Genomic DNA, 54,333 nt, shown 5'->3' with positions numbered 1-54,333 from the left:
ACGCGCTGCGAACCGGTCGTATATGCGACGTTTACTTATGTCCCCTCGCGGGGACGCTCGGACCGACGAGAGATGACACGGAGTCGATCACGGTCCGAAGAAGGGTCGAACGAAGGCGTAACCGCGCAGTACTACCACGTCGTCTGCCACGACTGTCGGGTAGAGTCGCTCGAAGTGGACGCGGAGGACGCCCGCAACATGGCGGACCGGCACGACGAGAAGACCGGCCACAGCGTCACCGTCGGCCGCCTGTGAGGGCCGGTCCTCCGAGGCGGCGGTGACGAATCGACGGGAGAAGGCGCTCAGTTCGAGAGCTGGTCGATTATCTCGACGAGGTCGTCTTTGTCCTGCACGCCGATGACCTGCTTGGCCTGGTCGCCGTTGTGGTAGAACTGGAGCGTCGGCACCGAGCGGATTCCCTGCTCTTGGGCGAGTTCCTGCAGTTCGTCGATGTCCACCTTCAGGACGGCGGCGTCCGTCTCCTCGGCTATCTCCTCGACCGTCGGTTCGAGCATCTTGCACGGACCGCACCAGTCCGCGTAGTAGTCGACGAGAACGACGTCGTTGTCCGAGACGAGTTCGTCGAGGTGTTCCGCGCTCTCGACGTGGACGGGCGAGCCAGTAGATTCCGGTGTGCTCATACCACGTCTTACAGCCGGGACCGCCTTAACTATTGAGCGTCTCTGTTCGGCGTCCGCACGACCGCTCGGTCGAGGCCCCCGTCGGGGGACCGACGCGTCCCCGCCGCGCCTCACCGTTCGGTCGCCCCTACTCCACGTCGTACGAGAGCAGAACGCCGTCGTCCAGGCGTTCCACCTCGCGCAGCGAGAGGGTCGGAAACCCCTCGACGAACCCCTCACCGTCGGCCAGCGTCGGCGCGTCGCGCCCGCCGACGACCATCGACCCGACGTAGACGCGCAGTTCGTCCGCCGCGCCCTCCTCGAACAGCGAGAAGATGACCTCGCCGCCGCCTTCCACCATCACCGACTCGACGCCGCAGGATTCGAGCGACCGGAACGCCTCCGAGAGGGAGACGCGTTCCTCGCCCGTGACGATGACCGTCGCCCCCGCCGATTCGAGCGCCTCGATTCGGTTCTCGGGGGCGGCCTCCGAGACGAGGACGTACGTCTCCGCCGCCTCGTCGAGGATGCGAGCGTCCGTCGGCGTCCGTCCGCGGGAGTCCGCGACGACGCGGACCGGATTCGCCGGGCGGCCCTCGGCCTGTCGGGCCGCCCGAAGCGACTGCCCGTCCACGGTGAGGTGGGGGTCGTCCGCGAGGACGGTCCCGATACCGACGAGGACGGCGTCGTTCTCCGCGCGGACGCGGTCCACGCGGGCGAAGTCCTCCTCGCCGCTTATCTCCACCTGTTCGCGCCGCCTGTTCGAGAGTTTCCCGTCCACGCTCGCGGCGGCGTTGACGACGACGTGCATGCGCGAACGTGGGTGCGGTCGGCGTATTCGACTTTCGGTCGCGGAGACGCCGAACGGTCACGAATTATATAAGCCACCGTGTCATTGTGGCGCACGTATGTCGCCGAAGATTCTGATGCTCGGATGGGGGTTCCCTCCGAACGTGAGTGGCGGACTCGACACGCACGTCGGAGAGTTGTTCGACGGCCTGCAAGCGAGGGGAACCGACATCGAGTTGGTGCTCCCCGCCGAGTACGCGCCGGAGGACCGCGACGGAATCATCGGCGTTCCGACCGGCGACGGCGACATCATCACCCGCATCGGTCAGCTCAGTTCGACCTTCGCGGAACGCGCCGAGGACGCCGACATCGTCCACACGCACGACTGGTTCGGCTACGGTCCGGGTTCGCGCGCGAAGTCCAACGACGACGCGGACGTGGAGTGGGTGACGACGTTCCACTCGCTCTCCTCGGATCGGAACATCGACCCGCCGAAGCGGGAAGTCGAGACGGAACGCCGCGTCGTCGAACGCTGCGACCACTTGCTGGCGGTGAGCGAACTGCTGGCGAACAAGGTGAACGAGGAGTACGGGCGGAAACCGGAGGTCATCTACAACGGCTTCTCCACCGTCGAGACGACCGGCCGCGACCTGAAGGAGGAACTCGGCATCGACGGCCACATGGTGTTCTTCGTCGGGCGACACACCGACCAGAAGGGTATCGCACATCTCGTCTACGCACTCGACAAACTCCGCCGCGACGACGTGACCCTCGTGATGGGCGGGTCCGGCCACCTGACGGACCAACTGAAGCGGTTCGCGGAACTGCTGGGCGTCGAGGACCGAATCGAGTGGGTCGGCTACGTCCCCGAGGAGGAACTCGGCGACTACTACGCCTCGGCGGACCTGTTCGTCTCGCCCTCGCTTTCGGAACCGTTCGGCATCACCATCGTCGAAGCCCTCTCGGTGGGCACGCGCGTCGTCGCCACCGAGAGCGGTGCCGCGGAGGTGTTACCGGAGGACTGCGTCATCGAGGTGGACCCCAACTCCCAGTCCATCGCCGAGGGCATCGAGTACGGCCTCTCCTTGGAGGGGCCGCCGGAGTACGAACCGCTGACGTGGGACGAGGTGGTGGACCAGACCATCGAGTTCTACGAGCGAATCGCCTGAGCGAACGGCCGCAGAGTCTCTTCTCTCGTACCCGTCGCCGCCGAACTACCGCAGGACGCGAACGTCCGTCGCGGGTTCGGGGTGGCGGATGCGGTAGCCGTCCGCCGTCGGGACGAGGCCCTCGCTGGGGAGACTCTGCCGCGCGGGTTGGTACGGGCTGTCGGAGTCCGCCGACTGGTACGGGCTGTCGGAACTCACCGACTGGTAGGGACTGTCCGACTCCGCAGACTGGTACGGGCTGTCCGAACGCACCGACTGGTACGGGCTGTCGTCGGACTCCCGCGGGTTCCGACGGAAGTCCTCGGGGGGTAGGTAGATGCGCTCTCCCGACTCCGAACGGACGACCACCGCGGTGTCCCTGTCGCCGCGCATCGTTATCTCCGTCGTTCCGTCCTCGATGGTGACGCTGAACGTGACGGACTCCTCGTCGTCCTCGTCGCCCTCGTCTGGTGACGCTGCCATACGTTGTCGGGTGTCGGCCCCGCCACTTAGCAGTTCGTGCCGCGGGACCCCCGCGCCGGAAACCCTTTTTACGGTACGAGAGCGAATCTCGATACGATGGACGTAGACGACCATGCCGAGGAACTCGCCTCCACCCTCGGCGTAGACAAAGCGGAGGTCAAATCCGACCTACAGAACCTGTTAGAGTACAGCGTCCCGATAGACGAGGCGAAACAGAGCGTCCGGCGCAAGCACGGCGGCGGCGACGGCGGCGGGAGTTCGCCCGCCTCGAAGGACGTGGCGGACATCACCACCGAGGACGGCAACGTCACCGTCACCGTGCGCGTGTTGACCGTCGGCCGACGCTCGATTCGCTATCAGGGCGAAGAACAGACCATCCGAGAGGGCGAACTCGCCGACGAGACGGGGAAGATATCCTACACCGCGTGGGAGGACTTCGGCTTCGAACCCGGCGACTCCGTCACCGTCGGCAACGCCGGCGTCCGCGAGTGGGACGGCGAACCGGAACTCAACCTCGGTTCCAGTTCCACCGTCGCCGTCGAGACGACGCCCGTCGAGACGCCGTACGAGGTGGGCGGCGAAACCGACCTCGTGGACGTCCGCGCGGGTGACCGCGGTCGGACGGTCGAAGTCCGCGTCCTCGAATCCGAGGAACGGACCATCGACGGCCGCGACGGCGAGACGCTCATCCGGTCGGGCGTCGTCGCCGACGAGACGGGCCGCCTCCCCTTCACCGACTGGGGCGCGCGGCCCGACCTGCGGGATGGCGCGACCCTGCGGTTCGAGGACGTGTACGTCCGCGAGTTCCGCGGCGTCCCCCAGATCAACCTCTCGGAGTTCACCACCGTCACGCCGTTGGGCCGCGACGTCGAGGTCAACGAGTCGGCCCCGCGGATGCGAATCGGCGAGGCCGTCGGGTCCGGCGGGATGTTCGACGTGGAGGTGACCGGCAACCTGCTGGAAGTCCGCGACGGGTCCGGCCTCATCGAACGCTGCCCCGACTGCGGGCGCGTCCTCCAGAACGGCCAGTGTCGCTCCCACGGCGACGTGGACGGCGAGGACGACATGCGCGTGAAGGCCATCCTCGACGACGGCACCGGCACCGTCACCGTCGTCTTAGACCGCGACCTGACGGAGACGCTGTACGGCGGCACGATGGAGGAGGCGATGGAACAGGCCCGCGAGGCGATGGACAAGGAAGTCGTCGCCGACGACATCCGCGACACCGTCGTCGGGCGGGAGTTCCGCGTCCGCGGCAACCTCTCGGTGGACGACTACGGCGCGAACCTCGAAGCCACGGAGTTCGAGGAGACGGAGGACGACCCGGCCGACCGCGCCGCCGCCCTCCGCGAGGAGGTGGGCGCATGAGCGTCGTCGAGAACCGCCGCGAGGTGGCTCACCGGATGTTCGCAGCCGAGTTCGACGACGCGTCGTTCTCCTACTCGGAGGGCGACGAGGAACGCGCGCCGAACTACGTCGTGACGCCGACCGGCGCGCGGGTGAACCGCCTGTTCGCCGTCGGCGTCCTCACGGAGATAGAGAACGTCAACGAGGAGGTCCTCCGCGGCCGCGTCGTGGATCCCTCCGGCGCGTTCGTCACCTACGCCGGGCAGTACCAACCCGAGGCGATGGCGTTCCTCGATCAAGCCTCTCCGCCCGCGTTCGTCTCCCTGACGGGGAAGGCGCGGACGTACGAACCGGAGGATTCGGACCGCGTGTTCACCTCGGTTCGCCCCGAGAGCATCAATGACGTGGACGCCGACACGCGCGACCGGTGGGTCGTCTCTGCGGCGGAGGCCACCCTCGAACGCGTGGCGACGTTCGCCGAGGCGTTGGAGATGGACGAACGCGGCGACGACCTGCGCCGCGCCCTCGAAGCCCGCGGCGTCGAATCGACGCTGGCGACGGGCATCCCGATGGCCATCGAACACTACGGGACGACCGAACACTACCTCGAAGCGGTCCGACGCCTCGCGGTCGAGGCGTTGGAACTCGTCTCGGGCGACGTGGACTCCGTCGGGCCCCTCGACGTCGCGCCCGGCGACGACGGGCCGAACACGCTGGGTCCGCTTCCGGACATCGACATCGGCGAGTACTCGCCCGTCGAAACCGCGGCGGAGGCGACGACGCCCGACGAGGAGGCGACGTCCGCCGAGGGTGCGGCCTCCGACGAGGAACCGGAACCAGACGCCGACGACGTGACCGCCACGGATCCGACGACCGACGACGTGACCCCCGACGAGGGAACGGTCGAGTCCACCGTCGAGGACACCGAGGGACTGGCGGGCGAGGACGCCGTCTCCGCCGACGACGTGGCGACGGCCGACGAGTCGGCCGCGGACGTGCGGACGGCCGACGAAGGGACGGAGACGGACGAGACGGCCGCCGACTCGACGGACGCCGATTCGCTACCCTCCGACGTCGACGAGACGCAGAGCGTCTCGTCCGCAAACCGGAATGCGGAGCGTTCCGGTGACGTCGACGCGGACGAGGTGTCCCCCACGGACCCGACGGCGGGCGACGGCCCCGAGTCCACCCCCGAACCGGTCCCCGACGCGGGCGATGCCGGCGACGAGACTGAGGACACCACCGAACGGACGCCGGAACCCGCCGGCGACGCGGCGTCGGTCCTCGAATCCGACGACGCGCCGGCCGACCCCGAACCGGTCCCCTCCGAGTCGGACTCGACGGACGACCTGGGCGACTTCGGGGCGGACGAACCGGCCGCGGAGACCGAACCCGAGACCGAGGCGACGGACGACTTGGGCGACTTCGGCGACGACGCCTCGCCCACCGGCGAGTCCGACGAACTGGCGTCGAACGGGACCGACGCCGACTCGGCGACGACCGACGAGATGTACGAGATGGACGAGGAGGAACGCCGGCAGGTCGAAGAGGAGTTCGGCACGGAGTTCTCCACCGGCGCGGAGGTCGATTCGCCCGGCGAGGCCGACATCGACGTGCCGGACGTCGACGAGGTGTCGGAGTCCGGCCCGGCGTCCGGCGGCGTGGACGCCGAAGAGGCGACGAACGAGTCCGAGTCCGTCGAGACGGCGGAACCCGACGCCGACGAGGCGGAGGCGGCGGAGACCGATTCGGACGCCGACGAGGCCGAGGAAGAGGCCGACCTCGAAGACGTGGACCTCGAAGACGCCGCCGTCGAGGTGATGTCGGACCTCGACGACGGCGACGGCGCGGACCGAGAGGAAGTCGTCGCCGCCGTCGTGGACCGGTACGGCGCGGACCCCGGCGACGTGGAGGACGCCATCGAGGACGCGTTGATGGGCGGGAAGTGCTACGAACCCGCCGAGGGTACGCTGAAGTCCATCTGAGGCGTCGATGGCACCCCCGCGCCGCACCGGCCCGTTGGTCGAACCCGTCTCCGGCGAACCGGCGGCCGTCGCCGACGTCGGCGGCGAACGCGCACTCGTCGTCGCCGACTACCACGCCGGCATCGAGGCGGGTCTCCGGTACGAACGCGGCGTCGAACTCGACAGCGACGCGGACGTCCGGCGCGCCCGAATCGAGTCGCTCCTCGACCGGACAGACCCCGACAGACTCGTCATCCTCGGCGACTTGGGGCACCGAATCGGCGGCCCGAAGGGCGACGAGGAGGGCGAACTTGCGGCGTTCGCGGCGGCGGTGACCGACCGCGTCCCCGTCACCCTCGTCCGCGGGAACCACGACGGCGGCGTCGAGGAACGACTCGCCCCCGAGTACGGCGACCGGTTCGCCGTCACCGACGGGGCGGGCGTCCGCCTCGGCGACGTGGGGTTCGTCCACGGCCACCGGTGGCCCAAGCGGGAGGTAATCGAGGCCGACGTGGTCTGCTCGGCGCACGAACACCCCGCCGTCAGACTCGAGGATTCGGTCGGCGGCGGGCGCAAGGAACGCGCGTGGTTGCGCGGCCCCCTCCGGCCCGAACCGTTCGCAGCGCACCTCGAACTCGACGTTTCGGAACTCGACTGGAGGAGTCCGGAACTCGTCGTCTTCCCGGCGTTCAACAACCGGTCGGGCGGAACGTGGGTCAACGTCGAGGGGCAGGGCTTCCTCTCGCCGTTCCTCCCCGACGCGCTCCTCTCGGCGGACGCGTACCTCCTCGACGGGACGCGCCTCGGCGCGTACGACTCGCTGTAAGTCGGCTGAGGCGACTGTCACCCCGCGCGGCAACACCGCATTTCCGTCCGCCGGGAGTGCGAGTGGGTATGCGACTCTCCACGGTAGTCATGGCTCTCGGCGTACTGCTGTTCGTCCTCCCCGTGCCCGTCACGTTCATCGCCGGTGGCATCGTCTTCCTCGCGGGCGTCGCGTTGCGACTCCTCGGGAAGTAAAAGACCGCCGTTCGGCGGGGCGAGACGCCGAGAGCGGTGCGCTTAATCCGCTCGCGCCGCTAGCGGAAACGATGCAAAACGGGCCGTCCGCGCAGGGTATGGACGCGTTCACGTTCCTGGGCGAAACCGTCTGCGACGCGCTATCGAAGCGAGGGTTCACCACCCCCACGGAGCCGCAGCGTCGGGCGATTCCGCCCCTCGCGGCGGGGAAGAACGCCCTCGTCATCGCCCCCACCGGGACGGGGAAGACGGAGACGGCGATGCTCCCCGTGCTGAACTCGATCGTCGAATCTCCCGACGAGGACCGAGAGGGCCTCTCGGCGCTGTACATCACGCCGCTTCGCGCCCTGAACCGCGACATGCGGGAGCGACTGGAGTGGTGGGGCGAGGAGTTGGACGTGGAGATAGACGTCCGCCACGGCGACACCACCCAGTACCAACGGCAGAAGCAGGCGAACGACCCGCCGGACGTGTTGGTGACGACGCCGGAGACGCTACAGGCGATGCTGACCGGGAAGAAACTCCGGCAGGCGCTCTCGGACGTTCGGCACGTCGTCGTCGACGAGGTGCACGAACTCGCCTCGGCCAAGCGCGGCGCGCAGTTGACCATCGGCCTCGAACGCCTGCGGGAACTCGCCGGGCCGTTCCAGCGAATCGGCCTCTCGGCCACCGTCGGGTCGCCCGAGGAGGTGGGGAAGTTCCTCACCGGCGACCGGTCCTTCGAGATAGTCGAGGTGGACGTCGCCAGCAAGGTGGACTTCACCGTCGTCCACCCCGAAGTGACGCGCGAGGACGAGACGCTGTCGGGCGAACTCGCCACGGACGCCGAGATAGCGAGTCACGTCCGCCTCGTCCGCGACTTGGTGCGCGAGCACGAATCGACGCTCGTGTTCGTCAACACCCGTCAGACCGCCGAAGCGCTCGGGTCGCGGGTGAAGAAACTCGGCGCGCCCATCGAAGTCCACCACGGGTCGCTCTCGAAGGACGTGCGAATCGACGTGGAGGACCGGTTCAAGGCGGGCGAACTCGACGCGCTCGTCTGCACGTCGTCGATGGAACTCGGCATCGACGTCGGGCGGGTGGACCACGTCGTCCAGTACGGCAGTCCGCGCGAGGTGTCGCGCCTCCTCCAACGCGTCGGCCGGGCGGGGCACCGCCGCGACGAGGTGTCCCGCGGCACCATCATCACCGCCGACCCGGACGACACCCTCGAAGCCCTCGCCATCGCCCGCCGCGCCGAGGCGGGCGACGTGGAACCCGCCCACATCCACCACGGCAGTCTCGACACCGTCGCCAACCAGATCGTCGGCATCGTCATGGACACCGGCGAGGCGTCGGCACGGAAGGCGTACGAATTCGTCACGTCGGCCTACCCGTTCCGCGACCTCTCGGAGGAGAAGTTCCGCGAGGTGGTCCGCGAACTGAGCAGCAACCGCCTGCTGTGGTTGGACGAGGAGAAGGACCTCCTGGAGAAGTCCGGCGGGACGTGGCAGTACTTCTACGCCAACCTGTCGATGATCCCCGACGAGGAGACGTACGACGTCCACGACATGTCCTCGCGGCGGCAGATAGGCACCCTCGACGAGCGGTTCGTCGTCAACTTCGCGGAACCCGGCGCGTCGTTCATCCAACGCGGCGAGATGTGGCGCATCAACGACATCGACGACGACGAGGCGCGGGTGAACGTCACGCCCATCGAGGACCCCGCCGGCGAGGTGCCGTCGTGGACCGGGTCGGAGATCCCCGTCCCCGAACCCGTCGCGGGCGAAGTCGGCGAGATACGCGACATCGCCGCCCGGCAGTTCGAGGCGGGGGCCGACCGGTCGGCCGTCGCCCGCGACGTACTGACGCGCTATCCGACCGACGAATACACGCTCTCGGAGGCGTTGAAACCCGTCGAGAGGCAGGTGGAGGCGGGTCACCCGATTCCGACGGCGGACCGCCTCGTCCTCGAGGGCCAAGCGCGGCGGGTCGTCCTCAACTCCTGTCACGGCCACCGCGTGAACGAGACGCTCGGCCGACTGCTTGCGGCCCTCGTCGGCCAGCGAACCGGGTCGTCCGTCGGCATCGAGGTGGACCCCTACCGCGTCTCCTTCGAGGTGCCGCCGAAGGTGTCCGTCCACGCGTTCGTCGAGGTTCTGGAGGCGACGGACCCCGACCACGTCGAGGGACTCCTCGAACTCGCGTTGAAGCACTCCGACTCGCTGAAGTTCACCCTCGCGCAGGTGGCCGCGAAGTTCGGCGCACTGAAGCGCTATCAGGGGAACAAGCGCTTCGGCGCGGACCGACTCGTCGCCGCCCTCGAAGACACCCCCGTCTACGACGAGGCGGTGCGCGAGGTGTTCCACGTTGATCTGGCCGTCCCGGAGGCGACGGCCCTCCTCCGCCGAATCCACGAGGGAGCGGTGGAACTGGCCACCGCCCGCGAACGCACGCCCATCGGCATCGACGGGAGTTCGGGCGGGCGCGACTTCCTCGTCCCCGAGAACGCCGACGCGAGCGTCATCGAGGCCATCAAGGATCGAATCCAGAACGACCGGGTCATCCTGTTGTGTCTCCACTGCAAGGACTGGAAGCGCAAGACGAAGGTGCGGCGCGTCCCCGACGAACCCGAGTGCCCGGAGTGCGGCGCGACGCGCATCGCCTGCCTCAACCCGTGGGACGAGGAGACGGTGAAGGCGGTTCGCGCGGCGGAGAAAGACGACGAACAGGAGCGACTGACGAGGCGCGCGTATCGCTCCGCTAGCCTCGTCCAGAGTCACGGCAAGCAGGCCGTAATCGCGTTGGCCGCCCGCGGCGTCGGCCCGCAGAACGCCGCGCGAATCATCGCCAAACTCCGCGAGGACGAGGCCGACTTCTACCGCGACATCCTCCAACAGGAGCGACAGTACGCGCGAACGCAGTCGTTCTGGGACTGAGGGACGGTCGCCCTGGATATGACAGTTAGTAGCACACGTCAGGGTTTTATCACTTCTCGGGGAGATGTCCTCTCCATGCCGGACGACGCACTCGGTGCGGCGATGTTGGACTACGTTCGCGGCGACTACGACGGGTCGTGCGTCCACTACGACCCCGAGACGGGGGAGGCGTGGGACGCGAACGTCGAGTCGTTCTACTTCGCGCCGCCCGACGAGTGGTCGGAGTCGCTTCGGTCACTCGTAGACGGCCTCCGGACGCCCGTCCTCGACGTGGGGTGCGGCGCGGGCAACCACGCGCTCGCCGTCCAAAATCGGGGGACGGTGGTCGGGTTCGACGCGAGTCCGAGGGCGGTCCGCGCGGCGCGCGAACGCGGCGTCGAGCGCGCGTTCGTCGCGGACATGTTCCGGATGCCGGTCGCCTCCGACCGCTTCAAGACGGCGTTCGTACGCGGCACGCAGGCGGCGCTTGCATCCTCGCGGGCGGAACTGGTCTCCTTCCTCGACGCACTCGCCCGCGCGACGACGGAGACGGGCGAGGCGGTCGTGGACTCCTACGACCCCGCCGACGCCGACGGGTCGCACGGACACCGACCGACCGACGAGGCGGGCGTCGGCCGCCGAACCTTCCGCGTCGAGTACCGGGGCCGCGGACTCGTCGGGCCGCGACTCGACTTTCGGACGTTCTCGCCGGGCGAACTCCGCGCGGCGTGCGCCGAGACGGCGTGGACCGTCGCAGAGGTGACGGACGGCGGCGACGCGGGATACTACAGCGCACGCTTGCAGAAGTGAGCGTTACCCTCGCAAACACGCTTAACGCGGCCCCGCTTGTAGCGGACGCTATGACCCGTCTGCCATCGGAGCGGTCGCGCATCGCGTGGTGGGGACTGACGGCGACGCTCGCGCTGTTTCTCGCCTTCGCGGTGTACCAGTTCATCGGCACCGTCGCCCTCGCGATATTCGTCTACTACGGGACGCGCCCGGTGTTTCACCGCCTCCGACCGCACCTCGGATCGGACGAACACGCCGCGTCGGCGACGGTGTTCCTCCTCGCGGTTCCCGTCTTCGCCCTCCTCGCGTACTTCTTCCTCGTCGGCCTCAACGAAGTCGGCGCGGTCGCCGAACAGTATCAACGACTCCTGCAACCGTACGTCAACGTGGACGCGTTGCGCTCGAACCCGGTCGAGACGGTTCGCTCGGCGGTTCGGAGTTCCGGCGGCGGAAGCGGCGAGGAAGCGATCACGGCCGCGATGGAGACGCTCGGCGCGGCGACGACGGCGGTGATGCACGTGTTCTTCGCGCTTCTCGTCGCCTACTACCTCCTCCGGGAGGGGCGGGACATCGACGGGTGGTTCCGGTCGGAGGTGGCCGACGAGGACTCCGCGGGGTACGCCTACGCCACCGCCGTGGACACCGACCTCGAAACCGTCTACTTCAGCACCACCCTGCTGGTGTTCGTCGTGGGCATCCTCTCGGGCGTCATCTACAACGGCTACAACCTCGTCGCGCCGCAGGCCGTCTCGATTCCGCTCCCGACGGCGTTTGCCCTCGCGACCGGACTGGCGACGCTGATTCCGCTGGTCGTCGGAAAAGTCGTCTACGTGCCGTTGGTCGGCTACCTCGCGTTCGCGGCCGTCCGAACCGGCGGGCCGTTGCTCGTCTACCCGGCTGTGCTGTTGGTCGTCGCGTTCATCTTCCTCGATTTCGTCCCGCTCACGTTCGTCCTGCCGAAACTGGCCGGTCGGAGCACCCACACCGGGTTGGTCCTGTTCGGCTACATCGGCGGGCCGATGCTGTTCGGGTGGTACGGGCTGTTCCTCGGCCCCCTCATCGTCGTCCTCTCGGTCCAGGTCGTCCGCATCGCGTTCAGCGAGTTGATACACGGCCAACCGGTCACGCCGCACGTCACCGCCGCCCGGTCTATCGGGTCGGACCCGCCGTCGAACGACGACTGACGGAGAACGCGCTTCGGTCGCTTACGCCGGCGAACCCGCCGGTCGAACCGAGTCGAGGGCGGCGTCGAAGTGTTCCCGGCGGATGCGCACCTCGTCGGCGTGGTCGTTCGCCGCCTCGCCCTCGTAGGCCGACGCCACCTCCTCGATGGCGCGCATCGCCGCCTCGCGGCACACCGCCGCCACGTCCGCCCCGGAGTAGCCCTCCATCCGCCCCGCCAACGCGTCTAAGTCCACGTCCTCCGCGACGGGTTTCTCGCGGGTGTGGACGCCGAGGATGGCGCGCCGGGCGTCCGCGTCGGGCGCGGGCACCTCGACGTGCGATTCGAGGCGGCCCGGTCGGAGAAGCGCGGGGTCCAGCGCGTCCTTCCGGTTCGTCGCCGCGAGGACGACGAGGTTCGGGTTGTCCGCCAGTCGGTCCAACTCGGTCAAGAGTTGGGAGACGACGCGTTCGGTGACGCCGGAGTCGCCGCCCATCGAGTCGCGGTTCGTGGCGATGGCGTCTATCTCGTCGAAGAAGACGATGGCCGGGGCGGCCTGCCGCGCCCGTTCGAACACCTCGCGGACGGACTTCTCGGACTCGCCGACGTAGCGGTCCAGCAGTTCGGGTCCGCGCACGTGGATGAAGTTGACGCCGCTCTCGCCCGCGATGGCCCGCGCGAGGAGCGTCTTCCCGGTTCCCGGGGGGCCGTGCAACAGGACGCCGGAGGGCGCGTCCGTGTTCGCCGCCTCGAACAACGGCGCGTACGTCAGCGGCCACGTCACGGCGCGTTCGAGCGTTCCCTTCGCCTCCTCCAGGCCGCCCACCTCGTCGAACGTCGTCGTCGGCGACTCGGCGACGAACTCCCGCATCGCCGAGGGTTCGACCGACGCCATCGCGGACTCGAAGTCGGCGGCCGTCACCTCCAACTCGGTGAGCGAATCGGGCGCGTCGCCCGTCTCCCCGCGCCGGGAGCGTCGTAACGCGGTCATCGCCGCCTCCTTCGCCAGCGATTCGAGGTCCGCGCCGACGAAGCCGTGCGTTCGGGCGGCGAGGCGTTCCAAGTCCACGTTCTCCGCGAGAGGCATCCGGCGGGTGTGGACGTCGAGGATCTCGCGGCGGCCCCGTTCGTTCGGCACGCCGATCTCTATCTCGCGGTCGAAGCGGCCGCCGCGGCGCAGGGCCGGGTCGAGCGTATCGACGCGGTTCGTCGCGCCGATGACGATGACGTCGCCGCGGGCGTCCAACCCGTCCATGAGAGAGAGGAGTTGGCCGACGATGCGGTTCTCCACGTCGCCGCCGTCCTCTCGCTTCGATGCGATCGAGTCTATCTCGTCGAAGAAGACGATGGCCGGGGCGTTCTCTCTGGCCTCCTCGAACCGTTCGCGGAGTTTCTCCTCGGACTCGCCCTTGTACTTCGACATTATCTCCGGGCCGGAGATGGTGAGGAAGGTGGCGTCGACCTCGTTCGCGACGGCTTTGGCGATGAGCGTCTTCCCCGTCCCCGGCGGGCCGTGAAGCAGGACGCCCTTCGGCGGGTCGATGCCGAGGTGGGCGAACACCTCCGGTTCCGAGAGGGGGAGCTCTATCATCTCCCGCACCAAGTCCAGTTCCTCGTCCAGTCCGCCGATGTCCTCGTAGGTGACGCCGGTCGACTGCTGGTCCTCGTCGTCGGAGGGGCCGACGGAGGCGACGACGCGTTCGACGCGCCCCCGCCTGACGAGTTCGAGCCTCGTCGAGCGGGTGATTCGGACCATCCCGTCGGGGTTCGTCTCCGAGACGACGAACGGGTCCCTGCTGAGCCGTTCGAAGTGAATCTGCCCGCCCGCCTGTATCGGCCGGTCCTGCAGGCTGGTCTTGATGAGGTCCACCGCCCGGTCTTGGTCTTCGAACGCCACGTCGTCGGGCATCGCCAGCGTGACGGAGCGGGCGTCCTCGACGTCCACCTTCGAGACGCGGACGGACTCGTCTATCTTCGCGCCCGCGTTGGCGCGCGTGTCGGCGTCGATGAGGACGACGCCCTCGGGGACGGTGCTCCCGGCGGGCCACACCTTCGCCACCGTCTCGCGCGACCCCTCGACGACGACGGTGTCGCCGCTGAGGACGCCGAGTTTGCGGCGCGTCGCCTCCGGAAGCCGGGCGATCCCCCGCCCGGCGTCGCGTTTCTCCGCGCCGCGGACGGTCAGCGTGAGACCCTCCTCGTCGGTCATACCCGGCCCTTAGGTGGGCCCTTTCTTTATCCTTCCGCGCTGACACCGCGCGGCGAACGTCCTCCGATCGCTGAATTTCTGGACGATTTTTTATGGTACGATAGCGAACAGCCGGGTATGGTATCTACGACCGAACGAGACGACATGACGTGGTACCAGTGCGACGGGTGCGGGTTGCTGTTCGACACGAAGGAGGAGGCGAAACAGCACGAAGGCAACTGCGACACGGAGAGTCCGTCGTACCTCCAGTAAGGCGGCGGTTCGTGGCACCCCGGCCCGTCGCCTTCGGCACCGCGAACTACAGGTCGTCGAGCAGTCGTTCCGCGTGGTCCGGCGACTGGGCGCGCTTCCAGCGGACTTTCTCGGCCGACCCGTAGGAGAGTTCCTCCCTGAGAACGTCCGGGAGGAGTCCGGCCGTTGCCTCTATGACGTCGCCCGATTCGTCGCCGAACTCGACGACGCCGTAGGCGTCGGGCGTCTCGCCGACCGTCGAACGCGTCAGCGGTCGCCAGCGCTTCCGGAGCGACATCAGTCCTCGTCGACGAACTCGTAGGAGTCTTCGCCCCAGTCGTCCTCCGCGAAGACGAAGACGCGCCCGCGCGCCTCCTCGGGGTCGGCCTCCACCTCGGTCCGCATCCCGGCGACGCTTCGGACCGTGACGCCGGGGAATATCTCCTCCTCTTCGCCCTTCTCCAGGATGACGCGCCCGACGCCCGTCGATTCGAGGATGTCGTCGTGCGTCTTGAGGTCGTTGACGTACACCATCACGCCCTCCGTCTCCGTCGGGTCGGTGACGAGGACGTGCACCTGCTTGCCCGGACTCGTCGTGAGCGTCCCGTCGACTTTCTCGGGGACGCCCCGGTAGAGCGTCGTCCGCCCGTCGGTGTACTCGACCTGCACCCCGTGTTCGAGGAGTTCGACGCCGAGCGTACTCGGCGCCACGTCGTTGCGCGCGCTCATACTCTCGCGTTGGCGCGGGCCGGTGAAAAGGTGCGCGATGGGTCTGTTCCCCGCCGCGGAGACGGCTAAATCCGCACCCACCGCTACACCTTTCCGTTCGCTCGCGTCCCTACTGGTATGCACGGCCGCGCAGTAGCGCTCGGTGCGGGGACGGTCCTGAACGCCCTCGCGACGGGCGTCGGGTCCGCCTTCGCCATCGACGCCGAGACGACGGCGACGGTGGAACTCGACGACTCCGGCACCGTCGCAGGCGAGGTGGCGGAGGACGCCGAGGCGGACACGCGCCTGATCGAACGGTGCGTCGAACTCGCCGTCGAACGCTACGGCGACGGCGCGGAGTACGGCGGCCGCGTCCGCACGGAGAGCGAGGTGCCGATGGCCGCGGGGCTGAAAAGTTCCAGCGCCGCCGCGAACGCCTCCGTCCTGGCCGCCGCCGCCGCCCTCGGCGTCGACCCCGACCGGGAGGAGGCCTGCCGCCTCGGCGTCCGCGCCGCCCGCGACACCGGCGTCGCCGTCACCGGGGCGTTCGACGACGCCTCCGCGTCGATGCTCGGCGGCGTCACCGTGACGGACAACCGCGAGGACGAACTCCTCGCCCGCGACGAAGTCGAGTGGGACGTCCTCGTGTGGACGCCCGACGAACGCGCCTACAGCGCCGACGCCGACGTCGAACGCTGCGAGAACGTCGCGCCGATGGCCGAACTGGTGGCCGACCTCGCGGTGGAGGGCCGGTACGCCGAGGCGATGACGGTGAACGGGCTGGCGTTCTCCGCCGCCCTCGGCTTCCCGGCGGACCCCGCCGTCGAGGCGATGCCCCACGCGGCGGGCGTCTCCCTCTCCGGAACCGGACCGAGCGTCGTCGCGGTGGGCGACCGCTCGGACCTCGAACGCGTGAGGGACCTGTGGGACCGACGCGACGGCCGGACGCGACTGCTGACGACCCGAACAGACGGAGCACGCACACTATGACACGAGACACCGACGCAGACGACGCACGACGACCGGACGAGATGACGCTGGACGAACTCCGCGAGGAGATAGAGGACATCGACCGCGAGATAGTCGAACTCATCGCCCGCCGGACGTACGTCGCCGAGACCGTCGCGCAGGTGAAAGCAGAGCGGGACCTGCCGACGACCGACGAGGGGCAGGAAGAGCAGGTGATGCGACGCGCCGGCGAGAACGCCGAACGGTTCGACGTGGACTCGAACCTGGTGAAGGCCGTCTTCCGGTTGCTCATCGAACTGAACAAGGTGGAGCAACGGAACAAGCGATAGTCGAAAGCGAGCGTTTTGAGGCATCTGGTGCGGTTGGATTAGTCGAATCTTCCTCCAGTGGTCGTTCTTTCGCTCTCGGTCGGTGAACGAGTACCCGGTTCCGGAGGCGAACGGGCACCGGGCCGAATTCGGCGTGTGAACCGTAGATATGTTAATTGCCTCACATGCCAATTGAGTAGGTGAGTATGAGCGTGTCTAGCCCTCCTTCTGCCCGAGAGGTTTCCGAACTCGTGATGGCGAACCGAGCGATCAGAGCACCCTACTACCAAGCCGACCACGACGATGGCGTTCGCTTTACGGATTTAGAGAAGGGTCTCCAATGGGGTGCCGACGTCGTTCCAGCGATGTTGGGTCTGTTCCGCGTGGAGCGAGACGTCCGGGACGACCACATCGACGGCTGGGTGGGATTCGCTCGCCACTGGCGAGGAGGGACGCTGCGGCTGGACTTCGACCTGTTTTCCGGTTCCGAAGAGTCGGAGCCGATCGCGGTCGTGACCGCGGTATCGGGCCGGAAGGGGGAGAACACCGTCGCGGACGAGGACTTCGGGGAAATCGAGTTACCGGATCACGTTCCGACGCAGGAGGAGTGGGAAGACCGAGAAAAGCAGTATCAGAAGGCGCGGCGGAACGACGATACCGACGGGTCGGCGGCCGTTGAGGCATACATCGCAGCGTTACCGGGGTGGAAGCGGGAGTTCGCGACGCGGTTCGACGAACTCGTCCGACGCGAGGTGCCCCATGTGCGCCGCGCCGTCCGGTATCACCAGCCGTTCTACGGCGTCGAGGACAACGGATGGTTCGCGTCTTTCAGCGCATTCTCGAAGCACGTGAAACTCTCGTTCGTGTGCGAAACGCACCTCGAACCGGAGCCACCTAGCGGAACGGCGCCGCAGAGACAGGCTCTCGACCTGACGGAGACGGACACGCTGGACGAAGAGCAGGTCGCGTCCTGGATACGGCAAGCCGCCGACGACCCGGGAATGAATTGGTGAGGAGTAACCCGACGCCTAGGAGAGGGGTTCGACAACAAAAGTTCCCGACGGCCCGAACGACCAGCTAACGGACGAGTACTGCGACTCCCGCGACGGTTACGGTCAGATCGAGAGCGAACGCTACGACGCCGATTACGACTCCGGCCGTGACTCCCGCCCGTCTGACCCCCTCACTACGAACTGGCACAGAAATATCAAATAATAAATACTACGGGCAGATAAGCTCTCACGAGGTTCTCAGAGTCGGACGACAAAATATGACGACGCTCGATCGACGCCTCGAACACCGAACCGAAGCGTGGCCCTGCCTCGGGTGACGATACGTTCGAGGTTCTGCCGGTGGTCGCTCGCTGATATCGAAGTTCCCTTCTGGCCGTCGATAGTGTACATCCATAATGAAGGGCGCTTCGGGGACCGAACAACGGATTCGAGAAGCCGCATTCCGTGCGCTCGCTGAGCACGGCTACGCGGACCTCACGATCGTGGATATCGGCGACGAACTCGGGCAGAATCCGTCGCTCATCTACCACTACTTCGACAGCAAGGACGAGTTACTACTTTCGATGCTTGACGTCTTCGTGGACCTCTTCGTCACAGGGGTAGACGAGGAACCGGTCCACGACCCGGAGGCGGAACTCCGACAAGTCGTCGCGCAACTACTCCATCCCGACCCCGTACGAGTCCAACAGGTGATGGAGTCGCCGCCAACCGATATCGAGACGGCGATGTCGCGCGTGTTCGTGGAGTTGTGGGGACACGCAATCTGGGACGACGACTTCCGCGCGGAGACGACAGCCCTGGAGGAACGCGTCCGCGAGGCTATCACAGCGATTCTCAGGACCGGTATCGAGCGCGGCGAATTCCGCCCTGTCGACCCGAAACTGACGGCTGATCATCTTTTCTTCCTGCTCATGCAGGCCACCCACACTCGAGCGACAACGAACTGGGAGACGGCCACTGACCGAGTAGAAGAAATCGTCGACGACATCATCGACGATATCGCTCGCGACGACTGACGCCTGCTACTTTCCGGGTTTTCTGCCCTCACGCGTTTCGCCCGCTTTCGACCTAATTACCGGCCAGCGTACGACGCTGATCGACCGGAATCGCCGAAAGGCCTATAATTAATTAATTGATCAATTAACCCATGCAGTCAACTGATTCGATCGATAGCGCCCGACAGATACCGGCCCCGTTACGGAGCCGTGACGCGAAGCTTGCGCCGTTCGACTGGTACACCGAGATGCGGCGCGAAGCCCCTGTCCACTACGACGAAGAACGCAAGACGTGGGACGTCTTCCGCTACGAGGACGTCGATCGCGTCCTCCGCGATCACGAGACGTTCTCGGCGGATCGGTCCGGGAGTGCTGAGAACCCCTCGGGTGACGCTGGGAGCGATATGGCGGTACTCAAAACCATGATCAGCACCGACCCCCCGGAGCACGAGCGTCTACGGGGGTTCGTAAACGAGCGTTTCCAACCCGGTGCACTTCGCGAATACCGACCTCGGCTCGGAGAACTCACCGACAAGCTAGTAGACGGACTCGAAGACGCGGGCCGATTTGACTTCGTCGAGGAGTTCGCCATTCCGTTCCCGGTGACGGTCATTGCGGAACTACTGGGTATCCCTGCCGAACGCCGCGACCGGTTCAAAGAGTGGTCAGACGCGCTCATCGCCCGCCCCGAAGACAGTAGCGAGGAAGCTATCCAGCGGATGAAGCGACGGAGAGAAACCGCTCAAAAGGAGATGGGCCAGTACTTCGCTAAACTTCTCAACGAACGACAGGCGGGCGAGGGAGACGATCTCATCACGCTAGCGGCGACGGCGGACGAACTGAACCTGCAAGAGAAGATCGGCTTCTGTATGATCCTTCTCCTCGCGGGTAACATTACGACGACGAACCTCCTTACTAACGCCATCTGGTGTTTCGAGGAACAAGGCATAACGGAGGCCGTGGCGTCGGGCGAAATCGACCACAAGAAGGCCATCGAAGAGGTGCTTCGCTATCGGTCCCCGATACAGGAAGTACAGCGCGTTGCCGTCGAGGACGTCGAACTTAGCGGGCAGCAGATCGAGGCGGGGGAGGTCGTGAACGTCTGGGTGGGCGCCGCGAACCGTGATCCAGAGGTCTTCGACGGACCGGAGGCGTTCCGTCCAGAGCGTCGGCCGAACCAACACCTCGCATTCGGAAAGGGCGTCCACTACTGTTTAGGCGCACCGCTCGCGCGTCTCGAGGCGGATATCGCGCTCGACCGACTTCTCACGCGCTTCGACAGTCTCGATGCGGATCTGTCTGGGCTTCGACCGATATCGGAACACTACGGTCTCCGATCTCTCCCCTGTCGGGTGAGCTAGATCGCTACCGAATCGGCAGTCCATCATCCCTCATCGGCGAGAGATGCGAGGAGAAAGATCGTGCAAATAACGACATCAATCGACGCGAAGTAAACATATGGATGGATTGGAAGAGAAGACGGCACTAGTAACAGGAGCAGGATCGGGGATCGGACGTGCGTCGGCACAGCGTCTCGCAGCGGAGGGAGCCAACGTCGTCGTCGCGGACGTCGTCGAAGAAACCGGTCGCGAGACGGTAGACCTAATTGAGGACTCCGGCGGTGACGCAACCTTCGTTGAAGTCGACGTTTCCGACACTGAGTCGGTCGAGCGACTGGTAGACGTCGCGGTCGACACCTACGGAAGTCTCGACTTCGCGCACAACAACGCCGGCATTACTGATTTTGCGGCAGTGACGGACATCGAGGACGAACAGTGGGACCGGCTTCTCGACATCAACCTGAAGGGGGTATGGGCCTGCGTGAAAGCCGAACTGCCCGTCATGGCAGAACAGGAGAACGGTGCGATTGTCAATACTGCGTCGGAGGCCGGATTGGTGGGGATGGCTGGGCTCTCCAGTTACTCGGCTAGTAAGCACGGAGTCGTTGGTCTGACGAAATCGGTCGCGCTCGAATACGCGGCTCAAGAAATCAGGGTCAATGCCGTCGCTCCGGGCCCGACGAAGACGAACATTCAAGCGAACTCGGAAGCTCGACAAAGCGGCCCTGATTCGATGCCGTTCGACGTGTCGGCGATGACCGATGTCCCGATGGAACGCGTCGCGGAACCGGAGGAGATAGCTGGCGTCGTCGCCTTCCTCTTCTCGTCCGACGCCTCGTACATCACCGGCCATACGATCCCCGTCGACGGCGGTCAGGCCGCTGACTGAAACGGACGGCCAACTTCCCTTTTCGACTGTCGGTCTGTCTCGGGTACAGAATGCCGTCTCTAGACCGACAAGACTTATGACTAACTGACTGATTAGTCAGTACATGCAAGAACGGCTTTCGCGAAAACGGCCGTGGCTCGCTGCACTACTTGCTACGGTCGCTACTGGACTCGGCCACCTCTACCTCCGGCGGTGGAAACGCGCTTTCGGGTGGCTCGCTGTACTCTTTGCTGTGACTGCTCTCTTCGTCGACCCCAGCACTATCTCGGCCCTCCGAGCGGGAAGCACGGTGAGTCCGTCGGCTATCGCCCCGGTTCTAATCGTGGGGGGACTCAGTACCGTTGATGCGTACCTTCTCGCACACGCGCAGAATGCAATCTCTCGAATAACAGTTACGTCGAACGGACGGTTCACGCACTGTCCGAACTGTCGTCGAGAACTCGATGCAGAACTCGATTTCTGTCATTGGTGCGCAACGAACGACATCGACCCGGAAGCAGCGCTTTCGGATAAACCGGTCAGTCGAGAGAGGAATTGACGAACTGACATCCGGAGACAGATCGTTTCGATAAACGCCACTCTCGGAGCGAAGGGCGAATACGATGAACTATCCAAATCAAGTAGCCAGAATCGACGCGCAACTCGCGAGTGTCGCATGTACTGCAGACCAAGCCGGAGTGACGCTCGTTCGGCGGACGCTCGAAGAACTGGACGATAGGTGGTACGGGAAGTTCGTCGTCGGGGTCTATGGTTCGCTGGCGGACGCGCCAGACATCGAGGCAGTCATCCCCGCCGCGACGGCGATCGAACTCCTCCGGGGGTACTGCCGTCTCCGGAGCGAACTTCTCGTTCAGGTCACCGACGAACGAGCGCACTCTCTCTCCCACGATGAATCGACGGCGCTGTTGGCCGGGGATTACCTATACACGTCAGCGTATTCGTTGCTCGATTCGCTCGGGTATCCAGCACTCGGCGCTTGTTCCGAGATCCTCACCGACGTGCTGATGGATGTCACGGCGGCATTCGTGACGGGGTATCGTCAGCAGTCACCGTCTAAGCTAGACTCGACGGCCTTCTTCGACGCAACGACGGGTACCATCGGTGAAGGTGCCGCCCTCCTCGGGGCGACACTCGCTAGAGCCGAGGAAAACAAGTACGAATCTATCGCAAGAGTTGGACGCGGATACAGCACGTCGAGACAGATACGTCGCATCCTCGGTGCCGACCCCGGCCTGTTTAAGGTCGTACCGCGTCTCATCGACGAGTCGAAATTGCAAACGCACGCGGACTTCTGGCGAGAGAACGCGGAGGTAGCGCTCTGTGATCTCTCGACGACGACGGACGTCACTCCGCTTCGACTACTCGTGGAGGCGAACGAATAACGGCAGTTACTAGTTCGCTGGCCCTCGGCGATATGCACTCGCATCCGCTCACCGACTGTCTCTTGCCTGAAATGCCACCCGGTCGATGCGGAAGTCGATGCGTCAAAAACCGCGCCGGTAGTTTCTCCTGACTCGCTCTACTAGGAACCGTAGAGCGTTCATGTCACTATCCATAACGTAACTGACGACGCTTCCGTTCTACGGGCATGCTCCCGCCCTCCACGACACCCGACTTCGTTCTCTCCGTGACCGCCGCCACCGTGGCAACGTGGTGGTTCCTCCGAATGCGGGAGACTCGGCTAAGGCAGTCACGGATGCCCGTCACCGTGGTCGCGTTAGTTGGAGCGGTCGCACTCCTCTCTTGCACCTCCTTCGGTTCGACTACGTCGCGGTACCGTCTCCTCCGTCGGGATTCGGTTCCGGGGCGTATCGGCGCGTCCTCCCCGTTATCGCGGCGGAGGGACTCAGCGTCGCCCTATCTCTCCTCGTCCTCGCGAGGGACAGATCGTGAGCGCCGACGGGGCCCGCTTGAGGGGCCCTCGCTCAGAGGCGGACGCCGCCGTCCACGACCAGCGTCTCGCCGGTGATCGCCGACGTGGTGGCGAACGTTCGGACCGCCTCCGCGACTTCCTCGGGTTCGACGAGTCGATCTATCGGCGACGCCTCCCGTGTGGCCGGTCGTCGCTCCTCCGCGAACATCTCCGTTTTCACCGGCCCCGGTGCGACCGCGTTCGAGAAGACACCGTCCTCGGTGTACTGCTTCGCGAGGGACTTCGTGAGTCCGAGCAGGCCGCTCTTCGACGCGCCGTACGTGACGTCCGTCGGGCTTCCGTCCGTCCCGGCGGTCGAGGAGACGTTCACGATTCGCCCCTCGCCGCGGTCGCGCATCCCGGGGAGGACGGCCCGCACGCAGTAGACCGCACCTTCGAGGTTCACGCGGAGCGTCTGTTGGATGGCCTCGTCCGACGCCGTCTCCAGCGGGGTCCCGTGCAACACGCCCGCGTTGTTGACGAGGACGTCGACGCCGCCGAGTTCGTCGCGCGCGCGGTCGACCATCTTCTCGACGTCGTCGGGGTCGCTGACGTCGCACCGGTGAGTGATCGCCTCCCGTCCGGCTTCTCTGACGTCCTCGGCGACGGCGTCCGCGCCCTCGCTGTCGCTGTGGTAGTGGACGACGACGTCGTGGTCGCGCCCGAGTTCGCGCGCTATCGCGCTCCCGATTCCGCCGCTCGCGCCGGTGACGAGTGCAGTGGGTGCCATCTGTCTCCGAGTTCTCGCTCTACACAAAAAGTCGTTTCAGCGGCGTGTCCGGAGCCCGCTTTCGCCGCGGACTCGTTCCCCCACCACAGAGTATATTACTAAGTGGTATTACTAGGTTGTCGATGGCAAAGACCCAACTCCAGCGCGCCCGAGGGGGCGAAACTACCCCCGCCGTGGAACGAGTCGCCGAGCGAGAGAACGCCGACCCGGAGTTCGTCCGACGGCAGGTTGCAGACGGGCGGGCGGTGATTCCGAACAACCGCGCCCACGAGTCGCTCGACCCGATGATAATCGGGCGGGAGTTCTCCACGAAGGTGAACGCGAACATCGGCAACAGCGATACGACCGGCGACGCCGAGGGGGAACTTCGGAAACTCCACGCCGCGGTCCACTACGGTGCCGACACGGTCATGGACCTCTCGACGGGCGAGAACCTCGACGAGACGCGCGAGGCGAACGTCGAACACTCGCCGGTTCCGATCGGGACGGTGCCGATTTACGAGGCCGTCAAGCGAGCGGACGGTCCCGAGGACATCACGCACGAACTGCTTCTCGACGTCGTCGAGAAGCAGGCCGAACAGGGCGTCGATTACATGACCATCCATGCGGGCGTGCTGATGGAGCACCTACCGCTGACCGACGGTCGGAAGACGGGTATCGTCTCGCGGGGCGGCTCCATCCTCGCCCGATGGATGGAGGAGAACGGGATGCAGAACCCCCTGTACGCGAAGTTCGAGGAGATATGCGACATCTTCGCCGAGCACGACGTGACGTTCTCGCTGGGGGACGGCCTCCGCCCCGGCAGTATCGCCGACGCCGGCGACGAGGCGCAGTTCGCCGAACTTGAGACGCTCGGGGAACTCACGCGCACCGCGCGGGAACGCGGCGTGCAGGTGATGGTCGAGGGGCCGGGCCACGTCCCGATGGACGAGATCGCCGACAACGTGGCGCGACAGCAGGACGTCTGCGACGGCGCGCCGTTCTACGTTCTCGGACCCCTCGTCACCGACATCGCGCCGGGGTACGACCACATCACGAGCGCGATCGGCGCGGCCGAGGCCGGACGCGCGGGCGCGGCGATGCTCTGTTACGTCACGCCCAAGGAGCACCTCGGCCTCCCCGACGAGGGAGACGTCCGAGACGGTCTCGCGGCGTACAGAATCGCGGCCCACGCCGCCGACGTCGCCAACGGCCTGCCGGGCGCGCGCGACTGGGACGACGCGCTCTCGGAGGCCCGGTACGAGTTCGACTGGCGGCGGCAGTTCGAACTCGCCTTGGACCCCGAACGCGCCCGGAGTTATCACGACCAGACGCTGCCCGGTGACAACTACAAGGACGCGCAGTTCTGCTCGATGTGCGGCGTCGAGTTCTGCTCGATGCGCATCGACCGGGACGCGCGGGACGCCGACGGCGAGATGGAGGCGATAGACGACGGGACGAATCTCGATACCTCCCCCGCCGCGGAGGCGAACCTCCCGCCGGTCGGCACCCACGACACCAGTCGCGTCCCCGACGAGATAGAAGTCGGCGGGGTCACGTTCACGCCCGAGGAGTCGCACGGAGGCGACTGAGAGCCGCCGCTCTCGAACGCTCCCGCGCGTCGAGGCGTACCGGACGAAGATATATCTCCGACGGGGCGCGATTGTCACCAACAGGAAGCTCATGTCCGCGACACGAACCCGCCGAGTGATGTACCCCGGACGGTGGTGGATTCCGGTTCTGGCGGTTCCCGTCCTGTTTCTCCTCTGGCTTTCGGTCAAACTGGTGAACCTCGCGTTCGGGCTGTCTCTCGGGCCGCGCGTTTCGGGGTACCTCGTTGAGACTGCATCGGCGCTCGTCGCCGTCAGTTACGCAATCTCCCTGTTCGCACCGTTCGCGCTCTACCACGACCGCGGGTACGTGAGCGAACGGTCCGAGTGGACGCCGACGCTCCTCTCCCTGTTCGTCTTCGTTCCGCTCCTGAACGTGCCGATAGCGACCCTCTATCTGGTCCGGCGTCGCCGGTTCGTGGGCGCTCCATAGTTCGTTCTCCCTACCCCCCGATGGTGAGCGAGAACCCCCACTCGAAGAGACCGTAATAGTGCGGGGCGAAGAGCTGTCCTCCGACGGTACCGAGGGGTCGTGACCGTCTCGATCGCTCCCCTCTCCGACGGATGAAGTGGCGGAACGGACGAATTACGTCGTATCCGACTACTTCTGCCCCAGCGGTAAAGAGCCGACGTCCGCTATCACTTATATGGCCGGTGTCTCCGAGGAGACGAACGTTGGTCGAGAGGGGGCCGCGAACCGGGACGGCGAAACGCCGGTCGTCGAACGGCCCGAGACGGCCGACGAGGCGACCGTCCACGAGGAGGGGACGGAACTCGAACGAACGATCGGCGTTCGGGGCGGCGTCGCCATCGGCGTCGGGACGATGATAGGCGCGGGCATCTTCGTGTTTCCGGGCATCGCCGCCGGGCAGGCGGGCCCCGCCGCCGCCGGATCGTTCGCGATCGGCGCAGTCATCGCACTTCTCGTCGCCTTACCTACGTCGGAACTGGCGACGGCGATGCCCCGAAGCGGCGGCGGGTACTACTTCATCTCTCGGGGTATGGGGTCGCTGTTCGGCGCCATCGTCGGCCTCTCGCTTTGGTTCGGCCTGGTGTTCGCCTCCGCGTTCTACCTTGTCGGGTTCGGGTTCTACGCGGAGGCCGTCCTCACCAGACTCGGCGTCTCGCTCGGCGGGTTCGACATCGTCGTCCCGTTGGCGCTTCTGTTCGGCGCGTTCCTGACCGCGCTGAACGTCACTGGGACGGAGAACGCGGCGAAGCTCCAGAACGGCGTGGTCGGAGTTCTGTTGGTCATCATCGTCGGATTCCTCACGTTCGGCGGCCTCTCGGCGTTCGGGTTCGTCGGCGACCCCGAACCCATTAGCGAACCGTTCCTGTCGCAGGGCGCGTTCTCGGTGTTGACCACCGCCGCGTTGGTATTCACGTCCTACCTCGGGTTCGCGCAGGTGGCCACCGTCGCCGGCGAAATCAAACAACCGGGGCGGAACCTCCCGCTGGCGATGGTCGGGTCCGTCGTCATCGTCGGCGTTCTGTACGTGGCGACTATCTTCGTGGCGGTCAGCGCCTTCGGCAGCGAACGCCTCTCGACGCTCGGGGAGACGGCGATGGTGACCGTCGCCGAGAGCTTCATGGGACCGCTCGGCGCGTTCCTCATCCTCGTCGGCGGGTTGCTCGCGACGGTGTCGAGCGCGAACGCGTCGATTCTCAGCACCTCGCGCGCGATTTACGCGGTGAGCAAGGACGCCCTCCTCCCGCGCGCCGCGAGTCGAATCAACCTGAAGTACGGCACCCCGCACGTCGCACTCGGGATGGCCGGCGGCCCGATTCTCGCGCTCATCCTCCTGGGCGAGGTGGACGTCCTCGCGGAAGTCGCCTCCTTCCTCCACCTCGTCATGTACGGGCTGATGTGCGTCGCGCTCATCGCGCTTCGCCGAGACGAACCCGAGTGGTACGACCCCGACTTCCGCGTCCCCGGCTACCCGGTCGTCCCGGTACTCGGCGGACTGGCCAGCTTCGCGCTCATCGGGTTCATGCAACCCGCTTCCCAGTTGATCGGTGCCGCGATAATGCTGCTCTCCGCGGGCTGGTACTTCTATTACGCTCGCGGCGTGAAGCTCAGGGGGGTCCTCTGATGACCGAACCCGACTGGACGGTACTCGTACCGTTGGAAGTCCTCGAAGGCGAGGCGGTGCCCGACACCGTCGTCGAACTGCTCTCGACGCTCTCCGTCGTCGTGCTGGGGTACCACGTGCTGCCCGAACAGACCCCGCCGGGACAGGCGCGGATGCAGTTCGAAGACCGGGCGCAGTCGATACTGGACGACGTGGCGAGCGACTTCCGCGAGGCCGGAAGCGCCTGCGAGACTCGCCTCGTGTTCACCCACGACGAGGAGCAGACGATGAACCGCGTCGCCGACGAGACGGGGTGCGGAGCGATCCTCGTGCCGAACCCGTCCTCGCGCGTCGAACGGGTGCTGGTCCCCCTCCGCGGGGAGGTGGACGTCGCCCGCGTCACGTCGTTCGTCGCGTCGATGCTCGGCGGCCGCGACGTCGGAGTGACGCTCTACCACGTCGCCGACGACGAGGCGTCCGAACCGGCGGGCCGGTCGATGGTGGAGGGCGCGGCGACGCGACTGCGCGAACGCGGCGTCCCGTCGGCCGGAATCGAGACGGAAGTCGCCGTCTCCGGCGCGCCGGTCCGAACCATCGCGGCCGCGGCCGCCGACCACGACGTCGTCGTCATGGGCGAGAGCGAACCGTCGCTCCGGTCGTTCCTCTTCGGCGAGACGGCCGAACAGGTCGCGGCCCAGTCGTTCGGACCGGTAGTCGTCGTCCGGCGTCCGCGGGGCGCGAACGCCAGCGAGTGACCGAGGCGTTCACTCCCGGATGACCACCACGGGGAGGTGAGTCTGGTCGGCGATGGATTGGTACGTGTTGCCGAAAACTCGCTCGAAGGTGGGTTCGCCCGTCTCGCCCATGACGATGAGGTCGTAGTCCCGGGATTTCTGGCTTATCTCGAACGGCGGGTCGTCGGACTCGGCCACCTCCGTGTCGATGGAGAACTTCGAGAACCCGGCGTCGACGAGTCTCTCCTTCAGCGAGGCGAGCATCTCCTCTTTCTCCGCGACGTCGTCCGCGTCGGTGACGTTGAGGAGCGTCGTGTGGTGGATGACGTCCTCGTTCAGCGTTCCGACGAACCGGGCGATGGACTCGGCGAACGTCTCGTCGCGGACGGCGATGAGGACTCTCCCGAGGTGCGTGATCGGGTTCGGAACCAACAGCGCGTCCACGTCGCGTTCCTCCGCGACGGCCGTCGGCGTCCCTTCTAACTCCTGCCCCGTGACCAGTTCGACCTCCGCGGTTTCGCCGGAGCGGACGAACTGGTGGGCCAGCGAGTACAGCGTGTAGTTCGCCTCGATTTCGCGTCGCTGCCGTTCGTCGGGGTCCACGTCGTCGGGCATCTCGTAGACGCCGAGGAGGATGACTCGACAGGAGGTGAAGCCGCCCACGAAGGAGGACGGAAGCGGGTCGGGGTCGGGGAACTCGATCGGAACCAAGAGCGTCGGTGAGGACATCGATAAATCACCTACGCCGACGTACGGACGACGCGGTAAAGTGTCTTTTCGATTAGACGAACGGGGATTCCGTCGACGGCACCGACCCGCGCCCGCAGGTGGACGACTGCGAGTCCGATCACCGTCGGCCCGAGGGCGGCGACGCCGTCGCCGCGTCGGAGTCCCGCACCGTCGGCGTAGGGGTACCGGAGAGAGTCTTCGAGCACGGTTACGCTCCATCGCTGCCTGTCCGACCTGAGAGAACCGTACGATGCGGTACCTATCGCTCGCTGAGGAGGAAACGGACTCTCGCGGACCGGCCTCCGCGGACGGGTTCGAGCGTTCTTTTCCCTTCCGTGCTAAGTAGTCCCAAGGTACTTCGCCCCGCGGGGCGTGACTCTACGCGCCATGTCCTTCGACCCCGACGCAGTCGAGACCATCGCGTTCGACTCCTACGGCACTATCGTGGACGTCACGGCGGTGGCGGAACCGCTCTCGGAGCACGTCGAGTCGCCCGACGCCGTCTCGAAACTCTGGCGGAACCGATCGCTGCTGTACGCGACGGTCGGGAACGCCATCGGAGAGTACGACTCGTTCTTCGAGATGAACTGCCACGCGCTCCGGTACGCCCTCGAAACGCTGGGAATCGACCTCTCGGAGGACGAACGCGAGGAGGTGCTCTCGACGTACCACGAACTGCCGGTGTTCGACGACGTCCGCGAGGGGATGGAGCGACTGCACGACGCGGGCTACGACCTGTACGTCGTCTCCAACGGCAGCGAGGAGATGCTCGAATCGATGGTCGAACACGCGGATCTCGGCGACCTGATAGCGGAGACGGTGAGCGCCGACGAGATTGAGCAGTTCAAACCCGACCCCGGCCTGTACGAACACGCCGCCGACCGAATCGGGACGCCGATAGAGGAGATAACGTTCGTCGCCGCGGGGTGGTGGGACGTGCCGGGGGCGATGAACGCCGGGATGCAGGGCGTCTGGGTCAACCGGCAGGACACGCTCTGGGGTCCCTACGAGGCGGACCCCGATATGACCGTCGAGACGTTCGTCGAGTTCGCCGACGAACTCGGGGTCTGACCGCCTCCCGTCACTCGCCGCCGTCGCCGAACACCTCGACGATCTGCTCGCAGTACGCGTCGAGGTCGTCCGGTTTCCGACTCGTCACCAACCGCCCGTCGGTGACGACTTCCTCGTCCACCCACTCGCCGCCCGCGTTCCGGATGTCGGTCCGGAGGCTCGGGTAGGAGGTGAGCGTCCGACCCTCCACGACGTCGGCCTCGACCAGCGTCCACGGGCCGTGACAGATCGCGCCGACCGGCTTGTCCGCCTCGAAGAACTCGCGGACGAACGACACCGTCTCCTCGTCGGCGCGGAGTTTGTCCGCCCCGACGGTGCCGCCCGGGACGAGCAACGCGTCGTAATCGTCGGCGGAGACGTCGGAGACCGCCTTCTCTACCTCGTGCGTCCCGGCCGAGTTGAGGTCGCTCTCGACGGTCTGGGCGTCGCCCGTCTCCGGGCCGACCGCGTCCGCGTTCGCCCCGGCGTCCTCGACGGCCTGCCGCGGTTCGGTGAACTCGACCTCTTCTGTCCCCTCCGGTGCGAGCAGAATCGCCACGTTCGTATCGTCGAGCGCAGTCATGGTGTCTCGTCTCGAAACTGCGCCTCGACGTCCCTAAGTCGTGTGGCGAACCGTTCTTCCCCGCCGAGAACGCCGCGTCGAGGACCTCGCCGACGGACTCACGCGCCGTCGGCGCGGGCGAGCAGTTGGCGTCGGAGGCGTCGCACGTCCCGTCGCTCCCTGTCGCGCCACGGTTTGAACAGGAGGAAAAGCGCCCGTCGTCGGAGGAACCGAGCGAGGTAGGCGACGCTCGCATCCGAGAGCGTGACCGTCTGGAGGGTCGCGCCCGTCTCCTCTGTGTCCCCCAGTTGGGTCTCGATGGACCGCCGCAGTTCGTAGACGTACTCCCACTCCTCGGACCGAGAGCGGAGGGCGTACATCGCCCTGTTCTCCCGCGACCGCAACCAGTTACAGAGGACGTACCACTCTTCGGACTCCAACGCGATATCGCGGGGCATCGTCTCGGGGACCGTGCTACCGGGGCCGAAAGTATTGGTATTGTGGCCGCGCTACCCCGAACCCCCATGGCCGGCGATGTCTCCGTCGCTATCGACCCGCACGTCCACTCTGAGGGCTCCTACGACGGCCGTGAACCGGTTGAGTTGCTCCTCGAACAGGCCGACGACATCGGTCTGGACGGCATCGTCGTCACGGACCACGACGAGATAGACGAGTCCCTCCGGGCCGCCGAGTTGGCCCCCGAGTACGGCCTCGTCGGCATCCCCGGCGTCGAAGTCTCCACCGCCGCGGGGCACGTCCTCGCCATCGGCGTCGAAGAACGGCCGGAACCCCGACGGCCGTTCGACGAGACGGTCGAGACCGTCCGCGAGTTGGGCGGCGTCGCCGTCGTCCCCCACCCGTTCCAGCGAACCCGCCACGGCGTCCGAAAGCGACGAATCACGGACTGCGACGCCGTCGAGGTGTTCAACTCGTGGGTGTTCACGGGCTACCGCAACCGCCGGGCGAAGCGGTTCGCCGAGAACGAGGGCTACCCCGGCGTCGCCGCCAGCGACGCCCACTCGGCGGGGTATCTCGGGCGCGCGTTCACGGAGTTCACGGTACCCGACGCCGAGTCGAAAGCCGAGATCGACGGCGACGACGTGGTGGAGGCGATGGACGACGGCAGCGCGGAGATTCACGGCCGCCGCCAACCGCTGATTCGGAGCGCACACCACTACCTCGTCGGCGCGGGGCGGAAGACGGGGTGGGCGCTCAGCCGTCGCGCGCCGAACATTCTGTGACTCGGTGGACTGCCGCGGGCACCCACGAGAACGACCACACGGGCTCGAAGGCTCGGCGAACAATCGGGCGTCGCAGTCGAAGCGTGGGTTCTCGGGCGTCACTCAGCGGAGTCACTCCTCGGAGTCGAACACGTCGGGGTTCTCCGGCCCCTCGGCGCGGACGAACGCCTGCCCGACGGCGAGGAGTGACCGCGACTAGCCCCTCCCGGCGAAGAACCGGGCCAACCCGGCGCTTGTGACCATCTCGACGACGCCGAACGCGACGGCGGGGAGGGACGCCGCCGGGGGGAACCCCGCGGCGACGACGAGGGCGGCGGCGACGGCGAAGTCCCGCATCCCCACCGAGAGCGTCGCGGCGATCCGTTCCTCGGGGGCGAGGGACCGTCCGGCGACCCAGCCGAGGGCGTAGCCCCCGCCGTTGAGGGCGAGAGCGCCGACGGCGACGACGGCCAGTAGCGTCCCCCCGGACCGGACGACCGGCGCGTTCGCCGCCGCGACGATGCCGATGACGAGGACGACCATCAGCGCCGACACCGACGGGTACACGCCGTCGTACCGGCCCACGCGCCGCGGCCACCGCCACCGCGCGGCTATCGCCGCCGTCATCGGAATCACCACGGCGACGGCGAGTTGCTTGACGATCACGAGGGCGTCCACCGACACCGCGTCCCCGAGGAGGACGCGCAGAACCCCCGGGACGAAGGCGACCGTTCCGAACCCGACGGCGACGAGCGAAACCGTCGAGAGCGCCGTGTCGCCGCCGCTCAGTTCGGTCATCGTCGGCGTCACCAACTCCGGCGTCACCGCCCCGAGGACGACGAACCCCGCGGTCAACGGCGGGGACAGTCCGAGGAGGCGGGCGACGCCGAAGGCGACGAACGGCATCGCCGACTGGACGAGCAGAATCGTCGCCACCGCCCTGCCGCGCAACCCGCGGAACCGTTCCGGCGAGAGCGTCAGCGAGACGCTCCCGACCATGACCGCGAGAATCGGCGTCGAAAGCGGCGTGAGAGCGGAGAGCGACGGCGCGGCGAACCCGACGCCGACGGACAGAAGCACCAACGCGAGGAGGTGGTCGTCCACGAAGGCGGCCGCCCGACCGAGGCGAGAGGGTGGCATCGGACACCGCCGTCTTTCGGCGGTCCCGGCTTGTCGGTTCTGGTTCGGGGCCTCGGATGCCCCGAACCGTCTCGACGGCGACGAGGGAGAACCCGCCGTGCGGGAGGGTGCTGAGAACGACCGAACTTCGCTCCGGGACGCTCGACCCGACGGCCGCGACGACGGCCCCGCGGACGGCCACCGGCAGGCCGTCCCGCCTGCTGAGTCGCCCGGCGGCGCGGCGACTCGGGATCCTCGCCAGCATATTAGTTCTCTCCGGTCTCTATGCTACCTATGTACGACGCGATACTCGTTCCGACCGACGGAAGCGAGGCGGCGATGGACGCGGCGAAGCACGCGTACAGCCTCGGCGAACGGTACGACGCGACGGTCCACGTCCTCTCGGTCGTCACGAACAGCGAAAGCGCCACGATAGTCGGACAGGGAGACGAGAAGCTGGACACCCTCCGCGAACGCGGGACCGACTCGACGCGACGAATCGTCGAAGAGGCTCTCTCGCGGGACGTCGACGCCGTCGGCGCGGTCGAGATCGGAACCCCCGACCGGACGATTCTCGGCTACGCGGAGGAGAACGATATCGACGTCATCGTGATGAGCACCCACGCTCGGTCCGGCGTCGGCCGGTTCCTCAGGGGGAGCGTCACCGAACAGGTCATCCGCGACGGGGAGACGCCCGTGCTCGCGATACAGCGGTAACCGGAGAGCGCGAGTCGGTCGGACGGCGGAGGGGGAGCGCTCGAGAACGTAAATCAAGCCCCCCTCCACCCCGTATCCGCCTCTAATGGACATCGCCCGGTTGAACGAACGCGAGTTCCACCACATGCTTCTGGTCGCCGCCGTCTTGGGCGTCGGCGTCGGCCTCGTCGCCACTGGTTTCCGTCTCGTCTGGCTCTTCGTCAAGCACCACCTCTGGGGGGCGTTGGCCGCGCCCTACTGGCGCGTCCCGGTCAGCGTCGCCGCGGGTATCCTCATCGGCGCTATCCTCTATGCGACGTTCTACCCGGGGGCGCTCTCCACCCTCGTCCAGCAGTTCCACGCCGAGGGGCGCGTCGAAATCGAGGAGAACGTCCCCATCATCCCCGTCGGTCTCATCGGTCTGGTCGCCGGGCAGAACGCCGGCCCCGAGGGCGTGATGTCGGTCGTGGGCGGGTCGTTCGGGACGTACGTCTCTGAGCTGTTCGAGTTCGAGAACTCCGCGAAGTTGCTGACCCTCGCGGGGATGGGCGCGGGGTTCGGGGCGATTCTGGGCGCGCCCATCGGCGGCGCACTGCTCTGGTTAGAACTCCCCCACGAACGCGGACTGGAGTACTACGAGGCTATCGTCCCCACGTTCGTCGCCTCGTTCGCCGGTTACCTCACCGAAGTCGTCCTCGGCGGGATGGAACTGTTCCCCGCGTGGAAGACGGCGTCCATCGTGCCGCTGACCCCCGCGCAGTTGGGGTGGGCCGTCGCCGTTGGTCTCCTCTGTATCCCGTTCGGACTAGTGTACTCGAAGACGTTCTCGGTGATAGGACGGCTGTTTCGTCGGATGTCGCTCGCCGTCTACGTCCGAACGACGCTCGCCGGCGGCGTCATCGGCGTGCTCGGTTGGCTCGTTCCGCTGTCGTACTTCTACGGCGGTTCGAAGATGAACGTCCTGATGGAACGGGGTGCGTCGCTCGGTCCCGAGGGGTTGATGCTCACGCTCGCCGCGGTGATGGTCGCCGCCGGGTTCACGATTCACGGCAACTGGATCGGCGGCCTCATCATCCCGCACATGTTCATGGGGGCACTCGTCGGTCAAGCGGCGGCGTTGGTTGTTCCCGGCCTCTCGCCCGTGCTGGCGACGCTCGCGGGGATGGCCGCGTTCAACTCCGTCGTGACGGGGACGCCGCTCTCCTCGGCGCTCATCGCCATCGCCCTCACGGACGGTGCGAGCATCACTCCGGTGTTCCTCGCATCGCTCGTGGCGTTCGGAGCGAGTCCGTCCGTGCGGTTCCTCGACGAAGCCGCGCCGCGCTCGGAGTCTCCAAACTTCCACATCTCCGACGACTGACCGCGCCGCGCGACGAGCGCTCGAACCGTTCGGTCAGAGTGTTGAACAGGGCGGGGAACGACGGAGACGTATGAACCGGCGGCGAATGGGGACGAGCCTGTACGCGGGGGTGCTATTTAGCATCCTCGGGCTCGTCGGGTGGGTGAGCGGACATCCGTTCATCTTCCCGAGTCTCGGACCGTCGGCGTTCATCCTCGCGTTCGAGCGTCGCGGCGAACGGACGAGGACGTACCGAATCGTCGGGGGCCACCTCATCGGCGGCGTCTGCGGACTGTTCGCCTACTGGCTCCTCGCCGCGGGGACGGTGCTCACGACGTCTCCGCCCGGTCTCTCCCTGGAGGGCCTTCGGCTCGCCGCGAGCGGGTTTCTCTCCGTCGTCCTGACGAGTTGGGGGATGATAGCGACCGACACGAAGCACGCGCCGGCCTGCGCGACGACGCTCATCGTCTCGCTCGGACTGCTCTCGTCGCTGACCGAAGTCGCCATCATCGTCGCGAGCGTCGTTATCCTCGTCGAAACGCACTTGGGCGTGCTGTGGGCGTTCGAGCGGATCGTCGGCGACATCCCCGAACCGTCCGCGGCGGGCGACGAGGCCGAATCGACCGAGTGACCGAGAAGGGCACGCGCGACGGACGGAGGGCCCCTCACTGTTCCTGTTCGGGCGTCGTGAACGGAATCGTCGCGGCCGTCCGTTTCGTGACGGTGGCGATGCGGAGGATGTACGCGAACAGGACCGAGAGGGGGGCGAGGCCGACAGTCACGACCGCGGGGACCAACAGGGGGACGACGAACGACGGGACGGACGCCCCCGACGAGGCGGTGAACAGGAACAAGCCGGACGCGACGCCGGCCACCGCGGGAAGTCCGACGTAGAACAGGCGACGCGACAGTTCGGCGAGTTGCTGTTGGAGGTAGATGGATTTGAAGTACTGCCGCGCGACGTCGATGCGCTGGAGTTCGTCGATGAGCCTGTCTATCGCCTCCTTCACGTGCCCCGGGAGGCTGTCGTCGTGCCGCGATTTGATCCGGCGGAGGCGGTTGATGTCCCTCGCGTAGTTGGTGGTGAGCGTCGCCGAGAGGACGTGGAACGTCGACGCGTCCGACTTTTGGAGGAGCCGGTCCGTCCGGTCCAGTTGTTCGGTCACCCGCGAGACGGCGGCGTCGACTTCGCCGTACACCTCGTCGTTCGTCTCCGCGATGGAGAGGCCGCCTAACTCCTGCGCCGCCTTCCGCGTGTTCTCGACGACCAACCGGAGGAAACCCAACGGTTCCACCGGGGCGATTCGCCCGGCGGCGTCCTCGACGTCCGTCCGGTAGTCGATGACGCCCTCCATCTGCGACTCCAGTTCGTCGGGCGTGCCTAGCTCCCGCGAGAGCAACAGTTGACTGATGGAGACGACGACGGTGATGACGGTGAGGTTGCCGCTGATCAGTCCGCCGTACACGTAGTAGATAGGCTGCTTACTCACGAACAGGCTCAGGCCCGAGAGACTCAGTGAGGTGACGAAGACGAACAGAGCGAGGGCCGTTATCCCCGCGACGACGGCTCTGCTGCCGTCGAGCAAGAACCACTCTCTCCACTTCCCTTTGGAGGCCCAAGACTCCTCCTTCGATGACATCGACGTCGACTAGGACACCGATTTCAAAAGACTCCTCGGCCGTCGCGCCGCGTACGGCGTTTTCAGCGCGAAGATTCGAACAGGTCGCGCAGTTCCGCCACGTCGCCGGGCGTCGTCCCGCCGAAGAACTCCCTGTCTCGCTTCGACATCCGGCGAATCTCCGCCTCGGTGAACGTCATCTCCGGGTCTATCGACGCTCTCGGTTCGACGCAGCGACTCGCGTCTATCTCGTACTCCTGGCCGAAACACCGCTCGAAGATGTACTTCGCCCGTCGCAGGTGCAGGCAGGAACTGACGACGCGGACGGTGTCGCCGCCCCAGTCAAGTTCGTCCACGAGGAGGCGGGTGAAGAAGCCGTTCTCCCGCGTGTTACGGGCGTTCGACTCCACCAGCACCGTCTCTCGGGGGACGCCGCGCGTCACCGCGTAGTCGCGCATCGCCTCGGCCTCCGACTTCGGAACGTCCGGGTTCGTCGCCCCGCCGGTGAAAATCAGGTACGGGGCGTCCGTCTCTCGGAACACGTCGATGGAGAGGTCCACGCGCCGCCGGAGGTGCGTGTGAACCTCCTCGCCGATCAACCGCTGTCCGAGCGTAATCACGACCATGGGCGGATACCGCGCCCGCGGCGACGTAAGTGGCGGTGAAGTCCGTCGGCCCCGCCCGACGCCTCCCGAACGTATATGGCTCGGGTGCCTGCCACATCCTCCCATAGCCAGTGCAGGCATCGAGTTCCTGTTCGAGTCGGCCGCCGCCCGCGGTTCGTCCGAGCGTACCTGCCCGAGGCGTGGGACCGGTTCGACGGCCTCGACTCGCGGAGGCTCGCGACGTACGGTGAGGAGGGGTACGACAGCCTCCTCGAACAGCAACAGGACGCCAAGGGCGAGGCGGGCGGCGAGTGGGACTACCGGCTGAAACCCCTCGTCTCGGAGTTCTCGCTGTCGTACCTCCGCGAATTCGGGGAGACGCTTCCGCCGGTCGGGGACGAACGCGACGGGAACCCCCTGGCGTTCGGCTTCTGGGCCGTCATCCACTACGCGATGATTCAGTGCGGGTACGACTGGTACGAAGAGACGGCCGCCTGCGGGAAGGCGATGCGGAACCGGCTGAAGTCCGTCGCGGCCTACCGCGGGGCCGACGCCGCCCGCGAGGAGTACGACCGACTGCCCGCCGAGTTGGAGGCGTACGAAGCCGAGTTGGAGGCGTACCTCGACGCTCACCCGACGAGCGAGGCGACGATACGCTGACGGTCGGCCGTCCTTCCTCTCGCCGCGAGAACAGTCGACTGCGCCGCGTTCGGAACGCGTCCGGCGACGTTACGGCCCGGCCCCGGAGTCGTCGGGCGTCTGCTCCAGGAGCGTCCGACCGTCGTCCTCGAACGCCTCCGGCACCTCGCCGTTCTCGACGAGGTTTTCGAGCATCGGCTTACACTGCGGGTGCGCGAGGCTCTCTAACGCCTGTTTCCGCAGGTCGTCTCCGAGGCCGTCGTTCCGGACCAATTCGGCCAGCGTGTCGCACTCGTTCGCCGCTTCGAGTTGGTCTATCGCCCGTTCGCGCTCCTCTCTGTCGCTCGATTCGTCGAGCGCGATTTCGTGGTTCTCCTCGGGGGTTGCCATGACGGACAGAGAGTTTCGGTGGTCGCCACTATACCCTTGTGGGCACCGTTCGCGCACGCTACCTGTCGATCTCGCCGCACGTTCGTCGCGCGGACGCCGACGCGCAGAATCGAGAGCGGGTCGCTCGCCGTCCCCTCCCTCCGCGACTTCCGGCGGCGTCGGAGTCGCCGAAAGCGGGGGGACGCTCCGACCGTTCGCGGCGAACGAGCCGGGTCGATATTCATCTATAGATGACGACATCTGGGTGCCCGAGCGCGAAATTAGCATATGGCGAATTCCTGTATTGGTTCGGTAGAGTCACTCTCTACAGGATTTCAACGTACGACAGTTGCGACTGTCTGTAATGTCAGCCATATGAATTTTTTACGTGGCGACCGACCGACGACGTGGATGTTTTACCACGACAACGACCTGCAGTACCCCGTCGAAGTCGAAGAGCCCGACCCGAGATTCGCGAAGATGCTGCAGGAGGCCATCGGCGGCGTCGAAGGCGAGATGCGCGTCTGCCTCCAGTACCTCTTCCAGTCTTGGGGCGTCCCGGACGAACACGAGGAGTACCGGAAACTGCTCTTGGAGACCGCGACGGAGGAGATAGGCCACATCGAGATGCTGGCGACGGCGGTGACGAAGAACCTCGAAGGCGCGCCGACGCAACTGAAAGACGAGATGACGGAGGACCCCGTCATCAACGCGACGATGTCCGGCATGATGCCGCGACAGTACCTCTCCTCGGGCCTGAAGGCGATGCCCGTGGACGCCAACGGCAACCCCTTCAACGCGAGTTACGTCGTCGCGTCGGGTAACCTCGCGGCCGACATGTACGCGAACGTCATGGCCGAATCGACCGGTCGGCTTCTGGCGACGCGCCTGTACGAGATGACCGACGACCCCGGCATGAAGGACATGCTCGCGTACCTCATCGCCCGCGACACGATGCACCAGAACCAGTTCCTGAAGGCGGTGCAGTCGCTCGGTGACCCGGACGACCCCCACGACCACCTGCCGATTCCGGACAGCTTCCCCGACGCCAAGGAACTGGAGGAGTACAACTACTCGTTCCTCTCGACGATGCGCGAGAAGGCCGACTACGAAGCGCCGTGGACCGAGGGCATGTCGGTGGACGGCGAGGGCGAGTTCTCCCTCCTGCACGAACTGGACCTCGAAGGCGGCGAACGGAGCGTCCCGAAGGCGAACCCCGAGACGCACAACGAAGTCAAGGAGAAAGGCGAGGACTGAGGCGCGCCGACCGCCGAACGCGCAGTCGCCGCCTTCCCCGGCTACCTTTTTCTCGCGCCGCCCCGAACCGCCGCCCGTGACCGCCATCGTGTTCGACCTCGACGGGACGCTTCTCCGTCCGACGCGACCCTACCGCGACGTCCTCTCCGACGCCTTCGAGGCGGCGACGGGCGAAGTCAGGCCGGAGTGGGTGGACGCCTACGACGAGGCGTTCTGGGACCTGTTCTCCGACTGCGAGCCCGACCCGTTTCGCGGCGCGTTCTCCCGGATAGACGGGTGCCCCGACCCGGACTCGCTGGTCGAGTCGCTTCGAGAGTACGAGTGCGAGTCGATGCGCCCGCCCGACGGGGTCCGCGCCGACCTCGAACGCCTCTCCGAGGAGTACCGACTGGGCGTCCTCACCAACGGCGTCCGTGAGTGGCAGGTGCACAAACTCCGGACACACGGCCTGTTCGACTACTTCGACGCGGTGGTGGCGTCCTACGAAGTCGGCGCGCACAAACCGGACGCCGCGCCCTACCGCGCCGTCGAGGAACGCCTCCCCGCCGAGGCGTACGCGATGGTCGGCGACTCCGAGACGGACGTTCGGGGCGCGCGCGACGCCGGGTGGACCGCCCACCGGTACGACGGCGGCGGGTTCGGCGACCTTCCGGACGCCCTCGTCGGTGCGTGAGTCCGGGCCTCGCGGACGCTCAGTCGATATCCCCGGAGGTGAGGGTGAACCCGCCCGGGTCGAGCGAGTACTTCGAGACGACGAGGATTCTGAGCATGTAGGAACTCAACAGCACGTACGGCGAGAGTGCGATGACGAACGCGATGCTGACGTAGAGGAGTCGGGGTTGTATCCCGAACGCCGTCGCCGTCGGGAACAGTCCGGCGTCGATGGCCAAGAGGACGAACGACGTGAAGACGATGACCGGAAGCGACAGCACCAGGAGGTCACTCGAGAGGCTTCGAACCTCCCGTCGGTAGTAGAGCGTCGTGAAGTACTCCCTCCCAGAGGCGAAGTGAGTCAGAATCGATTGGAGGCTCTCCAACGCCGACAGTTGGGCGTCGTCGAGTTGACCGTCGTACTGCCACTCCAAGTAGCGCGCGCGGTTGATTCGGGCCGCGTAGTCGAAGTCCAACCCGGCGAGAAGCGTCGCAGGGACGTCCCGATTCCCCGACCGAAGGCGCGTCCGGATGCGTTCGACGTCCGCCGCGACAGTCTCGGCGAACGCTGTCACCTCCCGGTTGGCCCTCGACTCGCCTCGTTCTCTCGTCGCGTCGAGGAGTGCGTCCGTCTGCCGTCTGATGCCGTACGCGACGAACCGGTAGAATCCGCCGACTTCCGCCGGGCTGACGCCGGATCCGAGCGACTGTTCGAGGTCCATCTGGTACGCTATCGAGTCTTCGACCTGCGTCTGTTTCGTCCGAAGCGGTCCGGACTCCTCCGAGAGGAAGGCGGTGTTTATCGAGAGGACGACGGAGACGAACAGGATGATGCCGCCGAGGAGCGTGTTGAAGAGCGTCTGAATCGCCCTCGTCTCCGTCACCAGCGTCTCCATCTCTATCTCCCACGTCGTCCCGACGGCGACGAGAAAGAGGAGTATCGACGCGGAGAGGAAGACGGCGAGCGTTCGTCGACTGCCCGTGAGAAACGCCCACCGGAGCGGATACGCCTCCAATCGCTGGCGGCGACTCCCCGTCGAACCGCGTTCTGCCGTCTCGTCGTTCATCGTGGATTTCCACCATCGACACCTGTCGGAATAACGGTTCTTGCTCCGTCCTCTCCGAGGAACCCCGCCCTCACCAGTCTCTCCGGAGAACTGTACTCTTCGAGGGATAGTTCCGACAGCACGAACGTTTTTACGTGGGCTTCGCGCAGGGAGGGTAATGAGTCGTCGTCTCGGTATCGCCGTCTTCGTCCTCGTCGCCGGCGCGGGCGTCCTATCGACGTACGCCGCGGGCGGCGATACGGCGACGATGGCGTCGTGGGTGTTCCTCGCCGTCGTCCCCGCCGCCATCGTCGGCCTCGGTAGTACGCCGTCCGGATACTCCGACCGCTCAGACTGAGTCGAGGTACGTCTCCGCGAGTGCGTCGAGCGATTCGTGGTGTTCCGTCGTGTGCGGCGCGGTCAGCGGCGACACCGACACGCGCCCCTCGACGACGGCGCGGCGGTCGGTCCCCTCCGGGTCGGGCAGATCGTTCTCGCGCATCCGGTCCCACACCCCGTCGTGGAGCGTCACTTGGCCGTTCTCCTCGTCGCGCCGGGCGGTCATGTCGTACAGCGTCGAGGGCGTGGTCACCTCCAACGGCGCGGGAGAGCCGTCTCCGGCGGGCATCGGCGCGTTCACGTTGAGATACTCCGCCTGTTCGAAGACGCCCGCGCCGAGTGCGTGCTTCGCGAGGTACGTCGCCGCGTTCGTCGCGTTCCGGTAGTCCTCGGGGTCGGTCGCCTTCTCGTGCCACGACGCGTCGCCGCCGTTCGGAACGTACAGCGAGACGGCGATGGACGGCACGTCGAAGAACGCTGCCTCCACCGCGGCGCTTACGGTCCCGGACCGACCGAGGACGTACGCGCCGAGGTTCGCGCCCTTGTTGCACCCGGCGACGACCAAGTCCACGTCCGGGCAGAGCGCTTCCAACCCGACGATCGTACAGTCGGCGGGCGTGCCGTGGATGGCGTAGCCGAGTTCGTGCCTCGACACGTCCACGTCCTTCGACATCTGCCGTCCGACCGCGCTTTGGTCCTCGGCGGGCGCGACGGCCGTCACGTCCGCGAACTCCTCGAAGGCGTCGTACAACGCGCGAAAGCCCACACTGTCGATGCCGTCGTCGTTGGTGAGGAGGATAGAGAGCGACTCGCTCATGGTTCACACTCCGACGGGGGGTGCAAAGGTGTACCGCTTGGCACGGAGGCGTCCGCGACGGCGAGGTTCGGACCACGAACCCTCACCGCTCCACGCGGCAGCCGAGTGCTTCGAGTTTCCGGACGGCCGGTTCGATATCGTCGTCTTTAACGAGGACGTGGTCGGTCGAATGCGCCGACAGAGCGAAGACGGAGACGCTTTCCTCGGCGAGTGCGCCGGCGACCACCGCCAAGAAGCCGACGAGTTCGAAGGGGAGCGTCGTCTCGAACGTGAGTATCCGCCACCCCTCCTCCGCTTCTATCGCGTCTTCCTCGTCGTAGGCGTCCTGTTCGACGACGACGGTCGTCTCGTCGCCGTCTCGGACGGACGCGAACGCGTCCGGGTCGTCTCGGGTCGCTTTAAGCACGGCGTATCTGCTCTCGGAGACGCTGACGGTCCCGCCGTCGAAGTACTCCGCGAGTTCCATATCCGAAGAGGACTCCGTCGCGGCTTGTGGCTGTCTGCCCAAACCGATCCGAGGAGACGCAACGGTCGGCGCTCCGGACCCGGTTCGCCGGACGCCGTTCGCGCCGTTCAGGCGACTCTGTCGACCACAACCTCGCCGTCCACGACGAGGTTGTACGCCTCCTCGTCGTCGTTCCACAGACAGAGGACGTTCTCGAAGGCCAGTATATCGCCGTAGTCGGCGCGCGCGAGTTCCTCGTTGAGTGCGTCGCGGTGGGTCAAGACGGCGTAGTGACCCACGGACTCGCTCCCGTCGCTCACCTTGTAGAGGGGGTTCGCCCCGTCCTCGGCGAGGTTCCGACTCAGTTTCACCGCCAGCAGGTCGATTCGCTCCGTGACGTGCCGGTCCATCTCTGCCATCTTGGCGAACCGGTCCGCGGAGGCGGTCACCTCGCGGCGGCGAACGCCGTCGGTCCGGAGGATAGAGTAGGAGAACTGCACCGTCTCGTTCAGGAAGGTGCCGTCGTCGTCGCCCGCCTCATCCAGTCGTCGCTGGAACGCCGGGGCGGCGATGTCGTCGCGTCTGTCGAACGACCACCCGCGGTCCGAGGGGGCCTCGCCCGGCCAGAGGCGGAGCGTCGGCGAGTAGACGGTCACTTCGCCGTCGGGGGGCGTGACGGCGCGTTCCACCTCCCGCAGGCCGACGCTGGTGTTGAGGTCCGCGGGCGCGAGAGCGACGACGGACCCGTCGTCCGCGAGGACGTCGAGGTACTTTCGGACGACCGATTCGGGGTCGTCCAGTTCGCTCAGGACGTTCGCGAAGAGGACGACGTCGAACTCGTCGGAGTCGTCGCCGTCCCCGCCGTCTACGACGCCGCGCGCGTCGAAGTCCTCCGCCGTCTCGCGGTGGACCGTCGTTCGGAAGTTCGGCCCCGTCTCCTCCAGCATCCGTTCGAGGACGTCCGCGGAGGCGGACGGTTCGACGGCGTGGTAGTCAACGAGGGCGTCCTCGGGCAGGTAGTCGTGCAGGCCCAACGCGGGGCCGCCGGTGCCCGCGCCCACGTCGAGGACGCGGCAGACGCGCGGGAGTCGGCCCGTCTCCGCCAAATCGTCGAGGACGTAGCCGACGGCGGCGTAGTAGTCCGGCAGGTGGTAGAGGCCGTAGCCGAGTGCGGCCGTCTCGTCGTACTCGACGGGGTTCTGCCGGTAGTAGTCCTCCTTCAGGCGGCGGATCGTCTCTCTGAGTTCGTCGCCGGAGTTGTCGGACGAAGTCCGACTGCCCGACGAACTGCGTTCGTCGAAGTCGCCGCGGTGCCAGTTGACGCCGCGGCGTTCGACGAGGATATCCTCGAACGCGAAGGCGTACGCCTCCGGGAACTCGGTGGGGTTCCACGATTCGAGGGGCGCGGGGTCGTCGTTCGCCGGTACGAACGTCCCGTCGTCGCGTTCGATCAAGCGGAGGTCGTACGCCTCCTCCCGGAGGGTCTGCCTGACGACGGCGGGGTGGGGCGTCCCCTCGATGTACTCGCATATCTCCTCGGGGTCTATCGGCCGGACGTTCCGCAGGTACTTCGCGTTCGAGCGAACCGCCTCGCGGTCTATCACCGGCGCTCACCCCCCGACCCCGATCCGAACGCGCCGTCTCCGGCCGCCTCCTCGTACAGGTCCTCGAACGCCTCGCCGTCGGCGTCGGCGACGCGTCGGGCCGCCTCCGCCACCCGGTCCGCGCCGGGGAACGACTCCTGAATCTCACGGTAGACGCGGGGCGTCCCCGTCGTCACCGCCTCGACGAGTTCCTCCAAGCCGGCGGATATCGGCGTGGCGAACTCCTCGCGCACGTCCTCGGCGGCGAGTGCGTACGCGAGGATGGCCGCGTGCGCGCCCGCCTGCACCGTCTCCATCGCGGCGTCGTGTTCCGTCGCCGTCGTCTCGAACACCTCGTTGCCCGCGTCGGCTATCGCGCCGAGAATCGCGTCCGAAACCGGACCGGGTGCGTCGGCGACGACGGCGACGTTGCCGGGGGCGTTCTCCGGCGCGAACAACGGGTGCAGGCTGACCCGTTCCCGGTCGGGTGCGGCCGCCCGCATCGCCGCCACGGGCGCGTCCATCACGCCCGTCACGTCTGCAACCGCGCGTTCCGCCTTCGGCGCGTGCGCCCTGACCGCCTCCCGGACGGCCGAGATGGGGACGGCCAGACAGACGGCGTCGAACGACTCCTCGGCGTCCAGCGAAACCGCTCGGCCGCCCGCCTCGGCGGCCGCCCTCGCGGCGGCCTCGGGGTCCCTGTCGGCGTACGCCACGTCGAACTCGGCGGCCAACGTCTCTCCGGCCCAACGGCCCATCGCGCCCGCGCCGACGACGAGTACCTCCATCGCCGCCGACTACGCACCGGGCGCGTCAAAAGGAGTTCGGTGCGCGCCCCGCCTCGCGCCGCGTACCGGGCGACGACGCCTCCGTCCGCGACCGGACGAACGCCGCACTCACCGACCCACGGGCGGGGTAAGGTGAAGTACCTCCCCCCGGTACGTGTGAGCATGCCATCGAATAAACTCGACGGGCGTGTAGCGTTTATCACCGGGACGAGTCGGGGAATCGGGAAGGCGTTGGCGCTTCACCTCGCCGAACGCGGCGTCCGCGTCGTCTCGACCGGGAAGACGGTCGAACCGCGGGACGACCTGCCGGGGACCATCGTCGAGACGACGGAGGAGATACGCGAACGGGGCGGCGAGTCCATCTGGCGGCAGATAGACGTGCGCGACGAAGAGTCGGTCGAGGCGGCGATAACGGAGACGGTCGAGGAGTTCGGCGGCCTCGACTTCGTGGTGAACAACGCCGGCGCTATCCACATGGCCCCGTTCGAGGAGACGCCGCCGAAGCGGTTCGACCTGCTGAACGACGTGAACGCCCGCGGCGCGTACGTCACGACGTACGCGGCCCTCCCGCACTTGAGAGAGAGCGACCACGCGCACGTGCTGGCGTTCTCGCCCCCCGTCACCGACCCCGGCCGGCCGGGGATGGCCGCCTACGCCGTCTCGAAGTACGGGATGACCGTGACGATGCAGTCGTTGGCCGGCGAACTCGACGACGACGGAATCGCCGCCAACTCCCTGTGGCCCGTCGCCGCCGTCGAGAGCGAAGCGACGCGGCACTTCGGCATGGGCACGGAGGAAGACTGGCGGCGACCCGAAATCGTCTGCGACGCCGTCGAGGCGGTTCTCCGGCGCGACCCCGCCGACTGCACGGGCAACGCCTTCTACGACGAGGCGATTCTCCGCGAGGAGGGCGTCGAGGACTTCTCGCGGTACAACGTCGTCGAGGACGCCGACCCCGGCCCGATGTCCGCCCGCCTGTTCGACCCCGATTTCGAGCGACCCGCGTAGCTGACAGTAACGGTGATATCAGGTGTGATATTTAGACGCATAACGTTAAAGGGGAGACGCCCATCGGACGACTTGGGGTTAGTAAGCGTGCGACGCTAGGTGCGGCCCACGAAGGGGGGAATGCACCTCACGTTTCAGTTTTGACATACGACGGTACGTTCGAGGCCCGTTCCGATGAACCGCCGGTATCCGCCGTTAACAGCGTCTTCCGGCCGTCAGACGTATAAACTCGCGCTGATAGGTGGGTAGTTTTATACTGTAGTAGACACATTAGACGAACCGATGAGATTCCCTTCGGTCCCGGGGCGAGACACCGACGGTCAGCGAGTGAAACTACCGGACGACTTCGAGGGGGACCAGACGCTCGTCGTCATCAGCTTTCACGCACGCCAACAGACGCTCGTCGACTCGTGGCGGGGGTTCGCGAACGACCTCGAAGACGAGTACGACCACTTCACCTACTACGAACTGTTCGTCTCCGGGAGCCGAAGCGGGATGCTCCCGCCGACGGCGACGGGCGGTCTCTCACCGGCGAACGCCCGGCGGAAACTCCACGACCGGACGGTCCTCGTCCCCGTGGACAAGAGCGCCTTCCGACGCCGCCTCGGCCTCCTCGGCGAACAGACCATCTACGCGTTCCTCGTCGAGGACGGCGAAGTGGTCCGACAGGCGGCGGGCGTGCTGACGCCGAAGACCGCCGAAGCGCTCGAATCGCTCCTCGCGGAGTGGGCGCACGCGCAGTCGCGGTGGTCGGAACTCGGCGGCGAGACGGCGGAAGAACCCTCGGACGACTGACCGCTCACCCCCTACGGACGACTCGCTCTCTAACTGCCCGCCCTCCTTCTCAGACGACGAGTTCGACCGGATACGACGTGAGGTTCTCGTACCCGTCTTCGGTGACGACGACGATGTCCTCGATGCGGACGCCGCCCACCTCGGGGTCGTACAGTCCCGGTTCTATCGTTATCACGTGCCCCGGCTTCAGTTCGCCGCCGTCGAGGGAGACGCGCGGGCGTTCGTGCACGTCGAGTCCGACGCCGTGGCCCGTCGAGTGGATGAACCCCGTCTCCGTCGTCGGGTCCGATCGGAGCGTCGGGTGGCCCGCCTCCTCGTACACGTCGCAGACCGCCCCGTGAACGTCCGCTCCGGTCGCACCCGGTTCCACGGCGTCGAGGGCCGCCTTCCGCGCCGCGTCGGTCAACTCGAACCACTCGCGGACCGTCTCGGAGGCGTCGCCCTTCAGGAACGTCCGCGTCATGTCGGCGTGGTACTTCGTTTCTTTCGACCGGGGAAAGATGTCGATTATGACGGGTTCGTCCGCTCTGAGGGGACCGCTCCCGCGGTTGTGCGGGTCCGCGGCGTCCGCGCCGCAGGCGACGATAGTCTCGTCCAGCGCGCACCCGTTCCGGAGGAGGGTGACCTCTATCTCCTCTTTCACCCGTTCGGCGGTGAGCGGTTCCCCCTCGTAGACGAGCGTTCCGTCCCGCACCTCGGCGTCGGCGAGGAGGTTCTCCGCGGCGCGCATGGCCTCCTCGTTCGCGTCCTGCGCGTCGCGGACGTGCGCCACCTCCTCGTCGGTCTTCGTCGCGCGAATCTCCGTCACCACGTCCTCCGTCTCCGGTTCGACCGTCACGCCCCGTTCGCGGAGGATGTCCGCGGGGCCGAGGGGGAAGCGTTCGGGCGCGGCGACCGAGTCGACGCCCTCGTCGTCGAGGAAGGCGGCGACGGCGCGGGCGGTGGCCTCCGCCGAACCGTGTTCGGCGGCGAGTTCGCGGTAGCCGTAATCGACGAGGCGGGTGACCCCGTCGGCCCGGGACTCCTTCTTCGCGCGGCCGTACTCCAGCGAGGAGACCAGAAGCGACGTTCGCTCGGGGGTGTAGAGCGTGACGAACGGGTCGGGCGCGTCGAAGCCCGAGACGTACCGCTGCGTCGAGTCCGTGCTGGCCGCGTTCACGAGGTAGCCGTCGAGTCCGCGGTCGGCGAGGTACTCGTCGAGACGCGAGAGGTCCGGTTCCATGGCCCGCGATTGGCCCGCTTCGGTTAAATCCTCACGCATCGCGGAACTCTCGGCGGGCGGACCGACGGTCGCCCGGACCTTCCGAAACGTCGAAACGTAGCCCCTTCCGGTACCCTCATGCCTCACCCCGCGTCATCCCTGCGCATGAACGTCACCATCTCGAACTCCCGCGTCCGCGGACGGACGCGGGCGCCGCCCTCGAAGAGTTACACCCACCGGGCTATCCTCGCCGCCGGGTACGGAGGCGACGCCACCGTCCGCGACCCCCTCGTCAGCGCCGACACGAAGGCGACGATGCGCGCGGTGGAGGCCTTCGGCGGGTCCGTCGAACGCGCGGAGGACGATACCCACCTCGTCGTCTCCGGGTTCGGGGGCCGCCCGGGCGTCCCTGACGACGTGGTGAACTGCGAGAACTCGGGGACGACGATGCGCCTCGTCACCGCCTGCGGCGCACTCGCGGACGGGTTGGTCGTCCTGACGGGCGATGACTCGCTTCGGTCGCGCCCGCAGGGACCCCTCCTCTCGGCCATCGAGGACCTCGGCGGGCGCGGCGAGTCCACGCGCGGGAACGGACGGGCCCCCCTCGTCGTCGGCGGTTCGACGCCCGGCGGGCGCGTCTCCATCCCCGGCGACGTCTCCTCGCAGTACATCACCGCCCTGCTGATGGCCGGCGCGGTCACCGACGAGGGAGCCGAGGTGGAGTTGGAGACGGAACTGAAGTCCGCGCCGTACGTGGACATCACCGTCGAAGTGCTGGACGACTTCGGCGTCGAGGTGGAGCGAACCGAGGCGGGGTTCGCCGTCGAGGGCGGCCAGTCGTACGCCCCCGAGGGCGGCGAGTACGCCGTCCCGGGCGACTTCTCCTCGATGTCGTACCTGCTCGCGGCGGGGGCCGTCGCCGCCGAGGGGGGCGAGTCCGTCGTCGTGGAGGGCGCGCGCCCCAGCGCACAGGGCGACAGCGCCATCGTCGATATCCTCGACTCGATGGGCGCGGCGGTGTCGTGGGACCGCGAGGCGGGCGAGATCACGGTCTCGCGGGGCGACCTGACCGGGACGACGGTGGACGTGGGCGACACCCCCGACCTCCTGCCGACGATAGCGACGCTCGGCGCGGCGGCGGAGGGCGACACCGTCATCGAGAACTGCGAACACGTCCGGTACAAGGAAACAGACAGAGTCAGCGCGATGGCCGAGGAGCTCGGAAAGATGGGCGCGTCGGTGACCGAAGAGCGGGACCGCCTCACCGTTCACGGCGGCGAGACGGAGCTCTCGGGCGCGCGGGTGGACGGACGGCACGACCACCGCATCGTGATGTCCCTCGCCGTCGCGGGCCTCGTCGCGGAGGGCGAGACGACCGTCGAGGGCGCGGAGCACGTGGACGTGTCGTTCCCGGACTTCTTCGAGTCGATGGAGTCGCTGGGCGTCGAACTCCGGCGAGAGTGACTCCGGGAGGAGTGACCCCCGAACGGTCCTGTGCGAGTCAGCCGGTTCGGAAGGAGTAGTCCAAGGCCGGGGCCGAGTGGGTGAGACACCCCATGGAGACGATGTCCACGCCCGTCGCGGCGTAGTCGGGGACCGTCTCGACGGTGATGCCGCCCGACGCCTCCGTGCGAACCTCCCGGCCCAGTTCCGCGGCCGCGTCGTTCACCAACTCGACCGCCCGCGCCGTCGCTTCCGGGGTCATGTTGTCCAAGAGGACGATGTCCGCGCCCGCACGGGCGGCCCGCGGGGCGTCCCCGGGGTCGTCCACCTCTACCTCGATTTTCGTGGCGAAGGAGGCGCGCTCGCGGAACCGTTCGACGGCCGGTTCGAGCCCTCGCTCGGCGATGTGGTTGTCCTTGACCATCACCATGTGCGAGAGGTCGAGTCGGTGCGTGTCGCCGCCGCCGGCGGCGATGGCGCGCTTCTCGACGCCGCGGAGTCCGGGCGTCGTCTTCCGCGTGCCGGCGACCCTGACGCCCGACCCGCCGTCCACCTCGCACGCCGCTTCGACCGCCTCGCGTGTCTTCGTCGCGACGCCGGAGGCGTGTCCGGCGACGTTCACCGCGACGCGTTCGGCGCGGAGGACGTCCTCGGCGGGGCCCTCCACTTCGAGCGCCGTCTGCCCCGCGTCGAGTTCGTCGCCGGCGGCCGCGCTCTCGGTGACGGAGGCGTCGAAGTACTCGAAGACGGCCCTCGCGGCGTCGAGGCCGGCGGCGACTCCCGACTCGGTGGCGACGAGTCGCCCCGTCGTCTCGCCGGGCACGTCGTTGGTCACGTCGTGGTGTCCGACGTCCTCGCGGAGCCACACTTCGACCGTGGAGTTCGGAATCATCGGTCCGTCACTCCGCCCTCGGCTCCGCCGACTCCTCGACGACGCTGTGGGTGCCGACGCACCGGTCGTTCTCGCTGGCGGCCCGCATCACCAACAGGGCGGTGACCGTCGCGGAGCGCAGTTCGTACAGCGAACGGGTCGTCCGCGTGCGGACGTAGGCGTCCACCTCCCCCTTCAGTCGGCGGAGCGCCGCCCGCCCCCGTTCGAGTTCCGACGGCCGACGCCGCAGTCCGGCGTACTCGCCCATCGCGCGGCGCAGGCGGACGAACTTCTCGCTCGCGAAGGCGTCCGGAAGTTCGGGATCGGTGTCGAGGAGTTCCGGGACTTCGACCGCCTCCGGCGAGCGACCGGCCGCGTCGCCGCCGGCGCGGAGGCCCCAGACGAGTCCTTCGAGCAGGGACGTCGAAGCCAAGCGATTCGCGCCGTGGACGCCGGTCCGGGCGCATTCGCCGACCGCGTACAGTCGGTCGAGCGACGAGCGACCGACCGAATCGACGGCGACGCCGCCGCAGAGGAAGTGCTCCGCCGGCGCGACCGGAATTCCGGACGCCCACTCGACGCCGCGGTCCTCGCACGTCGCGGCCAAGTCGGGGAACTCCTCGGCGAACTCGACCGGCGAGACGTCCAAGACGACCTCTCCGGTCGCCTCCCGCTCGGTTCGGACCGCCCGCGCGACCACGTCTCGCGGGGCCAGTTCGGCGTCCTCGTGGTAGTCGGGCATGAACCGTTCGCCCGCGGCGTTCCGGAGGACGGCCCCCTCGCCGCGGACGGCCTCGCTGACGAGGAACGGGTCGGCACCGTCGGTCGCTCCGGCGTCCCCGTCTCCGTCGCCGGTCCCGTCGCCGTCCGGCGGCGCGTAGACCGTCGGGTGGAACTGGACGTACTCCATGTCCTCGACGTCCGCCCCGGCGAGTGCCGCCATGGCGACGCCGTCGCCGGTCGAACCGGCGGGGTTGGTCGAACGGGGGTACAGATCGCCGATGCCGCCCGTCGCGAGAATCGTCGCCCCCGCGACGGCCGGTGTCACCGCCCCGTCGCGTTCGAGCATCGCGCCGCGGACGCTGCCCTCGTGCGTGACGAGTTCGAGCGCCGCGGTGTCCTCCAGAATCGTCACGTCGTCGCGGGCGTCGAGGTAGTCGAGGAAGGGGACGTGGACGTGCTTGCCGGTCGAGGCGTCCACGTGGAGGATTCGCGGTTCGTCGTGGGCGGCCTCGCGGCCGAAGTCGTACCCCGCCCCGTCCGCGTCGAACTCGACCCCGAGGGTGTCGAGCAACACGTCCTCGACGGCGTCATCGGCGTTCTCGACGAGGACGTCCACGGCGTCGGGGTCGGCGGTATCGTCGCTCGCGGTCAGGACGTCACGTTTGAACTGCGCCGGATCGTCGCGGGAGACGGCGATACCGCCCTGCGCCCACCACGACGAGGCGTCCGCCGGTCGCGTGGCTTTCGTCGCGACGGTGACGGTGGCCCCTTCCCGCGCGGCTCCCAGTGCCGCCGCGAGGCCGGCGATTCCGGACCCGACGACCAGCACGTCCGTCTCGCGGCGGTCGTCGGACCCCGCCGCCGGTTCGTCGGTCACGAGTCCACCTCCAGCATCCTGTCGAGTGCGACCTTCGCGAGTCGCTTCTCCTCGGGCGCGACTTCAATGACGTTGCGCTCGCGGCCCGCCGCGAGTTCTTCGAGGACCCACGTCAGGTAGTTGGGGTCTATCTGCCGCATGGCGTTGCAGTCCATGCAGGCGTCGCCGCACAACGGGAGCACCTCCACGTCGGGGTGCCACCGGTCGAGGTGCTTCGCGAGGTGGACTTCGGTGCCGACGGCCCACGCCTCCCCGGGGTCGGCGTCCGCGACGGTCTGACGGATGGTCGCCGTCGAACCGACCACGTCGGCCGCCTCGACCACCTCGCGGCGGCACTCCGGGTGGACGACGACGCCGACGTCCGGTCGTTCCTCCCGAATCGCCTCGACGTGGGACTCGCGGAATCGCTCGTGGACCTGACAGTAGCCGTCCCAGAGGATGATATCGTTGTCCACCACGTCGGCGGCGTCTCTGCCGTCGGGGTTCCACGGGTCCCACACGACGGTTCGGTCCTCCATCCCGAGTCGGTGGGCGGTGTTCTCGCCGAGGTGCTTGTCCGGCAGGAAGAGCACCGTGTCGCCGCGTTCGAACGCGTACTCGAAGGCCTCGGGGGCGTTCGAGGAGGTGCAGACGAGTCCGCCCTGCTCCGCGCAGAACGCCTTCAGATCGGCGTAACTGTTCATGTACGTCACCGGGACGATATCCGCGTCGGGCGCGGCGGCGGCGATTTCGGCCCAGACGGCGTCCACCTGTAGCGCCTCGGCCATCCCGGCCATCGGACAGGACGCCTCCATGCTCGGCAGAATCACCGACTGGTCGTCGTCGGTGATGATATCGGCGGACTCGGCCATGAACGTCACGCCGCCGAAGACGACGTAGTCGGCGTCGGTGTTCGCCGCCTCCTTCGAGAGTTGGTAAGAGTCGCCGACGAAGTCCGCGTGTTCGACGATCTCCCGGCGCTGGTAGTTGTGGCCGAGGACGACCACGTCGTCGCCGAGTTCGTCGCGCGCCGCCTCGATTCGTCTCGTCCGCTCGGCCTCGTCTAACCCGCGGTACGCCGGCGGAAGCCGCTCTAAGCCGTCGTACTTGAACAGACTGAGGTCCGTCTCGAACTGGGTGGTTTCCATCTCCGGCATGTCTTTGAACTGCGTTGACACGTCTATCAACGCCGGTATTGAAAATATTTTTCCTTCAATGGGGGTGGTTGGGGACTTATTCCACTGGTCTCCGCACTCCGTCGGCTCACAGTCGCACATCACGCCCGACCGATTACTCGGCGGAGAAACGCAGAGAGACGCCGCCGAACCGTCCGTCGCGTCGGTCTCCGGGACGGAAGCGTCGGCGTCCGCCGCCCGTTCCACGATTGCGCCTTTCTACAAAACCTAAATGCCCGGGTAACGGACCGACGAGGTAATGAACGGCAATCGATTCGGCCGACTCTTCCAGGTCACCACCTACGGCGAGAGTCACGGCGACGCCATGGGAGTGACCGTCTCGGGGTGTCCGGCCGGGCTGGAACTCGACGAGGACGACGTACAGAAGGAACTCGACCGGCGGAAACCGGGTCAGTCGATGATAACCACCTCCCGCGGCGAACCCGACGCCGTCGTCATCAACTCGGGGACGCAGGACGGGTACACGACGGGGACGCCCATCGGGATGGTCATCGAGAACAAGGACGCCCGGTCCGGCAAGTACGAACCGTACGTCACCGCGCCGCGCCCGAGTCACGGTGACTTCACCTACTCCGCGAAGTTCGGGACGCGGAACTGGGGCGGCGGCGGTCGGTCCTCCGCCCGGGAGACGGTGAACTGGGTCGCCGCGGGCGCGATAGCGCAGAAGATTCTCGCCGAACACGGCGTCGAGGTGAAAGCGCACGTCAACCAGATAGGCGACGTGGAAGCGCCGCCGGTCACGTTCGAGGAGATGCTCGAACACGCGGAGGAGAACGACGTTCGCTGCGCCCACCCCGAGACGGCCGAGCGGATGATGGAGAAGATAGAGGAGTACCAGAAGGAAGGCGACTCCATCGGCGGGTCCGTCTACTTCGAGGCCAGAGGTGTCCCGCGCGGACTCGGCGCGCCGCGGTTCGACTCGTTCCCCGCGCGACTCGGACAGGCGATGCTCGCCGTCCCGGCGACGACGGGCTTCGAGTACGGACTCGGCCGCGAGGCCCGCGAGTGGACCGGGAAGGACAGAAACGAGGACTGGGAGTTCGGAGAGGACGGCGACCCCACCCCCGTCGGCAACAAACACGGCGGCCTGCAGGGCGGCATCACCACCGGCCAACCCATCTACGGCGAGGTGTCGTTCCACGCGCCCACGTCCATCCCGAAGGAGCAGAAGACGGTAGACTGGGAGACGGGCGAGGAGAAGGACATCCAAGTCGTCGGCCGCCACGACCCGGTTCTGCCGCCGCGGGCCGTCCCGGTGGTCGAGGCGATGTTGAACCTCACCGTCGTGGACTTCATGCTCCTCTCGGGCCGCATCAACCCCGACCGGATGGACGACGAACCCGGCGAGTACGACACCGACTACCACCCGAGCAGTCCGCGCGACGAGTAGCCGACTCGGACCCTCTTTCGGCCGGAGAACTTACCCACTTTCGGGTAGTAACTGCCGCC

At 67.1% G+C, this 54,333-nt stretch carries 59 protein-coding genes; 35 read left to right on the top strand and 24 right to left on the bottom strand.

Annotated features, from left to right (window positions below; genetic code table 11):
- The first annotated feature begins 72 nt into the window (after window positions 1-72).
- A complete protein-coding gene (locus tag ACZ522_RS18205; protein ID WP_379696318.1) occupies window positions 73-255 on the top strand; it encodes a hypothetical protein in 183 nt (60 codons plus the stop codon).
- 47 nt (window positions 256-302) lie between these two features.
- On the opposite strand, the gene trxA is transcribed toward ACZ522_RS18205, so the two are convergent.
- Together trxA and ACZ522_RS18195 are read right to left on the bottom strand one after the other, a co-directional pair.
- On the bottom strand, window positions 303-641 hold the full coding sequence (gene trxA, locus ACZ522_RS18200) for a thioredoxin (RefSeq protein WP_379696321.1): 339 nt from the start codon (window positions 639-641) through the stop codon (window positions 303-305).
- Window positions 642-768: 127 nt separating this feature from the next.
- Entirely contained in the window at window positions 769-1,431 is a 663-nt protein-coding gene (locus ACZ522_RS18195) for a 2,5-diamino-6-(ribosylamino)-4(3H)-pyrimidinone 5'-phosphate reductase (RefSeq protein ID WP_379696323.1), read from the bottom strand.
- A gap of 115 nt (window positions 1,432-1,546) precedes the next feature.
- On the opposite strand from ACZ522_RS18195, the gene ACZ522_RS18190 reads away from it, so the two are divergent.
- The gene (locus ACZ522_RS18190; RefSeq protein WP_379699849.1) at window positions 1,547-2,578 is read left to right on the top strand and encodes a glycosyltransferase family 4 protein; all 1,032 of its coding nucleotides are present in this window, start codon (window positions 1,547-1,549) and stop codon (window positions 2,576-2,578) included.
- 45 nt (window positions 2,579-2,623) lie between these two features.
- Here ACZ522_RS18190 and ACZ522_RS18185 read toward each other — a convergent pair whose 3' ends face one another.
- On the bottom strand, window positions 2,624-3,040 hold the full coding sequence (locus tag ACZ522_RS18185) for a DUF7510 family protein (protein WP_379696326.1): 417 nt from the start codon (window positions 3,038-3,040) through the stop codon (window positions 2,624-2,626).
- Window positions 3,041-3,136: 96 nt separating this feature from the next.
- On the opposite strand from ACZ522_RS18185, the gene ACZ522_RS18180 reads away from it, so the two are divergent.
- From ACZ522_RS18180 to ACZ522_RS18150, 7 genes are all read left to right on the top strand, one after another.
- The gene (locus tag ACZ522_RS18180; RefSeq protein WP_379696329.1) at window positions 3,137-4,408 is read left to right on the top strand and encodes a Single-stranded DNA binding protein; all 1,272 of its coding nucleotides are present in this window, start codon (window positions 3,137-3,139) and stop codon (window positions 4,406-4,408) included.
- On the top strand, window positions 4,405-6,372 hold the full coding sequence (locus ACZ522_RS18175; protein WP_379696332.1) for a rpa-associated protein: 1,968 nt from the start codon (window positions 4,405-4,407) through the stop codon (window positions 6,370-6,372). The genes ACZ522_RS18180 and ACZ522_RS18175 overlap by 4 nt, the downstream gene beginning before the upstream one ends.
- A gap of 7 nt (window positions 6,373-6,379) precedes the next feature.
- The gene (locus ACZ522_RS18170; protein ID WP_379696335.1) at window positions 6,380-7,177 is read left to right on the top strand and encodes a metallophosphoesterase; all 798 of its coding nucleotides are present in this window, start codon (window positions 6,380-6,382) and stop codon (window positions 7,175-7,177) included.
- A 68-nt stretch (window positions 7,178-7,245) separates the two neighbouring features.
- A complete protein-coding gene (locus tag ACZ522_RS18165) occupies window positions 7,246-7,371 on the top strand; it encodes a hypothetical protein (RefSeq protein WP_379696338.1) in 126 nt (41 codons plus the stop codon).
- 71 nt (window positions 7,372-7,442) lie between these two features.
- Window positions 7,443-10,289, top strand: a complete 2,847-nt coding sequence (locus ACZ522_RS18160) for a DEAD/DEAH box helicase (RefSeq protein ID WP_379696340.1) — start codon at window positions 7,443-7,445, stop codon at window positions 10,287-10,289.
- Window positions 10,290-10,364: 75 nt separating this feature from the next.
- Complete coding sequence (locus ACZ522_RS18155) at window positions 10,365-11,078, top strand: class I SAM-dependent methyltransferase (RefSeq protein ID WP_379696343.1); 714 nt, start codon at window positions 10,365-10,367, stop codon at window positions 11,076-11,078.
- 50 nt (window positions 11,079-11,128) lie between these two features.
- Complete coding sequence (locus ACZ522_RS18150; RefSeq protein WP_379696346.1) at window positions 11,129-12,241, top strand: AI-2E family transporter; 1,113 nt, start codon at window positions 11,129-11,131, stop codon at window positions 12,239-12,241.
- A gap of 21 nt (window positions 12,242-12,262) precedes the next feature.
- Here ACZ522_RS18150 and ACZ522_RS18145 read toward each other — a convergent pair whose 3' ends face one another.
- On the bottom strand, window positions 12,263-14,428 hold the full coding sequence (locus tag ACZ522_RS18145; protein ID WP_379696349.1) for a CDC48 family AAA ATPase: 2,166 nt from the start codon (window positions 14,426-14,428) through the stop codon (window positions 12,263-12,265).
- Between the two features lie 117 nt (window positions 14,429-14,545).
- Between ACZ522_RS18145 and ACZ522_RS18140 the strand changes: the two genes are divergently transcribed.
- Window positions 14,546-14,680, top strand: a complete 135-nt coding sequence (locus ACZ522_RS18140; protein ID WP_379696351.1) for a DUF7128 family protein — start codon at window positions 14,546-14,548, stop codon at window positions 14,678-14,680.
- 46 nt (window positions 14,681-14,726) lie between these two features.
- Here the strand turns inward: ACZ522_RS18140 and ACZ522_RS18135 are convergent, their stop codons facing one another.
- Both ACZ522_RS18135 and ACZ522_RS18130 read right to left on the bottom strand, forming a co-directional pair.
- Complete coding sequence (locus ACZ522_RS18135) at window positions 14,727-14,957, bottom strand: DUF7508 domain-containing protein (protein ID WP_379696354.1); 231 nt, start codon at window positions 14,955-14,957, stop codon at window positions 14,727-14,729.
- Window positions 14,957-15,388 carry a DUF5796 family protein gene (locus tag ACZ522_RS18130; protein WP_379696357.1) on the bottom strand — a complete coding sequence of 144 codons (432 nt, stop codon included), beginning with the start codon at window positions 15,386-15,388 and terminating at the stop codon, window positions 14,957-14,959. Before ACZ522_RS18130 ends, ACZ522_RS18135 begins: the two co-directional genes overlap by 1 nt.
- A gap of 117 nt (window positions 15,389-15,505) precedes the next feature.
- On the opposite strand from ACZ522_RS18130, the gene ACZ522_RS18125 reads away from it, so the two are divergent.
- The 8 genes from ACZ522_RS18125 to ACZ522_RS18090 all read left to right on the top strand — a co-directional run bounded on the left by ACZ522_RS18125 (window position 15,506) and on the right by ACZ522_RS18090 (window position 22,263).
- A complete protein-coding gene (locus ACZ522_RS18125; RefSeq protein ID WP_379696360.1) occupies window positions 15,506-16,357 on the top strand; it encodes a shikimate kinase in 852 nt (283 codons plus the stop codon).
- Window positions 16,354-16,665, top strand: a complete 312-nt coding sequence (locus tag ACZ522_RS18120; protein ID WP_379696363.1) for a chorismate mutase — start codon at window positions 16,354-16,356, stop codon at window positions 16,663-16,665. Before ACZ522_RS18125 ends, ACZ522_RS18120 begins: the two co-directional genes overlap by 4 nt.
- A gap of 185 nt (window positions 16,666-16,850) precedes the next feature.
- Entirely contained in the window at window positions 16,851-17,657 is an 807-nt protein-coding gene (locus ACZ522_RS18115) for a DUF1801 domain-containing protein (RefSeq protein WP_379699852.1), read from the top strand.
- Window positions 17,658-18,052: 395 nt separating this feature from the next.
- On the top strand, window positions 18,053-18,673 hold the full coding sequence (locus ACZ522_RS18110) for a TetR/AcrR family transcriptional regulator (RefSeq protein WP_379696366.1): 621 nt from the start codon (window positions 18,053-18,055) through the stop codon (window positions 18,671-18,673).
- Window positions 18,674-18,804: 131 nt separating this feature from the next.
- Window positions 18,805-20,013 (top strand): cytochrome P450, encoded by a 1,209-nt coding sequence (locus tag ACZ522_RS18105; protein ID WP_379696368.1) that lies wholly within the window; start codon window positions 18,805-18,807, stop codon window positions 20,011-20,013.
- A 97-nt stretch (window positions 20,014-20,110) separates the two neighbouring features.
- A complete protein-coding gene (locus ACZ522_RS18100) occupies window positions 20,111-20,881 on the top strand; it encodes an SDR family NAD(P)-dependent oxidoreductase (RefSeq protein WP_379696371.1) in 771 nt (256 codons plus the stop codon).
- A gap of 103 nt (window positions 20,882-20,984) precedes the next feature.
- Entirely contained in the window at window positions 20,985-21,419 is a 435-nt protein-coding gene (locus tag ACZ522_RS18095) for a DUF7575 domain-containing protein (protein ID WP_379696373.1), read from the top strand.
- A 64-nt stretch (window positions 21,420-21,483) separates the two neighbouring features.
- On the top strand, window positions 21,484-22,263 hold the full coding sequence (locus ACZ522_RS18090) for a polyprenyl synthetase family protein (RefSeq protein WP_379696376.1): 780 nt from the start codon (window positions 21,484-21,486) through the stop codon (window positions 22,261-22,263).
- 543 nt (window positions 22,264-22,806) lie between these two features.
- Here ACZ522_RS18090 and ACZ522_RS18085 read toward each other — a convergent pair.
- Window positions 22,807-23,523 carry an SDR family NAD(P)-dependent oxidoreductase gene (locus ACZ522_RS18085; RefSeq protein WP_379696379.1) on the bottom strand — a complete coding sequence of 239 codons (717 nt, stop codon included), beginning with the start codon at window positions 23,521-23,523 and terminating at the stop codon, window positions 22,807-22,809.
- 173 nt (window positions 23,524-23,696) lie between these two features.
- Here ACZ522_RS18085 and thiC point away from each other — a divergent pair, with 173 nt between their 5' ends.
- The 4 genes from thiC (at window position 23,697) to ACZ522_RS18065 (ending at window position 27,939) form a co-directional block, all read left to right on the top strand.
- Window positions 23,697-25,094, top strand: coding sequence for a phosphomethylpyrimidine synthase ThiC (thiC, locus tag ACZ522_RS18080; RefSeq protein WP_464391824.1), 1,398 nt, complete (start codon window positions 23,697-23,699; stop codon window positions 25,092-25,094).
- A 118-nt stretch (window positions 25,095-25,212) separates the two neighbouring features.
- A complete protein-coding gene (locus ACZ522_RS18075) occupies window positions 25,213-25,545 on the top strand; it encodes a hypothetical protein (RefSeq protein ID WP_379696385.1) in 333 nt (110 codons plus the stop codon).
- A gap of 214 nt (window positions 25,546-25,759) precedes the next feature.
- Window positions 25,760-27,205: an APC family permease gene (locus tag ACZ522_RS18070; RefSeq protein WP_379696388.1), complete on the top strand. Its 1,446-nt coding sequence runs from the start codon at window positions 25,760-25,762 to the stop codon at window positions 27,203-27,205.
- Window positions 27,205-27,939, top strand: a complete 735-nt coding sequence (locus ACZ522_RS18065; protein WP_379696391.1) for a universal stress protein — start codon at window positions 27,205-27,207, stop codon at window positions 27,937-27,939. Before ACZ522_RS18070 ends, ACZ522_RS18065 begins: the two co-directional genes overlap by 1 nt.
- A gap of 9 nt (window positions 27,940-27,948) precedes the next feature.
- Here ACZ522_RS18065 and ACZ522_RS18060 read toward each other — a convergent pair whose 3' ends face one another.
- Window positions 27,949-28,647, bottom strand: a complete 699-nt coding sequence (locus tag ACZ522_RS18060; RefSeq protein ID WP_379696394.1) for a universal stress protein — start codon at window positions 28,645-28,647, stop codon at window positions 27,949-27,951.
- An 11-nt stretch (window positions 28,648-28,658) separates the two neighbouring features.
- Complete coding sequence (locus ACZ522_RS18055; RefSeq protein ID WP_379696397.1) at window positions 28,659-28,853, bottom strand: hypothetical protein; 195 nt, start codon at window positions 28,851-28,853, stop codon at window positions 28,659-28,661.
- Window positions 28,854-29,034: 181 nt separating this feature from the next.
- On the opposite strand from ACZ522_RS18055, the gene ACZ522_RS18050 reads away from it, so the two are divergent.
- Complete coding sequence (locus ACZ522_RS18050; protein ID WP_379696400.1) at window positions 29,035-29,718, top strand: haloacid dehalogenase type II; 684 nt, start codon at window positions 29,035-29,037, stop codon at window positions 29,716-29,718.
- A 10-nt stretch (window positions 29,719-29,728) separates the two neighbouring features.
- Here the strand turns inward: ACZ522_RS18050 and ACZ522_RS18045 are convergent, their stop codons facing one another.
- Together ACZ522_RS18045 and ACZ522_RS18040 are read right to left on the bottom strand one after the other, a co-directional pair.
- Window positions 29,729-30,280, bottom strand: a complete 552-nt coding sequence (locus ACZ522_RS18045) for a type 1 glutamine amidotransferase domain-containing protein (RefSeq protein WP_379696403.1) — start codon at window positions 30,278-30,280, stop codon at window positions 29,729-29,731.
- Between the two features lie 98 nt (window positions 30,281-30,378).
- A complete protein-coding gene (locus ACZ522_RS18040) occupies window positions 30,379-30,717 on the bottom strand; it encodes a hypothetical protein (protein WP_379696407.1) in 339 nt (112 codons plus the stop codon).
- Window positions 30,718-30,783: 66 nt separating this feature from the next.
- Between ACZ522_RS18040 and ACZ522_RS18035 the strand changes: the two genes are divergently transcribed.
- Window positions 30,784-31,500: a CehA/McbA family metallohydrolase gene (locus tag ACZ522_RS18035; RefSeq protein ID WP_379696410.1), complete on the top strand. Its 717-nt coding sequence runs from the start codon at window positions 30,784-30,786 to the stop codon at window positions 31,498-31,500.
- A gap of 195 nt (window positions 31,501-31,695) precedes the next feature.
- On the opposite strand, the gene ACZ522_RS18030 is transcribed toward ACZ522_RS18035, so the two are convergent.
- Window positions 31,696-32,619 (bottom strand): bile acid:sodium symporter family protein, encoded by a 924-nt coding sequence (locus ACZ522_RS18030; protein WP_379696413.1) that lies wholly within the window; start codon window positions 32,617-32,619, stop codon window positions 31,696-31,698.
- A gap of 273 nt (window positions 32,620-32,892) precedes the next feature.
- Here ACZ522_RS18030 and ACZ522_RS18025 point away from each other — a divergent pair, with 273 nt between their 5' ends.
- The 3 genes from ACZ522_RS18025 (at window position 32,893) to ACZ522_RS18015 (ending at window position 35,264) form a co-directional block, all read left to right on the top strand.
- On the top strand, window positions 32,893-33,315 hold the full coding sequence (locus ACZ522_RS18025) for a universal stress protein (protein ID WP_092535647.1): 423 nt from the start codon (window positions 32,893-32,895) through the stop codon (window positions 33,313-33,315).
- An 85-nt stretch (window positions 33,316-33,400) separates the two neighbouring features.
- The gene (locus tag ACZ522_RS18020) at window positions 33,401-34,654 is read left to right on the top strand and encodes a chloride channel protein (RefSeq protein ID WP_379696417.1); all 1,254 of its coding nucleotides are present in this window, start codon (window positions 33,401-33,403) and stop codon (window positions 34,652-34,654) included.
- A gap of 70 nt (window positions 34,655-34,724) precedes the next feature.
- Entirely contained in the window at window positions 34,725-35,264 is a 540-nt protein-coding gene (locus tag ACZ522_RS18015) for an HPP family protein (RefSeq protein ID WP_379696420.1), read from the top strand.
- A gap of 34 nt (window positions 35,265-35,298) precedes the next feature.
- On the opposite strand, the gene ACZ522_RS18010 is transcribed toward ACZ522_RS18015, so the two are convergent.
- Together ACZ522_RS18010 and ACZ522_RS18005 are read right to left on the bottom strand one after the other, a co-directional pair.
- Entirely contained in the window at window positions 35,299-36,273 is a 975-nt protein-coding gene (locus ACZ522_RS18010; protein WP_379696423.1) for a DUF7972 family membrane protein, read from the bottom strand.
- Between the two features lie 62 nt (window positions 36,274-36,335).
- Window positions 36,336-36,878 (bottom strand): YdcF family protein, encoded by a 543-nt coding sequence (locus tag ACZ522_RS18005; protein ID WP_379696426.1) that lies wholly within the window; start codon window positions 36,876-36,878, stop codon window positions 36,336-36,338.
- 84 nt (window positions 36,879-36,962) lie between these two features.
- Between ACZ522_RS18005 and ACZ522_RS18000 the strand changes: the two genes are divergently transcribed.
- Window positions 36,963-37,517, top strand: coding sequence for a hypothetical protein (locus ACZ522_RS18000; RefSeq protein WP_379696430.1), 555 nt, complete (start codon window positions 36,963-36,965; stop codon window positions 37,515-37,517).
- 69 nt (window positions 37,518-37,586) lie between these two features.
- Here the strand turns inward: ACZ522_RS18000 and ACZ522_RS17995 are convergent, their stop codons facing one another.
- On the bottom strand, window positions 37,587-37,886 hold the full coding sequence (locus ACZ522_RS17995) for a hypothetical protein (RefSeq protein ID WP_379696432.1): 300 nt from the start codon (window positions 37,884-37,886) through the stop codon (window positions 37,587-37,589).
- 390 nt (window positions 37,887-38,276) lie between these two features.
- On the opposite strand from ACZ522_RS17995, the gene ACZ522_RS17990 reads away from it, so the two are divergent.
- Entirely contained in the window at window positions 38,277-39,122 is an 846-nt protein-coding gene (locus tag ACZ522_RS17990; protein WP_379696435.1) for a manganese catalase family protein, read from the top strand.
- Between the two features lie 76 nt (window positions 39,123-39,198).
- Complete coding sequence (locus ACZ522_RS17985; protein ID WP_379696438.1) at window positions 39,199-39,795, top strand: HAD family hydrolase; 597 nt, start codon at window positions 39,199-39,201, stop codon at window positions 39,793-39,795.
- A gap of 19 nt (window positions 39,796-39,814) precedes the next feature.
- Here ACZ522_RS17985 and ACZ522_RS17980 read toward each other — a convergent pair whose 3' ends face one another.
- The gene (locus ACZ522_RS17980) at window positions 39,815-40,840 is read right to left on the bottom strand and encodes a DUF7972 family membrane protein (protein ID WP_379696441.1); all 1,026 of its coding nucleotides are present in this window, start codon (window positions 40,838-40,840) and stop codon (window positions 39,815-39,817) included.
- 157 nt (window positions 40,841-40,997) lie between these two features.
- Between ACZ522_RS17980 and ACZ522_RS17975 the strand changes: the two genes are divergently transcribed.
- Window positions 40,998-41,177 carry a hypothetical protein gene (locus tag ACZ522_RS17975; RefSeq protein WP_379696444.1) on the top strand — a complete coding sequence of 60 codons (180 nt, stop codon included), beginning with the start codon at window positions 40,998-41,000 and terminating at the stop codon, window positions 41,175-41,177.
- Here ACZ522_RS17975 and surE read toward each other — a convergent pair.
- The 4 genes from surE to ACZ522_RS17955 form a co-directional block, all read right to left on the bottom strand.
- The gene (gene surE / locus ACZ522_RS17970; RefSeq protein ID WP_379696447.1) at window positions 41,169-41,975 is read right to left on the bottom strand and encodes a 5'/3'-nucleotidase SurE; all 807 of its coding nucleotides are present in this window, start codon (window positions 41,973-41,975) and stop codon (window positions 41,169-41,171) included. The two genes, ACZ522_RS17975 and surE, sit on opposite strands and share 9 nt — an antisense overlap.
- A gap of 82 nt (window positions 41,976-42,057) precedes the next feature.
- Entirely contained in the window at window positions 42,058-42,441 is a 384-nt protein-coding gene (locus ACZ522_RS17965) for an ACT domain-containing protein (protein WP_379696450.1), read from the bottom strand.
- A gap of 107 nt (window positions 42,442-42,548) precedes the next feature.
- Complete coding sequence (locus ACZ522_RS17960; RefSeq protein WP_379696453.1) at window positions 42,549-44,024, bottom strand: small ribosomal subunit Rsm22 family protein; 1,476 nt, start codon at window positions 44,022-44,024, stop codon at window positions 42,549-42,551.
- The gene (locus tag ACZ522_RS17955) at window positions 44,021-44,791 is read right to left on the bottom strand and encodes a prephenate dehydrogenase/arogenate dehydrogenase family protein (protein WP_379696456.1); all 771 of its coding nucleotides are present in this window, start codon (window positions 44,789-44,791) and stop codon (window positions 44,021-44,023) included. The genes ACZ522_RS17960 and ACZ522_RS17955 overlap by 4 nt, the downstream gene beginning before the upstream one ends.
- A 162-nt stretch (window positions 44,792-44,953) precedes the next feature.
- On the opposite strand from ACZ522_RS17955, the gene ACZ522_RS17950 reads away from it, so the two are divergent.
- Both ACZ522_RS17950 and ACZ522_RS17945 read left to right on the top strand, forming a co-directional pair.
- Window positions 44,954-45,799: an SDR family oxidoreductase gene (locus tag ACZ522_RS17950; protein WP_379696458.1), complete on the top strand. Its 846-nt coding sequence runs from the start codon at window positions 44,954-44,956 to the stop codon at window positions 45,797-45,799.
- A 282-nt stretch (window positions 45,800-46,081) separates the two neighbouring features.
- Window positions 46,082-46,594, top strand: coding sequence for a hypothetical protein (locus ACZ522_RS17945; RefSeq protein ID WP_379696461.1), 513 nt, complete (start codon window positions 46,082-46,084; stop codon window positions 46,592-46,594).
- Between the two features lie 49 nt (window positions 46,595-46,643).
- Here ACZ522_RS17945 and ACZ522_RS17940 read toward each other — a convergent pair whose 3' ends face one another.
- Window positions 46,644-47,816, bottom strand: coding sequence for a M24 family metallopeptidase (locus ACZ522_RS17940; RefSeq protein WP_379696464.1), 1,173 nt, complete (start codon window positions 47,814-47,816; stop codon window positions 46,644-46,646).
- Between the two features lie 144 nt (window positions 47,817-47,960).
- Here ACZ522_RS17940 and aroA point away from each other — a divergent pair, with 144 nt between their 5' ends.
- Complete coding sequence (gene aroA, locus ACZ522_RS17935; RefSeq protein ID WP_379696467.1) at window positions 47,961-49,259, top strand: 3-phosphoshikimate 1-carboxyvinyltransferase; 1,299 nt, start codon at window positions 47,961-47,963, stop codon at window positions 49,257-49,259.
- Between the two features lie 37 nt (window positions 49,260-49,296).
- On the opposite strand, the gene nadC is transcribed toward aroA, so the two are convergent.
- The 3 genes from nadC to nadA are packed head-to-tail and all read right to left on the bottom strand — an operon-like array spanning window position 49,297 to window position 52,845.
- Window positions 49,297-50,130, bottom strand: a complete 834-nt coding sequence (gene nadC / locus ACZ522_RS17930; RefSeq protein WP_379696471.1) for a carboxylating nicotinate-nucleotide diphosphorylase — start codon at window positions 50,128-50,130, stop codon at window positions 49,297-49,299.
- Window positions 50,131-50,137: 7 nt separating this feature from the next.
- Complete coding sequence (locus ACZ522_RS17925; protein WP_379696474.1) at window positions 50,138-51,709, bottom strand: L-aspartate oxidase; 1,572 nt, start codon at window positions 51,707-51,709, stop codon at window positions 50,138-50,140.
- On the bottom strand, window positions 51,706-52,845 hold the full coding sequence (gene nadA, locus ACZ522_RS17920; RefSeq protein WP_379699855.1) for a quinolinate synthase NadA: 1,140 nt from the start codon (window positions 52,843-52,845) through the stop codon (window positions 51,706-51,708). Before nadA ends, ACZ522_RS17925 begins: the two co-directional genes overlap by 4 nt.
- A 277-nt stretch (window positions 52,846-53,122) precedes the next feature.
- On the opposite strand from nadA, the gene aroC reads away from it, so the two are divergent.
- Entirely contained in the window at window positions 53,123-54,274 is a 1,152-nt protein-coding gene (aroC, locus tag ACZ522_RS17915) for a chorismate synthase (protein WP_379696477.1), read from the top strand.
- Window positions 54,275-54,333 lie beyond the last annotated feature (59 nt).

The organism is Halopelagius fulvigenes (assembly GCF_055398025.1).
Note: the sequence above shows the minus strand (reverse complement) of the source record. Positions and strands in the feature narration are given on the sequence as shown.

What these genes read in the sequence shown, in the direction of transcription:
- ACZ522_RS18205 (WP_379696318.1), top strand. Translation starts at nt 73, where the DNA reads ATGACACGGAGTCGATCACGGTCCGAAGAAGGGTCGAACGAAGGCGTA.
- trxA (WP_379696321.1), bottom strand. Translation starts at nt 641, where the DNA reads ATGAGCACACCGGAATCTACTGGCTCGCCCGTCCACGTCGAGAGCGCG.
- ACZ522_RS18195 (WP_379696323.1), bottom strand. Translation starts at nt 1,431, where the DNA reads ATGCACGTCGTCGTCAACGCCGCCGCGAGCGTGGACGGGAAACTCTCG.
- ACZ522_RS18190 (WP_379699849.1), top strand. Translation starts at nt 1,547, where the DNA reads ATGCTCGGATGGGGGTTCCCTCCGAACGTGAGTGGCGGACTCGACACG.
- ACZ522_RS18185 (WP_379696326.1), bottom strand. Translation starts at nt 3,040, where the DNA reads ATGGCAGCGTCACCAGACGAGGGCGACGAGGACGACGAGGAGTCCGTC.
- ACZ522_RS18180 (WP_379696329.1), top strand. Translation starts at nt 3,137, where the DNA reads ATGGACGTAGACGACCATGCCGAGGAACTCGCCTCCACCCTCGGCGTA.
- ACZ522_RS18175 (WP_379696332.1), top strand. Translation starts at nt 4,405, where the DNA reads ATGAGCGTCGTCGAGAACCGCCGCGAGGTGGCTCACCGGATGTTCGCA.
- ACZ522_RS18170 (WP_379696335.1), top strand. Translation starts at nt 6,380, where the DNA reads ATGGCACCCCCGCGCCGCACCGGCCCGTTGGTCGAACCCGTCTCCGGC.
- ACZ522_RS18165 (WP_379696338.1), top strand. Translation starts at nt 7,246, where the DNA reads ATGCGACTCTCCACGGTAGTCATGGCTCTCGGCGTACTGCTGTTCGTC.
- ACZ522_RS18160 (WP_379696340.1), top strand. Translation starts at nt 7,443, where the DNA reads ATGCAAAACGGGCCGTCCGCGCAGGGTATGGACGCGTTCACGTTCCTG.
- ACZ522_RS18155 (WP_379696343.1), top strand. Translation starts at nt 10,365, where the DNA reads ATGCCGGACGACGCACTCGGTGCGGCGATGTTGGACTACGTTCGCGGC.
- ACZ522_RS18150 (WP_379696346.1), top strand. Translation starts at nt 11,129, where the DNA reads ATGACCCGTCTGCCATCGGAGCGGTCGCGCATCGCGTGGTGGGGACTG.
- ACZ522_RS18145 (WP_379696349.1), bottom strand. Translation starts at nt 14,428, where the DNA reads ATGACCGACGAGGAGGGTCTCACGCTGACCGTCCGCGGCGCGGAGAAA.
- ACZ522_RS18140 (WP_379696351.1), top strand. Translation starts at nt 14,546, where the DNA reads ATGGTATCTACGACCGAACGAGACGACATGACGTGGTACCAGTGCGAC.
- ACZ522_RS18135 (WP_379696354.1), bottom strand. Translation starts at nt 14,957, where the DNA reads ATGTCGCTCCGGAAGCGCTGGCGACCGCTGACGCGTTCGACGGTCGGC.
- ACZ522_RS18130 (WP_379696357.1), bottom strand. Translation starts at nt 15,388, where the DNA reads ATGAGCGCGCGCAACGACGTGGCGCCGAGTACGCTCGGCGTCGAACTC.
- ACZ522_RS18125 (WP_379696360.1), top strand. Translation starts at nt 15,506, where the DNA reads ATGCACGGCCGCGCAGTAGCGCTCGGTGCGGGGACGGTCCTGAACGCC.
- ACZ522_RS18120 (WP_379696363.1), top strand. Translation starts at nt 16,354, where the DNA reads ATGACACGAGACACCGACGCAGACGACGCACGACGACCGGACGAGATG.
- ACZ522_RS18115 (WP_379699852.1), top strand. Translation starts at nt 16,851, where the DNA reads ATGAGCGTGTCTAGCCCTCCTTCTGCCCGAGAGGTTTCCGAACTCGTG.
- ACZ522_RS18110 (WP_379696366.1), top strand. Translation starts at nt 18,053, where the DNA reads ATGAAGGGCGCTTCGGGGACCGAACAACGGATTCGAGAAGCCGCATTC.
- ACZ522_RS18105 (WP_379696368.1), top strand. Translation starts at nt 18,805, where the DNA reads ATGCAGTCAACTGATTCGATCGATAGCGCCCGACAGATACCGGCCCCG.
- ACZ522_RS18100 (WP_379696371.1), top strand. Translation starts at nt 20,111, where the DNA reads ATGGATGGATTGGAAGAGAAGACGGCACTAGTAACAGGAGCAGGATCG.
- ACZ522_RS18095 (WP_379696373.1), top strand. Translation starts at nt 20,985, where the DNA reads ATGCAAGAACGGCTTTCGCGAAAACGGCCGTGGCTCGCTGCACTACTT.
- ACZ522_RS18090 (WP_379696376.1), top strand. Translation starts at nt 21,484, where the DNA reads ATGAACTATCCAAATCAAGTAGCCAGAATCGACGCGCAACTCGCGAGT.
- ACZ522_RS18085 (WP_379696379.1), bottom strand. Translation starts at nt 23,523, where the DNA reads ATGGCACCCACTGCACTCGTCACCGGCGCGAGCGGCGGAATCGGGAGC.
- ACZ522_RS18075 (WP_379696385.1), top strand. Translation starts at nt 25,213, where the DNA reads ATGTACCCCGGACGGTGGTGGATTCCGGTTCTGGCGGTTCCCGTCCTG.
- ACZ522_RS18070 (WP_379696388.1), top strand. Translation starts at nt 25,760, where the DNA reads ATGGCCGGTGTCTCCGAGGAGACGAACGTTGGTCGAGAGGGGGCCGCG.
- ACZ522_RS18065 (WP_379696391.1), top strand. Translation starts at nt 27,205, where the DNA reads ATGACCGAACCCGACTGGACGGTACTCGTACCGTTGGAAGTCCTCGAA.
- ACZ522_RS18060 (WP_379696394.1), bottom strand. Translation starts at nt 28,647, where the DNA reads ATGTCCTCACCGACGCTCTTGGTTCCGATCGAGTTCCCCGACCCCGAC.
- ACZ522_RS18050 (WP_379696400.1), top strand. Translation starts at nt 29,035, where the DNA reads ATGTCCTTCGACCCCGACGCAGTCGAGACCATCGCGTTCGACTCCTAC.
- ACZ522_RS18045 (WP_379696403.1), bottom strand. Translation starts at nt 30,280, where the DNA reads ATGACTGCGCTCGACGATACGAACGTGGCGATTCTGCTCGCACCGGAG.
- ACZ522_RS18040 (WP_379696407.1), bottom strand. Translation starts at nt 30,717, where the DNA reads ATGCCCCGCGATATCGCGTTGGAGTCCGAAGAGTGGTACGTCCTCTGT.
- ACZ522_RS18035 (WP_379696410.1), top strand. Translation starts at nt 30,784, where the DNA reads ATGGCCGGCGATGTCTCCGTCGCTATCGACCCGCACGTCCACTCTGAG.
- ACZ522_RS18030 (WP_379696413.1), bottom strand. Translation starts at nt 32,619, where the DNA reads ATGCCACCCTCTCGCCTCGGTCGGGCGGCCGCCTTCGTGGACGACCAC.
- ACZ522_RS18025 (WP_092535647.1), top strand. Translation starts at nt 32,893, where the DNA reads ATGTACGACGCGATACTCGTTCCGACCGACGGAAGCGAGGCGGCGATG.
- ACZ522_RS18020 (WP_379696417.1), top strand. Translation starts at nt 33,401, where the DNA reads ATGGACATCGCCCGGTTGAACGAACGCGAGTTCCACCACATGCTTCTG.
- ACZ522_RS18015 (WP_379696420.1), top strand. Translation starts at nt 34,725, where the DNA reads ATGAACCGGCGGCGAATGGGGACGAGCCTGTACGCGGGGGTGCTATTT.
- ACZ522_RS18010 (WP_379696423.1), bottom strand. Translation starts at nt 36,273, where the DNA reads ATGTCATCGAAGGAGGAGTCTTGGGCCTCCAAAGGGAAGTGGAGAGAG.
- ACZ522_RS18005 (WP_379696426.1), bottom strand. Translation starts at nt 36,878, where the DNA reads ATGGTCGTGATTACGCTCGGACAGCGGTTGATCGGCGAGGAGGTTCAC.
- ACZ522_RS17995 (WP_379696432.1), bottom strand. Translation starts at nt 37,886, where the DNA reads ATGGCAACCCCCGAGGAGAACCACGAAATCGCGCTCGACGAATCGAGC.
- ACZ522_RS17990 (WP_379696435.1), top strand. Translation starts at nt 38,277, where the DNA reads ATGTTTTACCACGACAACGACCTGCAGTACCCCGTCGAAGTCGAAGAG.
- ACZ522_RS17980 (WP_379696441.1), bottom strand. Translation starts at nt 40,840, where the DNA reads ATGAACGACGAGACGGCAGAACGCGGTTCGACGGGGAGTCGCCGCCAG.
- ACZ522_RS17975 (WP_379696444.1), top strand. Translation starts at nt 40,998, where the DNA reads ATGAGTCGTCGTCTCGGTATCGCCGTCTTCGTCCTCGTCGCCGGCGCG.
- surE (WP_379696447.1), bottom strand. Translation starts at nt 41,975, where the DNA reads ATGAGCGAGTCGCTCTCTATCCTCCTCACCAACGACGACGGCATCGAC.
- ACZ522_RS17965 (WP_379696450.1), bottom strand. Translation starts at nt 42,441, where the DNA reads ATGGAACTCGCGGAGTACTTCGACGGCGGGACCGTCAGCGTCTCCGAG.
- ACZ522_RS17955 (WP_379696456.1), bottom strand. Translation starts at nt 44,791, where the DNA reads ATGGAGGTACTCGTCGTCGGCGCGGGCGCGATGGGCCGTTGGGCCGGA.
- ACZ522_RS17950 (WP_379696458.1), top strand. Translation starts at nt 44,954, where the DNA reads ATGCCATCGAATAAACTCGACGGGCGTGTAGCGTTTATCACCGGGACG.
- ACZ522_RS17945 (WP_379696461.1), top strand. Translation starts at nt 46,082, where the DNA reads ATGAGATTCCCTTCGGTCCCGGGGCGAGACACCGACGGTCAGCGAGTG.
- ACZ522_RS17940 (WP_379696464.1), bottom strand. Translation starts at nt 47,816, where the DNA reads ATGGAACCGGACCTCTCGCGTCTCGACGAGTACCTCGCCGACCGCGGA.
- aroA (WP_379696467.1), top strand. Translation starts at nt 47,961, where the DNA reads ATGAACGTCACCATCTCGAACTCCCGCGTCCGCGGACGGACGCGGGCG.
- nadC (WP_379696471.1), bottom strand. Translation starts at nt 50,130, where the DNA reads ATGATTCCGAACTCCACGGTCGAAGTGTGGCTCCGCGAGGACGTCGGA.
- nadA (WP_379699855.1), bottom strand. Translation starts at nt 52,845, where the DNA reads ATGCCGGAGATGGAAACCACCCAGTTCGAGACGGACCTCAGTCTGTTC.
- aroC (WP_379696477.1), top strand. Translation starts at nt 53,123, where the DNA reads ATGAACGGCAATCGATTCGGCCGACTCTTCCAGGTCACCACCTACGGC.